The organism is Billgrantia sp. Q4P2 (assembly GCF_052806135.1).
Genome location: NZ_JBRBAI010000009.1, coordinates 110,942 through 165,267, shown reverse-complemented (window position 1 = coordinate 165,267; position 54,326 = coordinate 110,942). Strand labels below are relative to the sequence as shown.

Genomic DNA, 54,326 nt, shown 5'->3' with positions numbered 1-54,326 from the left:
GGTGTTGAACCAGGCCGAACCCGCACGCTCCAGGCCCAGCCGCTCGGCGAATTCGGCAGGCACGGCGACGTAGGTGGCTCCAGTGTCGAGCAGGAACTCGATCGGCTCGCCGTTGATTCGCCCAGTCGCCACGAAATGGCCCGAGCGGTTGCGCTCGAGCACGATCGGACCCTCCGCCCCGGCCACGGCATTGACCAGGTGTGCGTTGGGATTGCGCTGGGACTCGAGGAAGCCGTGGAACCACCAGCTGCCGAAACCGATGAACGCCACCCAGAACAGCAGCATCATTCCCATTCCGGCGCGCCGGATCGAACCGCACTCTCGTTGCATCACACGACTCCTGATTAGTGCGGCCAGCCGCTTTGACACCCTCGAATCCGCTGTCTGTAATGAAGGGCGCCAAATTTTCCTTGGCTACGCAACCCACGGCATGCGCCGAGTGTCATCGCCGTTCGACATCGATTCGATAAAAACAAGGATAGCCACATGCACGATAGCATCGAACATTCGACCGCTTTCGCCTTCCGTCATTCCCCAGCCGCCTCGGCACTGGCCGGAATCACCCTGGCCACTTCCCTACTACTGCTGACCGGCACGTCAGTGGCGGCCTGGGATGGACTGGTGGAAAAGCAGGTCTTCGAGATGGAGGAGTACACGACCGTCAACGGTGACACCATCGCCCCGGTGCGCATCGGCTGGGAGGCCTACGGCACCCTCAACGAGGCGAAGGACAATGCCATCCTGATCACCCATTTCTTCTCCGGCACCAGCCATGCCGCGGGCCGCTATGCCGAAGACGACGCCGCACCCGGCTACTGGGACACCATCATCGGCCCTGGCAAGCCGCTCGATACCGACGAGTACTACATCATCGCCTCGGACACCCTGGTCAATCTGAACGCCCATGATCCCAACGTGACCACTACCGGGCCGGCAACGACCAACCCCGAAACCGGTGAACCGTGGGGTACCGACTTCCCGCTGGTCACCATTCGCGATTTCGTCGAGGTGCAGAAGGCCCTGCTCGAAAGCCAGGATATCGAGCGACTGCATGCGGTAATGGGAGCGTCGATGGGCGCGCTGCAGGCCTACGAGTGGGCCAGCGCCTATCCCGAGCGCGTCGAACGACTGATCCCGGTGATCGGCGGCGGCGTTTCCGACCCGTGGCTGCTCGCCACCCTCAGCGCCTGGGGCGCGCCCATTCGCCTCGACGCCAACTGGAATCAGGGCGACTACTACGACGGAGAACTGCCATTGGACGGCCTGCGCGAATCGCTCAAGCTGGTGACTCTGAACGCCAACCACTGGCAGTGGGCCAACGAAACCTTCGACCGCAGCTGGGCCGACGAGGATGCCGACCCCGCCCGCGAACTCGACGCCCGCTACGCCATCGAGCGGACCCTGGACGACATCGCTGCTTCCCGTGCCGAACTGGCCGATGCCAACCACCTGCTCTACCTGGTGAAGGCCAACCAGGCGTTCATTACCGGCCACGGCGAAAGCCTCGAGGAGGGTCTGGCACGCATCGATGCCCCCACCCTGATGCTCTACAGCGAAAACGACCTGGTCTTCGCCCCACAGGGCGTACGCAAGACCGCCGAGCTGATCGAAGCCGGCGGCAGCGAGGTCGAACTGATCACGCTGGAAGGCAATCGCGGTCACCTCGACGGCGTGCTCGGCATCGCTCAGGCCGGCGAGCGGATCCACACCTTTCTCGGCGAGTGAGGCGCCCGGTTCCTGGCGGGTCAGCCCAACAGGGACCGCGCCAGCAGGTAAGCCCCCATGGCCAGCAGACCGCTGAGAAAGACGCGGCGAAAAGTCGTCTCGGAGAGGCGCCGGCGCCACCCCTGACCGAGCTGCATGCCGAGGATAGCCGGTATCACCGCGCTCAGGGAGAGCAGCGCCAGCTCCACGCTGAGCAGGCGCTGCTCGCCCATGGAGACCCCCAGTGCCATGGTGGTGACCACGAACAATACGCCCATGGCCTGGATCAGCATGTCCCGCGGCAGGCCGAGAGACTGCAGATAGGCAACACCAGGAAACACCGAGGAGCCGGTCATGCCGGTGAGCAGGCCGGTCAGGGCACCATTCACAGGAGCCGCATGACGGCCACGGCTGACCAGCTTGCCGAGGCCGAGATTGAACAACCCGGAAAGGGCATAGAAGGCGATCAATACGCCCAGCAGGCCGGAGAGCCAGCGTACGTCGACCCTGGCCAACACGCCCACGCCCAGCCATACGGTCACCACCGAGGCCAGCAGGAAGGGCCACAGGCGCCGCAGGATCTGCTGCAGATGGCCTCCCACCAGCGCCTGCCACACATTGGTGACGATGGTTGGCACCAGCAGCAGCGCCATGGCAGACGGCAGCCCCACCGTGGCGGTGAGCAATGCCAGCGACACCGTGGGCATACCCATACCGATCACCCCCTTGACGATGCCGGCGACGACGAAGGTCGCCGCCACCAGTGCCAGCAGTAAAGGATCCAGGCTCATCGCTCGGCGCCTCCCGGCATGGCGTGGCCGTTGCGCTCCTCCCACTCGACGGCCGCCTGCTGCCCCCGGGCCTGGTTGACCGCCAGACAGATCAGGATCGCGACGATGAACAGCGCCGCGCACAGCAGGATCGAGGCCTGCAGCCCCACCACCGACTGCAGCAGCCCAAGCCCGATGATGCCGATCACGCCGGCCAGCTTGTTGGCCAGACCCCAGAAGCCGAAGAACTCCGCGGCCTTGCGCGTGGGCGAGAACAGCCCCACCAGGGCGCGGCTGGCCGACTGGCTGGAGCCCAGCGAAAGCCCTGCCAGGCAGCCGACGAACAGGAACAGGTGCTGGGCTTCCCAGTCCAGCCCCAGGCTGGCATTGAGAAAAGCCGTGACCTCCGGCGTGGCCCAGATGGCGAGTATCGCCGCCACCCACAGCAGCAGGGTCAACTGGTAGGTGAACTTGGTGCCGATACGATCCTGCAGAAAGCCGAAGCCGAGCGCCCCGGCCGCTGCGGTGACCTGCACGATGATGAACATGATGTTGCGCACCGCCTCGTCCCAGCCGATCACCTGGGCGCCATAGATGAAGGCGAAGGCGATGATGATGTAGACCCCGGCCATGGAGAACAGCAGCGACAACAGGAAGATGCCCAGGTCACGAAAGTGCCTGAGTTCGTGCAGCGTAGTGGAAACGCGCTCCCAGGCGATCTCGCGGTAGGTCATGGCGTGCGGCTGAGGGATACCGCGCTCCTTCACCCAGAGGAAAGTGGGGATGGCGGTGACCAGGAAGAACACCGCCGCAAAGGGTCCCACCCAGCGGATGCGCTCGAAGTTCTCGAACGTGGCCTCGCCCAGCGCCAGCAGAGTGAAGCCAGCGGCAAACAGCCCGCCCACGTAGCCCAGCGCCCAGCCGAAGCCGGATATCTTGCCGAGATCCTGCGGCGGGCCGAGGTCGGGGAGGAAGGCGGCGATGAACGACTCACCCATGGAGTAGGCGTAGTTGGACACCACGATCAGCAACAGCCCGAGCATGACGTAGCCCGGTGCCACGAAGTAGAGCAGCGCAGTGGCCACCACGGTGACGATATAGCTGATGAACAGGAAACGCTTCTTGGCCGCCCGGTAGTCCATCACCGCACCGCATAGCGGGCCGGTGATCACCACCAGCAGGTAGCTGGTGGCCAACGCCAGGCTCCACAGCAGGTTGGCCAGACGAAAATCGTCGTCGCGATTGCCGACGATGACAGTGGTGAACAGCTCACCGAAAACCACGGTGATGATCAGCAGCGTGTAGGCCTGGTTGGCGAAGTCGAACATCGCCCAGCCGAAGATCTCCTTCTTCGGCGCCCGCTGCCGGGGTGCCGTACCGCTAGCGGCCGGTATCGCACTCATTTCCCCTCCTCTCCCTGCCTGCCCTCCGAAGCGCCTAGCCTAGCAGCTTATCGGGGCAAGAATGACGACAAGACGGCTTTCACTACACTGAGAGCCACATTCCAGAGAGAGCCACATTCCAGACTGGAGGCAAGCAATGGACCGCTTGAACGCTATTCTCTTGGCGGTGCTGACCCATGGCCGTGGATGAGGATCGCGGCGTATCGCCCTCCGGCCTGGCCGTGGTCAACGGCGAGCACTATCCCCAGTGGGAAGGCAACCTGCTTGTCGGCGGACTGGAAAGCGGCCAACTCTATCGCCTCGAAGTGACCGACAGCCCCGCCCCCTTCCCGGCCGGCCTGCGATGTGCGTGCCGGCATCACTCGTTCGCATGGTGTTCGTGGCAGCGTGGAGAGCGGTGTTCTTCACTTCTTACGATCCCACGGGCATTATCTTTGTTAACCTGAGTTAAGCAGTGTTGCCCTGCTATCGGCTTCGTTCGGTCATGCCTGGGTAGGCAGCGCAGACTAACGGCTCAGAACCGTGACTGACGTCACCATGCGACAGTCAGAACAACAAGCAGGCAGGGACAGGGCGCATGAAGAAGTGGCTAATACTGATGCTGGCACTGCTGCCCCTTCCGGTAGCAGCCGACCTGAGCGGGCTGACCTTCATCACCGAGGAATATCCGCCCTACAACTACCGGCAGCACGATCGCCTCGAGGGCGTCTCCATCGAGCTGCTCGAACGGATCTTCGCCGAAACCGATACCGCGCTTTCCCGCGAGGACGTCCTCTACTACCCCTGGGCCCGCGGCTACGATACCGCCCTCTCCGAGCCGGGCACGGTACTGTTCTCCACCACGCGCACCGAGCAGCGTGAAGCGCTGTTCCAGTGGGTCGGGCCCATTGCCACCGACAGGGTCACGCTGATCGCCCGTCGCGACAGCGGTATTCAGCTGTACGACATCGAGGATGTCATCGCCGGCGGCTATCGTATCGCCGTCATCCGCGAGGATATCGGCGCCCAGCGGCTGCAGGAAGCCGGGGTGCCGGAGAGCCAGGTTCATGCGGCGATTTCCAATGTCAGCGCCCTGCGTATGCTGGAGCGTGGCCGGGTCGACCTGTGGGCCTATGGCGAGGACGTCGCCTTCTGGCTGATGCAGGAGGAGGGGCTACCCACCACCGACTACGTACCGGCACTGACCATCAGTGAATCCGACCTCTACTACGCCCTGCACCGCGACACCGACCCAAGCCTGGTTGCGCACATGCAGGCAGCGCTGGATCGCTTGCGCACACAGGGCGTTGTCAGCGAAATTCTCGGCGGCACCATTGCCTTCAATACCGAGGAGTACCCGCCCTACAACTATCGGGACGACGACGGCAGGATTACGGGAAGCGCCACCGAACTGCTGCGGGCGGCGCTGGATGCCGCCGACCTCGATGCCGATTTCCGCCTGCTGCCGTGGGCGCGGGCGTATACCGAGGCCCAACTGCGCGAACGCCACTGCGTCTATTCGACCACCCGCACGCCCGAGCGTGAATCGCTGTTCACCTGGGTGGGTCCGCTGGCGTCCAGTACCTGGGCCGCCTTTGCTCTCGAGGATGCCGAGATCGAAGCCGACTCCCTGGACGACCTGGCGGAGCTGAGCGTGGGGAGCTTTCGTGAGGATGCGGTCGGTCAATACGCCGCCAGTCAGGGCATCCCCATCGTCGTGGCCAGCGCCGAGCGTGAGAATATCGGCCGCCTGCGGGCCGGGCTGATCGATGCCTGGGTCACCGGTGAACAGACCGCACGGTACCTCGCCGAGGAAGTCGACCTGCCGTTGCGTCGATTGTTCGCCTTCAACGAGGTCGACCTCTACCTGGCCTGTCATCCCTCGGTTCCCGATCAGTTCATCGCCCGGCTGCAGGCAGCGCTCGCCCGGGCCAGCATGGAGGCACGTCAGTGAGTCATCCCCCTGGCATGGAACGCCAGTCCGGCAGGCGCAGCCTGACCGCCAAGCAGGCCGGGCTCACCCTGGCCATCGCACTGCTGCTAAGTATTCTCGCCGGCACCATCGAGCTGGCTCTCGACGCCCGCGCAATGCATCAGGAGATCATCCGCGACACACACTATCGGCTCGAGCTGGTGCACGGCACCGCGGCAGAGGCTGCCTTTCAGCTCAATCCCGAACTGGCAACGCAGGTCGCCGATGGCCTGTTCAGCGGCGGCCACGTGGCAAGCGTGACCCTCAGCGACGACTTCGGCCGTGCCATGGCCACGCGGCAGCGCGAGTATGAGCCTGACTCCGGCTGGGTGGCTCATGCCCTGTTCGGCGACATCCTTCAATATCAGCAAACGCTGCTCTACCAGGCTGGCCCCGACAACTCACCCCAGCCAGTGGGCGAACTCGAGCTGACCCTGGCCCTCGACCGCCTGATACGCGACTTCACCGACCGCAGCTTGCTCATCTTCACGCTGGGCGTCGCCAAGGCATTGGCCATTGCGGCACTGCTGGCCCTGGTGTTCCACTGGTTCGTGACGCGTCCCCTGCTCCGAGTGCATGCGGCGATTGCCGGTACCGACCCGCGCCAACCCGGCCGGTGGCCCAAGCCCGCCATGGGCCGCCATGTCAACGACGAGCTGGGGCACCTGGTGGAGAGCGTCGACCAGCTGATGCTGGCCTTCCAGCAGGGCCTCGACCAGCGCGACCGGCTGCATCAGATCTCGACCATGGATGGACTGACCGGTATCGCCAACCGTCGCCATTTCGACACCTTCATTGCCCGCGAGTGGCAGCGCGCGCGGCGCAACGGGTATGCCCTCTCGGTGGTCTTCATCGATATCGACCACTTCAAGGAGTTCAACGACCACTATGGGCACGTCGCGGGTGACGATACCCTGAGAGCCATTGCCGAGGCGCTGACCCGTGCGGTCAATCGCGCTTCCGACCTGGTGGCACGCTACGGTGGCGAGGAATTCGTCTGCGTACTGCCCGACACCGACTTGGAAGGCGCCCTGCGCGTCGCCGACCACATACGCGAGGAGATTCGCGCACTGGACATTCCCCACGCCCACTCGACCCGCTCCGGCCGGGTCACCGCCAGCCTCGGGGTGGCCAGCAGCACGCCGGCACACGACGACGCCAGCGTTGATGAGCTGATGGCCCAGGCCGACAGCCAGCTTTATCGTGCCAAGCGCCAGGGCCGCGACCGGGTGGCTGCGCAGACCTGAGCACGGTCAGGGAACCGGCCCGAAAGTGGGGAATCGATAGGAGTACCAGCCAGCGGAGAAGCCGCATGAACAGACGCGATGAATTCATCGAGCAGATGAAGGCCCAACTGGACGAATGGAACGCCGAGATCGAGGCACTGGCCGCCCGCGCGCGCAAGGCAGGCGCCGAGGCACAGAGCCGCTACCATGATGACCTTGAACGGCTCCGGCAGCGCCGTGACGAAACCCGCCGTCGGCTCGAGGAGTTGCAGTATGCCAGCGAGGCGGCCTGGGACTCCCTGCAGCAGGGGCTCGACGATGCCTGGGAGCTGCTGCGCAAGGCGCTGCGCGACGCCCAGCGCCACGAGCCACCGCCCAAGGACGTCGACGAAGACGATGCTCCGCGCCACTCCCCCGGAGGCTCGCCCTAGGAAAGCCCCAAGGCACACAAGAGCCCAGGGGATCTAGGCCTCGCGTCGGGGGGGCGGCTCCTTCTCATCCGAATCGGAAGAATGAACCTCGCTGCCGCGCTGCAGCTTGTCGATCGAATGGCTGCCGCGGCGCGCCAGTTGTCCCAGGCGGTCGATCTGGGCATCGAGCTGAGGCAGCGCCTCCTGACGATAGCGGGACAGGTCGTCGATGGCACCCAGCACGTCGTCGAAAGCCTGCTCCAGCGCCTGCATGTCGAGCTGGGCCGAGGCGGCGCGGGTCTGGATCTCCACGCCCTGCTGGCGCAGTGTCCTCGCCGTTCCGGCAATCATCTCCGACGTGGTGGTATTGAGCGACTCGACACGGTCGAGCACCAGCCGCTGGTTGGCCAGCGCCAGCGCTACCGCCACCGCCACCGTCAGTGCCGATACGGTCACATGGATTGCCCGGTCGACGCCGCGAATCAGTTCGCGGTTGTTGCGAATGATCACTTCCAATGCCAACACGCCCTGCTGGCTGACCGCCTGCTGCTGCTGCAGGTCGACGATGCGTTGGCGCAACGGGAAGAGCAGTTCCTCCTCGATGAAGGCGCGCTGCGGATGCGTGTCGCCAAGGCGATCCAACGCCTGCCCCAAGCGGCGGTCGATCAGCCGCCCCAGGTCGACCTGGCGCTGCAGCCGCCCCAGCAGCTGGCGCAGGCTCTCCTGATCGTCGCTGAGCGTAATGTTGTCGCGGCGCAGCATGTCGCGCCCCGCCTCCAGGTCGGCAATGATGGCATCCAACGCCTGCTGGGCATTCTCGAACTTGCGGAAGTAGCGCTGCACGCGGCTGCCGGCGCCGGGAATACGAGACAGCAGACGGTCGAACGGCCCCGACGCCAGGCGATGCTGGTGCGGGTCGAGATCCTGCATGTGCCCGCGCAGGTCGATCAGCGCCTTGGCCACCGGGCCACCCTCATCGCCCTGATGGGCCAGCTTGCGCAGCGGGGCCTGCAGCATCTCGCTGTGATGCGCCGCCTGCTGCTGCAGCTCGAGGCCCATCTCGTCCACCGCACGCCGCTGGCGTTCGAGGGCGGCGCCTTCGCTGGCCAGCACTTCGTCGACGAAGGAATCCGCCAGTTGCTCGAGTTCCGGATCGTCGACCACGATCTCTTCGCTGTCCATCGGCTCGGGGGCGACCTCCTCGAGTTCACTGGCGATCTGCTCTACCGGTGGCAGCGAGAGCGGCGAGCCACGTTCGGACGACTGGTTCATAAGCGCTTCCCCTTCAGGCTCCTTTCTCACACCTTAGGCACTGTCTGAAAAGTCGGCGAGCGATGGTCAGACAAGGCAAAAATTGGCGAAAAGACGGAGTTTACGAGCTGTAAATGAGTATTTTGAGCTGATTTTTAACGCTGTATGACCGAGCGCAGGCACTTTTCGGACAGAGCCTAGCAAGCAACGCCGGCGCATTGCTCAACGCCGGCCGGCAAGGTGCTCAACGGCGTTCATGGCGGCTGTAGCGCTCCGCCCCCTCGATGAAGCGCCGCAGTTCCTCCAGCGCCCGGTCGGTGGCTAGCGTGGCCTGCGGACGCCCCGTCTCGACCCGGGCGAGAGCCACCGCCGTATCGTCGAGCAGGGTCAGCGCCGACTCATTGCGCGCCACCAGGCGCCGCAGGCGGCGATCGGTCTCCTCGATCAGTTCGAGCCGGCGCTTGAGCGCGATGCGTTCCTCGACGGACAGCTGGCCCCCCTCCTGCTCCAGGCGTCGGCGCACGTAGTCGCCGTCCAGCCCCATCACGCCACGTGCCTGGGCCGCCATGGAAGTGAAGGTGTCTACCGCACCGAGACAGACCTCGACAATCAGGCCACGGGAGCGCTCGAAAGCCAGCTCGCTGCGGTCGAAGCAGGCCGTCAGCAGCGCCATCACGTGAGCATAGCGGGTATAGAAGCGGTCGACCTGGCTCGCCAGGTCGGCACGCTTCACGTCGAGCAATTGCTGCTTGGCCCGGCACAGCGACAGCACCAGCTCGTCGGCGCCTACCGGCGGCCGGGCCGGGTCCAGCTCGGCTACGCCGGTCTCCCGCTCGGCACGCTCCTGCTCGGCGCGCCGACGCTCGCTTTCGGCCGCGAGCCGTTCCTGCAACCTTCGCTGATGTCTTCGTGCTCGCCAGCGACGCCAGGCGCGCTCCACTGGCAGCGACACCCCTACCGCCACCAGGCCGGCGAGCCAGCCGCCCAGGCTCGGCCCGAAGCCACCCCACAGTGAGGTCAGCCACAGCACCATGCTGATGAAGGGCACCAGCAGGCAGTAGCGAAACAGCACCTGTAAGCGGTTGGGGTTTTCCGTAGCGACCGCCAGCCGCGGATTGGCCAGCCCGACCAGACACCACGGCAGGCAGGTCACGAAAAGCCCGTAAGCGAATCCCTGCAGAAATCCCAGCATAAGCCTCGTACGCCAGCGGGTAGATGCTTCTGAGTGTACGGGGGCCGACGACGGCGTGCGAGCCTGATGGTTTCAGCGGCACAGGCGAAAGCCACGCATGCCGAAGTGAAAATGGTCGGCATGGGCACGGTTGTACGCCGGACCCAGCACGTTGCCGAACAGATCACAGGCACCATCGCGCGCTTCGCGCAGGAAGCCCCCCCGCGCGCCCTCGTCATCCCAGTGTTCCAGCAGGGTGATCCGGCGTCCGTCCTCTAGACGGAAGGCGGCAACGTCGAGGGCCTCGGCCGTGGCGTGTTCGCTGCGCCGGCCGCTCTCGCGACCGTAGACATTGCGACAGGCGAAGCTGCCATAGTGTTCAACGCTGGCCACGGACATGCCGAAGTGAGCCTCGGCCGCCGGCTGCAACCGCTGGCGCTCGTACATGACCCAGGCCAGGGCCAGCGGGCAGCGCACGACGAAACTGGCATTGAACTCGACGTCACTGCCGTGGACGCGCACCACGTTGCTCAGCGGGCAGCCGGGAACGGGCTCGTGGTCGTCCAGCGGTGTCATCCGCAGCGCTCCCTCCGGGGCCGTACCGAGCGCCGCCAGGCACGCTTCGCGGTCGTCGGCCAGGCGGTGCAGCTTCCACTTGGTGACTGGCGTCAAGGGATCATCGACGCTCAGCGGTTTCCAGGGGTGCCAGTGGGAGGGGATACGCTCCGCGAACTGCCACCAGGCCAGGGCAGCGGCGGCAATCAGCACGATCAGGACCAGCAATGAACGCATCTCGCCTCTGTGTTACAGCAACAGGTGAAGTACCAGCGCCACGCCCCCTACCGCCAGGGCCGTTAGCACGGCAATGTCCACCGCCCGGTCGAGCCAGCGATCGAAGTTGCTTTGGCGCCAGCGGTTCGGCTGCCGCCGGCGGGTGGCGCCTCGCTGAAGCGCACGACGGCGTGAGCCGATGAGAGACATGGTAGACGTCCGATTCCCCATTCTTCCCAAAGCTTACGACCTGCGCCCGCACCTGGCTACCGGCAATCGCTGTCTAGATACCCCTTTCCTAACCGCCGTGGCAGCGGTAGAGCTGGGTGAGCATGGCCTGGCGGTCGGCGCGCAGCCATAAGGCGCTCCTCGCTCCGTCCGTGAACGCCCTCATCCTAGCAGGCCGACCTCGGCGCCACACAATTCGCTGCCGCTTCCGTCGATGGCAGGTCATAAAACCATTGCATCCGCGCAGCGACACGACGATTCTGGAGAAACCAAGCAGGCTAAGGAAGCGCTGAACAAATTGGCGAGCGAGATGAAGCGCAAGGCGCACGGAGCACAGGAACCGGAGCCTATGGGGTATAGGTGAGGATTCCGAGCACCGCGCAACGCAGCGATGCACTCGTGCAGGCATTTGTCAGTGTTTCCTAAAGGTTTTTGACGAGTCTTAACATGTCACGACTTTCCGACACTCCACTGTCCGTGCTCGACCTGGCGCCGATTCGCCAGGGCGGTACCATTGCCGACAGCTTCGCCGAGAGCGTGGCGCTCGCGCGGCTGACCGAACGCCTCGGTTTCACCCGCTACTGGCTGGCCGAGCACCACAGCCTCGATGGCATCGCCAGCGCCGCCACCGCCGTGCTGATCGGCCATATCGCCGGCGCCACCTCGCGCATCCGTGTGGGTAGCGGCGGCATCATGCTGCCCAACCATCCGCCGCTGGTGATCGCCGAGCAGTTCGGCACCCTGGAGACGCTCTATCCGGGCCGCATCGACCTGGGCCTTGGCCGCGCGCCCGGCTCCGACGCCGCCACCATGGCCGCGCTGCGCCGCGACCCCTACGCCGGTGCCGAAAACTTCCCCGAACTGCTGGCCGAACTCGAGGGCTTCCTCGACGAGGAGCGGCCGGAGCAGCGCGTGCGCGCCGTACCCGGCCAGGGAACCAAAGTACCGCTCTGGCTGCTCGGCTCCAGCGGCTACAGCGCCCAGCTCGCCGCCCATAATGGCCTGCCGTTCGCCTTCGCCGCCCAGTTCGCCCCCGGCTACATGTTTGATGCGCTGCGACTCTATCGTGACAACTTCCGCCCTTCCGCGGTGCTCGAACGCCCCTACGCCATGGTGGGGCTACCGGTGATCGCCGCCGAGAGCGACGAGCGCGCCCAGTTCCTTGCTTCCACCACCCGCCAGAAGTTCCTCGGCATGGTGCGCGGCAAGCGCACCCGCTCTCTGCCGCCGGTCGAGACCCTCGACTGGACGCCCATGGAGCGGGTCCAAGTGGAGCAGTTCCTGGGGGCGGCGGTGATCGGTGGGCCCGACACCGTGCGTGACGGACTCGAGCGCTTCCTCGAGCAGACCGGCGCCGACGAACTGATGCTCAATACCGACACCTACGCCAGCACGGACCGCCTGCGCAGCTACGAGATCGTCAGCGGGGTGTGGCACGCATGACCCCATCTGAACCCGGCGCTCGGCTCGATCTTGCCGGCACCCTATCCGGCATCCGCCGTATGGCACCGCTATCGCTGTTCGTGGTGATCTTCGGCCTGGCCTACGGCGTGGCCGCCCTGTCGCGTGGGCTCTCCGGCCTGGAGGCCATGCTGATGAGCGCACTGGTGTTTGCCGGTGCCTCGCAGTTTGCCGCCCTGGAGCTATGGGGGCCGGAGATCCCGCTGCTGCCGCTGATCGCCACGACGTTTGCCATCAATGCCCGCCACCTGCTGATGGGCGCCGCCATTCAGCCCTGGCTGGCTCACCTGCCACCCGGCCAGCGCTACGGCAGCCTGGTGGTGATGAGCGACTCCAACTGGGCCATGGCCGCTGCCGATCATCAACGTGGCGAGACCAACGTCGGCATGCTGGTGGGTGGCGGCATCGCCCTGTGGCTGACCTGGCTTGCGGGCACGCTGCTCGGGGTGATCTTCGGCAGCGGTATAGAAGAACCCCAGCGCTTCGGGCTCGACGTGATCATGGGCTGCTTCCTGCTGGCCATGCTGGTGGGAGGGCGTCGCGACCTGTCGATGCTGGTGCCTTGGTGCGCTGCAGCGCTGGCCGCCCTGGCGGCAATGGCTTGGCTACCGCAGCACTCCCACGTGATCGTTGGCGCCCTGGCCGGCGGGCTGGCCGGCATGCTGCTACCACAGCGGAAGGAGGGGGCCGCATGACCCTACCCACGACGACGGCGGGAGCCGTCATTGCCATCGTGATCATGGCGTTGGTCACCTACCTGACCCGCGCCGGCGGCGTGTTCGTGATGTCGCGCATTCCCATCGGCCCCAGGGTGGAACGCTTCATCAACGCCATGGCGGGCTCGGTGCTGGTGGCAGTGATCACGCCCATGGCGGTGCAGGGCGACTGGGGCGCGCGCCTGGCGCTGGTGGCCACGCTCGTGGTAATGCTGACCACGCAGAAGACGCTGGCGGCGATCGGTAGCGGTATTCTGACCGCGGCCCTGTGGCGACTGATCGCATAGGGAACGATCCTTGTCCCACAGTTTCAAAGGGACAGCCATCTCGCACGCCGCCACTGCGGCGTCATCACCGGAGACGTTCATGTTCGACCGCAACGATCCTCGCCGCAATGCTGCCTGGCAAGCCGCCCAGCAGTGGCGCGCCCGGACGAATCAGGCACCCCGCGGCCCCCTCGGTGGGTTGAAGCTGATCCTGACCTGGCTGTTGTTCGGCATGCTGCTGGTCGTCGGCACCGTGCTCGGCCTGTTCTTCCTATTGCTTGGCTGGGCCATGCTGCCGTTCGTGCGCTATCGCATGAAGAAGCGCCTCGAGCAGATCCGCGCCGAGCAGGCCAAGGAGGCCGGCAGCGGCTACCATTACAGCGAGACCCGCTACCGTGAGTCCCACTACCGCGGAGGCCACCGCCCCGGCGAGCACGAACTGCTGGAAGGCGATTACGAGGTCCGCGACGACGAACGCAAGGGCTAGTCATGAAAAAGACCTGCCAAGGCAGGTCATGAAGGTGTCGTGCAGGGATGCAGACAGTCGGCCTAAGCCGACGAGACACGTTATCGTGGCGCTTTCAAGCCAGCCAATAGGCATTTCCCATCGGTTCGATAAGCTATCGTTCATAGTGGCAAAACGGGCTCGGCTGCCATACCTTGAAGCCATACGACCCTGATGCTTCCGGAGACAACAACAATGCCTCGACTTCGGACGACAGCGGCCGGCGTACTGCGCCAGATGGCCCTCGCCTGCCTGCTGCTCCCCCTCGCTGCGCCGAGCCTGGCCAACGACTACCCCACCGAGGCGCGTGTCGACTACGTGCTGGGCTGCATGGCGTCCAACGGCAATAACTACCTGACCATGCAGAAGTGTTCCTGCAGCATCGACGTGATTGCCGAGCACCTGCCCTATGAGACCTACGAGCAGGTCGAGACGGTGCTGGGCATGCAGGATCAGCGCGGCGAGCTGGGTGTGCTGTTCCGCACCGAGCGCGGCATGCAGGACCAGCTCCAGGCACTGCGTCAGGCTCAGGCCGACGCCAACCTGCGCTGCTTCTGAGCTGGCCGTGTCACGCCCCCACCGGCTTCCAGGCCTGCTGCCGGCCGCCTTCGCGCTGCTGGCGATGCCGTTCATTGCCACGCCAGGTGCTGCCGCCGAGCACGCCCAGGGGGAACGCCTGTTTCGCTCGCAGTGCATCGGCTGCCACAGCATCGAACCCGGCCGGCACCTGGCCGGCCCCAGCCTTCACGCCCTGATCGGCCGGCCGGCCGGCAGCCTCGAGGATTTCGACTACTCCCCCGCCCTCGAACAGGCCGACCTGGTGTGGAATCGCGATACCCTCGACGCCTTCCTCGCCGGCCCCGATGCCTTCCTGCCCGGCACCCGCATGGTGCTGTGGGGGCTCGACGAGCGCTCGCGCCAGCGCATCATCGACTACCTGGAGAGCGTCGCCGCGCCCTGACGCGCTCAGGCCCCGCCGCCCTGGAATCGCTGAATAAATCGTCGAGCGGGATGAAGCACAAGGCGCACGGAGCGCAGTACCGAGCGAAGCGACAAACAGCCGTAGGCTGGCCCTGAAGGGGCGAGAAGCCGAAGGCTTCGAGTCAACCGGAGCCTATGGGGTATAGGTGAGGATTTCGACCGGGCTGGCGCACCAGCACCGCGCAACGAAGTGATACGCACGCGCAGACATTTATCCAGCGTTTCCCTTGCGGGCCATCATGCCACGGGAAGGGTTATAGCCCAGTATCGCCAGCGCCAACAGCACCAGCGCGACCGTCACGCTGATCGTCACTGCATCAGCGTTGAAGCGTTCGTACATGGCGAAGCGGATCATCTCCACGGCGTGGGTGAAGGGGTTGAGCGCGGCAATCTGGTAGACCAGGTAGCTGCCCTCGCGGATGCGCCACAGCGGGTAGAGCGCCGAGGAGAGGAAGAACATCGGGAAGATGACGAAGTTCATCACTCCGGCGAAGTTCTCCAGTTGGCGAATGAAGGAGGAGAGCAGCAGCCCCAGGGCGCCGACCATGAAGCCGGTCACCAGCAGTGCCGGCAGCAGGTAGAGGTAGCCCATCAGGGGCGCCTGGATGCCGTAGGCCCAGGCGATGGCGAGGAACACGTAGACCTGCACCACCGACACCAGGGTGCTGGCGAGCAGCTTGCACACCAGCAGGTACCAGCGCGGGAAAGGGCTGACCAACAATACCCGCATGCTGCCCATCTCGCGGTCGTAGACCATCGAGAGCGAGCTCTGCATGCCGTTGAACAGCTGGATCATGCCCACCAGCCCCGGCACGATGTAGACCTCGTAGAGAATGTAGGTCTGGTAGGGCTCGGTCATGGCCACCCCCAGCGCCATGCGAAAGCCAGCGGCGAACACGAACAGCCACACCAGCGGGCGCACCAGGGCGGCGAGAAAACGGCTGCGCTGGTGAAGGAAGCGCAACAGCTCGCGCCCCACCACGCCACGCAGGCAGTGCAGCCAGGGCATCATGCGCTTGTCCCCTCCCCATCCACCAGGCGATCGAAGGCCTCGCCCAGGCTGCCGACGCCGAGCCGGGTGGGCAACGCCTCGGCCCGCTCGTCGGCCAGCAAGCGGCCACGGTGCAATACCAGCACGCGGTCAGCGGGGCGCACCTCGTCGATCAGGTGGGTGGCCCACAGCACCGCCACGCCCTCCTCGACGCACAGACGGTGAGCGTGTTCGACGAGATCGCGGCGCGAGGCGATATCCAGCCCCACGGTGGGTTCGTCGAGCAACAGCAGGCGCGGTTCGTGCATCAGGCCGCGAGCGATCTCCACCCGCCGCCGCTGGCCGCCAGAGAGCTGGCGCACCCGCGTGCGGCGCTGGTCGGCAAGTCCCACCCGTTCGAGCTGCGCCTCGGCGCGCAGCCGGGCTTCGCCAATCCCCATGCCGTGCAGGGCGCCATGGTAGGCCAGGTTCTGCACCACGCTGAGATCGAGGTCCAGGGTCGGCTGCTGGAACACCACGCCGATGCGGGCATGGGCCTGCACCGCCTGGCGGCGCACGTCGAAGCCGCCGATGCGGATCTCGCCCCGGCGGCGATCATGCAGCCGGGTAATTAGCGAGAACAGCGTGGTCTTGCCGGCGCCGTTGGGCCCGAGCAGCACGACGAACTCCCCGGCCGCCACGGCCAGGGAAACGTCATCGAGCACCGGCTTGGCACCGTAGGCAAAGCTCAGTTGGCCGACTTCCAAGGCGGGTGCCAGCCCCTCGCGGTTGATCCTCGCCTCACTCACGGCTCGACGATCACGCCCCAAGGGAAGCGCCCCACCGGAATCGACTTGACCGCCCGCAGACCGTCGACTTCGATCATGGTGACGTCGCCGCTGACCCCGTTGGTGGTGTAGAGCCGGCTCTCATCGCCATTGAGCGCCAGGTGCCACACCCGCTGACCGACCAGGATGTAGTCGAGCACTTCGTAGCTCTGCTGGTCGATCACCGCCACCCGGTTGGAGGGGCCCAGGGCGACGAACGCGTAGCGACCGTCTGAAGTCAGCGCGACACCCACCGCCTGCACGGTTTCCCGCGGTACGCCGGGCACGTCGAAGCGTATGGTGTGCTTGACGTCGAAGGTCTCCTCCATGTCGAGTATCGATACGGTGCCGGCGATCTCCGACGAGACCCAGGCCTCGCTACCGTCGTGGGTGAACTCGGCATGCCGCGGGCGAGCCCCCACCAGGCGATGGTGCACCGACTCCATGGCCTCGAGGTCGATGATGTGCGCCATGTTGGAGGTCTCGGTGGTGGAGATCAGCCAGCGACCGTCGGGGCTGATGCCAAGCCCCTCGGGCTCGACGCCCACCGGAATTTCGGTGACCAGGGTACGCCGCTCGTAGTCGAGAACCGAGACGATATTGTCGTCCTCGTTGGAAACGTAGATGTAGGGCCGGTTGGGGTCGACGCGGATCACCTCGGGGTCATCGCCGGAGGACTGGCTGCGCACCACTTGCAGCGTCTCGAGGTCGATCATGTCGATGGCCTCGTCGTCGCCCACCGCCACGAACAGTTCGCTGCCGTCGCTGCTGAAGGCCATCGCACGGGGGCGGCGCCCGACGCTGATGGTCTCCACCACCTCCAGGGTCTCGCCGTCGATCACCGAGACGGTGTTGTCCTTCTCGTTGGAGACGAAGATGCGTTCGGCCTGGGCAGCCAGGGGCAGCATCAGCAGGCTACCCAGCACCAGCCCGAGAGCGGCACACTTGATCGCAGGTGTCGTATTCCCTCGGCTCAGAAACGGCATGTCGATTCCCCCTCGTCGGCGCCCAGTGCATCGAGTGGCGTGCGTGGATGCAGGTAGCCCTCCTGCGGCGACACCGAAGCCACCATGCGCGGCCCGGTGATCAGGATGGGCTGGCGCAGCTGGTGGTTCCAGGTGCGATAGCTGACCGGCAGGCCCAGGTAGCCGGCGAGTTCGAACTCCTCGCTGAGCATGTACTCGAGGATCGTCTGGCGCTCGACGGAACCGGTCCTGGCGGCCGCCTCGCCTAGCGAGCGCACCGCCAGCCAGGCGCCGAAGTCGCGCGGCGTCATCCAGCGGTCGGCAAGCTTCTCGAAGCGCCGCTGCAGCTGTACCGCCCCCCAGGATTCATGGGCGCGATGCCAGGGCGTGGCGATCAGCCCCTGGGTGCCCACCACCGGGCGTGGCGCCCAGGTCTGATAGGGGAAATATTCGCCGAAGTAATCGGTCTCGTCGGCAATCACCAGCACGTCGTGCTCGGACAGATCCTGCACGAACACCGGGATCTCGCGCTGAATGGCATGAAAACCGCCCTCTGCGCGGCGCGCCAGGGGGTCGTGCGGCCACATCTGGTCGCCCACGATACGATGGCCGTAGCGCTCGGCCGAGGCACGCAGCACATCGGCCAGGATACGATCCTCCTCGGTGTTGCCGTAGACCAGCGCCCAGCGATTCCACTGCTTGAAGCCGAGGAACTGGGCCAGGGCGTCGGCCAGCATGCGCCGGCTGGGGGTGGTGTGGTAGAGCTCGGGGTGGCATGCCTCGCCGCGCAGCTCGTCGTCCGGTGCCCAGGCATTGAACACTACGCGATCGCCACGAGCGGGGTGTGCCATCAGCTCGCTGAGGGCCGCGCCGGGCAGGCCGCTGACGATCCACTCCGCCCCTTGCTCGACCAGGCTTTCCAGGGCCTCGCCGATGTCGCCGTCCTGCGCGATCTGCAGCTCGTGGAAAACGAACTCCTGCCCCAGAAACTGCGCCGTGGCGTTGTTGTCGTTGATGCCCAGGCGGGCACCCTGAACCCCTTCGTCGTCGAGTACCGGGTCGAGCACCGAGAGCGGCTCCCGGTCGTCGGGACGCTCCATGCCCAGGTAGCCGACGACAATGGGCTCCGACGTATCGGCCGGCAGCAGCGTCGGCCACCCCAGGCCGAAGGCCAGCCCACCCATCGCCAGCCAGCGAAGGGAACGCGGTAGAGTTCTCATGCGTGCTCCTCAGGCAGCCTGCGCTGCCGCTATTGCCGTTATTCTCCACCCGCCCGCTTACGGCATGCGCGCCATGATGATCCGCACCATCCGCGCCAGCTGCTCCTCCAGCAGATAGGGTTGGTCGCACATGGCCGGCAGCGCCTGCTGGCGCTGCTGGAAGGTACGCTGCTCCCAGAACAGCGACTCGGAGAGTTGCTCGATCTCGGCCTCATCCGCCTCGTCGTCGGCGCGTCGTTCCTCCAGCTCGTCGACCATGGCGGAAATCGTCTCCAGGCGTGTCAGTTGAGCGCGGGAGGCTCGGCGAATCCCCTCGATGGTGCGCCTGCGTTCACGGTCGGTTAGTTCGAACAGACCGGAAAAAAGCAGGGTCAGCCGATTCTCGGCGTCCCCTTCCTCCACCGAGTCGACGAACTCTTGCACCCGCGCCAGCGCCTGCTCCTCCGGGGTCGAGCGCGAGGTCGCAAAGCGCACCACCCGCCCGACCTCCTCGTCCTCCCACCAGGCCTGCTCCAGTTCGTCCAGCGGCGGCCCGGTCCACATGGTGCCCCAGGCCAGTTCGGGAATCAGCCGCTGAACGCAGGGCCAGTCGGGTGGCCCTGCCGCCGCACGCTGGGCCTCGACCTGGGCCACACCGGCCAGCGTCAGGCCCATGGCGAATCCCAGCGACAGCAGTTGGGAGGGCAGTCGACTCACGCGGCTCATGAGTCACCTCCCTCGCCAGCGCCCAGCAATCGGCCACGCCGGTCGAGTAGCGGCACCCCGTATTCGGTCAGGATGGCGTCGATCTCCTCCTGGTGGCGGTCGATGAAGTCGTTGATCCAATCCTTCCAATGGGGCTCGCCGCGCCGGACTCCCATGGTGATGCGGTAATCGAGCTGTGCCCCGGAATCGTCGTCGACCAGCGGAATGACCTTGAGCGGTGGGTCCTGCCGGGCCGCGTAGTAGCCAGCCAGCGGCCCCCACAGCACGGCACCCTCCGTGTGGCCGCTGACGACATCCTCGATGGCGTCGCGCACCGGTGCGCGCACCCGGGTGTCGACCATCAGGGGGTAGCCCTGTATCCGTGCCCCGCTACGCCGCAGCGGCACTAGCGGCGGGGTCTCCGCCACGACGCCGATGCGCCGCCCGGCGAAGACCGGATCGCTCAGGCGGGTCGCTTCGAGTTCAGAGTCCTCGGGTACCACCAGGGCATAGACCGAACGGTAGTAGGCGTTGGTGTTCTGGACGAACTCATAGCCGGCCACGGTACCGATCATCACGTCGCAGACGCGCAATTCCAGGGTATTACGCACGAAGCCCATCACTTGGGGCGCCCACACGTAGGTCAGCGGCACGCCCATGTCTTCGGCCATCAGCTCGGCGATGCGGTTCTCGAAGCCTTCGCCGGCCTGGTTGCTGAAAGGAAGGTTGTTGCCATCGGCGCAGACCCGCAGGGTCTCGCGCTCCTGGCGCTCGGGGGGTTCGGCGTTGGCAACGCCGACAGTGACCAGGCCAAGGGCCAGGGTCACGGCTCGTGTCATCTGACGACAGGCTGCTCTCATGCATCCTCCGCTTGCGGAAAGGACATGGCGAACGATGCAACGTTACTCGGCGTTCGCTTCCTTGGCGGCCTCGTCTTTTGCCTCTGTCTTGCCTCGTTCGTCGTTCTCCTCGTCCTGCTCCTGCATCGACTCGATGATCTGTGGCCGTCCGCGCCCCAGACCTCCCTCGCCGCGCGCACGCATGTAGCTGAAGATCTTGGGGATGTTGCCCATGACGTAGGGGTCGTCAGCGAAAGAAGGCATCACCTGGCCAGGCTGCACCTCACGCCCGGAGGCGATGGTGCCGGCAAAATTCTCCCAGCCCCTGCGCTCGACCGCACGGATCAGGTTGGGCGCAAAGGAGGAACCCAGGCCATCGGGACCATGGCAGGCCATGCAGGAGCGGGTATAGGCGATATACCCCTGGTAGGTGTCGGGGTCGACCTTGCCCTCTTCGACGACGAAGGCGCCAGGCCCCTCGCCGGTGATGCGATGCTCGTCGGCCAGGCCGGCCACGGGCAGTGCCAGCAGGGCGATGACAAGCGTGGGAAGGGAATAGCGATAAGCACGTGCAGATACCGTCATGCAGGACTTCCTTCTACAGCTCCGGGCGCGCCGGAAGCGGCGCCGCCGAGAAGATGAGAGTGGGCGAGCATGGCGCCGCCATACTCGCCCGTTCACGCAACCGGCTCAGTCCGGAAGAGCAAATACCGTCAGTACGCCACCGAGCTTGGTGTAGTCCCCCAGAGCAGAGAAGGCACTCACCGCACCCAGTCCGTCCTCGGGGTTCTCCAGGCCAGCCGCGAGCCCGATGCCGGCCCACCCGCCGACGCCGGAGAGCACCGCCACGTATTGCTTGCCCTCGTGCTGGAAGGTGTTGACGTTACCGATGATCCCGGAGGGGGTCTTGAAGCGCCACAGCTCCTCGCCGTTCTCGATGTCGACCGCTTTCACGTGCCCTTCCAGCGTGCCGTAGAACGCCAGGTCACCGGCCGTGGCCAACGCCCCGCTCCACACTGCGAAGCGCTCGTCCACTTCCCACACGGTTTCGCCGGCTACCGGATCCCAGGCGATGAAGCTGCCCATGCGGCCTTCCATGCCACCGTTCTGCGCCGGCGCCGGCATCATGGTCAGGGTGGCGCCGACGTAGGGCTGGCCGGCTACGTACTCGGCTTCGAAGGGCTCGTAATTCATGCAGATCCGGTTGATGCCGGCATAGATCAGCCCGGTGCGCGGCGAGTAGGCGCTCGGCTGCATGTTCTTGGCGCCCATCGCGGTGGGGCAGATATCGGTAGTGTTGACGTTCACACCCTGGCGGTAGGTGCTGTACTCCTCGTTGACGTTGGGTCGGCCGGTCTCCATGTCGTAGTCATCGGCCCAGTTGGTTTCGGGAGCGAACTTCTCCGCCACCAGCAGCTCACCGGTTTCGCGATCGAGCAGGAAGCCGAAGCCGGTACGATCAATGATCGCCAGGCCCTTGCGCTGCTCACCCTCGTACTCGACGTCGATCAGCTGGTTCTCGTTGACCCCGTCGTAGTCCCACTCGTCGAAGGGCACCTTCTGGTAGACCCACTTGACCGATCCGTCGTTAGGGTCGCGGGCGAACACCGTAATCGCCCACTTGTTATCGGCGGGCTCTCCATCCTTGGTGCGTTGCTCGGGGTTCCAGGTGCCGGGGTTACCGGTACCGTAATAGATCAGGTCGAGATCGGGATCGTAGGTGACCCAGCCCCAGGGAGCGCCACCGCCGCGTTCCCACTCGCCCTCCGGCCAGGTGGAGACCCCGAGGTCGGCCTCGCCGATGGGCTCACCCAGCATGGTGGTGGTCTCGGGATCGATCAGCACTTCGTCGTCCGGCCCGGTGGAGTAGCCGCGCCAGACCTGCTCGCCGGTCTCGACGTCGTAGGCGGTGATGTGGCCGCGAATGCCGTACTCGCCGCCACTGACACCGACGATGACCATGTCGTGCACTACCAGCGGCGACATGGTGTTGGTCTCGCCGACGGTGTGGTCGCCATTACTGACGTCCCACAGCAGCTCGCCGCTCTCGGCATCCAGAGCTATCAGGGTATTGTCGGCCTGACCGAGGAACAGGCGGCCATCGGCATAGGCCAGCCCGCGGTTGACCGTGTCACAGCACATTACCGGTATGACACGGGAGTCCTGATCCGGCTCGTAGCTCCAGACCACACGGCCCTCATCTTCCAGGTCAAGGGCGAATACCTTGTTGGGGAAGGGGGTGTGTATGTATAGCCGGCCGTCGCCGACGTAGAGGGGGCCACCTTCATGGCCGCGCAGCACGCCGGTAGAGAACTGCCAGACCGAGCGAAGCTCGCCCACGTTGTCGCGGTTGATCTGGTCCAGCTCACTGAAACGGTTGCCTTGATAGTTGCCCAGCTGGGTCGCCCAATATTCCGGGTTCTGCTGGAGTTCGAGTTGATTCTGGTTGGCGTGAGCCGCCGATGCGGCCATCAACCCTATGGCCGCTACGACATAACCGGTCTCCCTAAGCATGGCGTCTTCTCCGTCTCACTGAAGGTGTGCCTGGGGAAACGGCACATCTTGTGTAGTTGTATTTCAGGTATTGACTCTGGAAGGTCTAGCACAACTTTCCGTCACCACAGGGCGACAGTGACGATTTAGGCACTGCATTTGGCTCAAAAGACTATTGCCCCTTGGCAACAATCTTTGTTCTTAACCACCGAGCCGCACCACGCCGGCGTTTCAAGTCGTTACATTTGTCACTCGCCCCCAGTTCTAAGACTTAGGTCGAAAGGCAGGAGTACCATTCGCTGCTTTACTGGGGAGTGCATGCAATGAAATCCACCCAACGTGGAGGGCCTCCTATGTGGACCAAGCCTGCTTATACCGATCTCCGTCTCGGTTTCGAAGTCACGCTATATATCTCCAACCGTTGATCCCAACCCAGGAAGCAGCATCGGCCGGCTGACGCCCTCCCACGGGTGTCAGCCGGCATTCGTTTATCCCCGGCATGGAGCTCTGCATGCATGTACTGGTTCTGGGTGCGGCCGCAGGCGGCGGCTTTCCCCAGTGGAACTGTAACTGTTCCCTCTGCCGCGGCCTGCGCGAAGGCAGCATCGAGGCAACCCCTCGCACTCAGTCGTCGATCGCCATCAGCAGCGACGGGGAACACTGGCTGTTGTGTAATGCCTCGCCCGACATCCGCACCCAGCTGGCCGCCAACCCCGAGCTGCATCCGCGCCGGATCCCGCGCGACAGCGGCATCGGCGGAGTGCTGCTGGTGGATGCGCAGATCGATCACGCCACCGGCCTGCTGTCGCTGCGCGAAGGCTGCCCCTTCGACGTGTGGTGCACGCCCAACGTGCATCAGGACCTGAGCAGCGGCTTCCCGCTGTTCACCATGCTGGAACACTGGGGTGGCCTGAACTGGCAGCCCATCGGCATCGACGAAGCTCACCTCGAGGCCGAATTCGAGGTGCCGGCCTGCCCTGGCCTGACATTCACCGCCGTGGCGTTGACCAGTAACGCGCCGCCCTACTCGCCGCGGCGCGGGGCCCCCACGCCGGGTGACAATATCGGCCTGCTGATCGAAGATCGAGAGCGCGTCACGCGGCTGTTCTATGCGCCGGGGCTCGGCCGGCTCGACGAGCGAGTGCGTGGTTTTCTGCGCCGGGCGGACTGCGTGCTCGTCGACGGCACCCTGTGGCACGACGACGAGTTGATCCGCACCGGCGTCGGCCAGGCCACCGGGGCCGACATGGGTCACCTGGCGCTGGCGGGCGTGGGCGGTCTGCTGGAAGAACTGGCTAGCCTGCCTGCGGCTACCCGCCGTGTGCTGATTCACATCAACAACACCAATCCGATCCTCGATGAGCGCTCGCCCGAGCGAGCCACACTGGATGAAGCCGGCATCGAGGTCGCCTTCGATGGCATGCGCCTGGAGATATGAACCGGCGGTTGCGAATGACGTCACAACAATAACCATCACCTACGCCACGCAAGGGAAGGAAGCGTCCATGAGTTCCATCGCATCCCCTTTCGCTGCCTCCGCGACCGGGGCCGACGCGCCGGCCCTGTCTCCGCAGGCCTTCCGCGAGGCCCTGCTGGCCAAGGGCGCCTACTACCACATCCATCACCCCTATCAGGTCGACATGGCCGAAGGGCGCGCCACACCGGAGCAGATCCGCGGCTGGGTGGCCAATCGCTTCTATTACCAGGTCAACATCCCGCAGAAGGACGCCGCCCTGCTGGCCAACTGCCCCGATGCCGCCACGCGCCGCCGCTGGATCCAGCGCCTGCTCGATCACGACGGCCACGATGATGATGGCGGCGGCATCGAGGCCTGGCTGACCCTGGGCGAGGCGGTGGGGCTGACCCGCGACGAGCTGTGGGCCCAGGAGCACGTGCTGCCGGGGGTGCGCTTCGCAGTGGATGCCTACGTCAACTTCGTGCGGCGTGCCGACTGGCGCGAGGCGGCGATCTCCTCGCTCACCGAGCTGTTCGCTCCCGAGGCGCACAGGAGCCGCCTGGACACCTGGCCGACCCACTACCCCTGGATCGACGAGGCCGGCTACGGCTACTTCCGCAAGCGCCTGAAGGAGGCGCGCCGCGACGTTGACCACGGCCTGGAGGTGGCGCTGGCAGTATGCACCACCACCGCTGCCCAGCAGCGCGCCCTGGAAATCCTGCAGTTCAAGCTCGATGTGCTATGGTCGATGCTCGATGCCATGACCCTGGCCTACCAGCTCAAGCGGCCGCCCTACCACAGCGTCACCGACCGGCGCGTCTACCACCGGGGGCTATGATGACCACGATCGAGTCAGCGACCATCTATCGCCTGCGCCCCGGCTGGCGCCTGCAGTGGGAGGAAGCCCAGGGCCGCCACGTGCTGCTCTATCCGGAGGGCATGGTGCAGCTCAACGACAGCGCCGGCGCCATCCTCACCCAGCTCGACGGCCAGCGCGACGTGGCGAACGTGGTAGCGAACCTGCAGGCCCGGTTCCCCGATGCTCCCGCCGCGGCGATCGAACAGGACGTGCACGAATTCCTGCTCGATGCCGCCCGACAAGGGTGGATCCAACATGACTGACCGCACCCATACCGCCGCCGTCAACGGCGCCACCGGCGCCCCCCTGTGGCTGCTCGCGGAACTCACCTATCGCTGCCCGCTGCAGTGCGCCTACTGCTCCAACCCGCTCGACTTCGCCGCGGTGAAGGAGGAGCTAACCACCGAGGAGTGGATCGAGGTGCTGACCCAGGCCCGCGCCATGGGGGCGGTACAGATGGGCTTCTCCGGCGGCGAGCCGCTGGTGCGCCAGGACCTCGAGACGCTGGTGGCCGAGGCGCGCCGGCTCGGCTTCTATACCAACCTGATCACCTCCGGGCTGGGGCTCGACGAGGCGCGCATCGCAGCGCTGCACGACGCCGGGCTCGACCATATCCAGATCAGCCTGCAGGCCTCCGACCCCGAGGTCGCCGCAGCGGTGGCCGGCTCGCCCAAGGCCCACGCCAAGAAGCTGGCCATGGCGCGAGCAGTCAAGGCCGCCGGCTACCCCATGGTGCTCAACGTGGTGCTGCATCGGCACAACATCGACCGCCTCGACGACATCATCGCCCTGTGCGACGAGCTGGGGGCCGACGCCGTGGAGCTGGCCAACTGCCAGATGTACGGCTGGGCGCACCTGAATCGCGAGGGGCTGCTACCGAGCCGGGCGCAGCTCGAGGCCGCCGAAGCCACCACTGCCCGCTGGCGCGAACGTCTGGCCGAGCGCGGCCGCGACATGCGCCTGCTGTTCGTGGTGCCCGACTACTACGGCGACCGTCCCAAGGCGTGCATGGGTGGCTGGGGTTCGATCTTCATGACCGTGGCCCCCGACGGCGCGGTGCTGCCCTGCCACAGCGCGCGGATGCTGCCGATGAGCTTCCCCAACGTGCGCGACCTTGGCCTCAGGGAGATCTGGTACGACAGTGAGCCGTTCAATCGCTACCGTGGCGACGCCTGGATGAGCGAGCCTTGCCGCAGCTGCGATGAGCGCCACAAGGATGTCGGCGGCTGCCGCTGCCAGGCCTACCTGCTGACCGGCGACGCCACGGCCACCGACCCCGTCTGTTCGCTGTCGCCGGATCATCACCTGATCGAGGCCGCCCGCCGCGAGGCCGATGCCAGCGCACCCTCCATGGAAGCGCTGACGCTGCGCAACGTGCACGAATCGCGGGTGTTCTGCCGTACATGAATGCTCCAACGACTGCCCCCAACGACGATGAGACTGCCCGGCGCGCGGGGCTACCGCCGGGTAGTCGTTTGCATGAGACCCGCTTGGCAAGCGGCCTGACAATCGCTGCAGCGGAGGTGCCAGGCGCTCGCCTGCAACGCCTGGTCGGTGCGGTGAGCGTGGGCTATCTAGACGAGCCCGGCGACTACCGCGGCCTGGCCCACCTGCTCGAACACGCCCTGTTTCTGGGATCGGCAAACTTTCCCGACCCAGGCGAACTGGCCTGCTGGGTCGGCGAGCGTGGTGGGCGTTACAACGCCCGCACCGACGAAACCGTTACCGATGTTCACCTGCACCTGCCACCCGGCGATACCGACGAAGGGCTAACCCGTCTGGTGGATATGCTGGCCCAACCACGCTTCGATCTCGAGCGCATTGCCGAGGAGGTAGAGGTGCTCGATGCGGAGTTCCAGGCCCGGCTGGCCGACCCCGCCCTACACCGGCTGGCAGCACTCGGCCGGCTCTGTCGCGAAGGGCATCCCGCCCGGCTGTGTCATGCCGGTAACCGCAAGACTCTGGGCGATGATACGGAGCGGCTGGTCATGCAGCTCTCCGCTTTTCATCGACAGCACTACCACGCCGAGCGCATGGCACTGGTCATGTTGGGACCGCTGCCGCTCGAGGAGCAACTGGAACGGCTCACCCGCCATGGCGCGACGCTGCCGGCACGGGAGCCTGCACCGCCGGTGCGTCACTGGCGCTGGAGCGAGCCGGGGGGCGTGGCCTGGCATCCTCCCGAGGCCAGATCCAGCACCACGGCCCTCGAACTCTTCTGGCCTCTGCCCGAGGAGCAAGGGAGCGCGCATGCCGACTGGCTGGCCAGCGTGGCGGCCCGATTGGCCGACGGCCACCTCGCTGCCACTCTACAGGCTGCCGTCGAACTCGACCGGCTGGAGGTGACGCTCTCCCCCGAGGGAATGGGCCGCGCCCTGGTTCTACGCCTCTCACCAGCGCCCGACCTGGAGGCGGTACAGGCAATGCTGACCGCCTGTCGCAGCGCGCTGGAGCGGACGCTTGCCGAGCCGCGATCCTTCCTACCCACCGCCCCGGTGGATCTCGATGCCTGGCCTCGTCGACGTGCCGCTCAGTTGGTAGCCAGCCACCAGGACATGCCCCAGCCGGCCGACGCGTCTACCGAGCCGCTATTGCCCTGGCTCGCTCCCGGGCAATGCCGGCTGCTGTGGCAATCGCCCACCACCCCGCAACGCTGGGCGACACTGGCGGAAACCGGCACCGCCTGGCGTGCTCAACCACCGCTCAGCGAGAGCGTGCCGCTGCCCTGGCGGGCGCCACCCGCGCTCGCCGTCCGCCCGGCCCGCCCGAGCGTCGACGACCCGACTCCCCGCCAATTGCACCAGGACGAACGCGTTGCGCTCTGGACCGGCGACCCGATACGGCTGCCCGATGCGCCGCCGGCCAGTCTCTGCCTGGGCTGGCCCGCGCCAGCCTCGCAGCAGGCCGCGCGCCTGGCCCAGTGGCGGCAGAACACCCTGCCGCTGCGCCAAGCGGCCGCCAGTCACGGCATGCGCTTGAGCTGCGCGGGCGATGCCCGCGGCGACTGGCTCATCGCCACGGGCACGGCCGAACGCCTCGACGCGCTGGTAGAACTGGCCGTGGCCTGCTGGCCGGAGACGGCGTCGCTAGCATCGAGAGGCCCAACCGAGGGGCTGCTGGCCCAGCGCATGCTGGCACGGCTCGAGAACCTGCCGCCTCCCGCGGCACACGCCGCCGGGCCCAGGTGCCTGTTGGGATGGGCGGGAGGCAGCGCCGATGCACAGGCGGCCGAAACGCTCGTCCGGCATCTGGCCGCGCGGCTGGCCAGCGCGCCAGTACCCGCTGACGAGCCACCACAGGAGGCGCAAGAAGATACGCACTGGCTGCCTTCTCAAGGCAGCGACCATGCCGCCATGCTGGAGATCGTCGGCCCCGACGACACCCCCCGCAGCCGCTGGCTGCTGCGGTTGCTGGCCCAGTGCCACGATGCCGCCTTTCATCACGAAATGCGCCAGCGCCGCGGCCTGGGCTATGTAGCGGCGGTGCGCTATCGCGAGTCGTCGGGCTTCCCGCGACTGGGCTACGTAATCCAGTCTCCCGGCACCGAGGCAGGCACACTACGCCAGGTCATCCTCGACTTCCTCACCCGGCAGGGCGAAGCGCTGGCAAAACTCTCCCCAGCGGAGATGACACACCGCCGGCATGGCTTGCTCAGCCACGCCGGCCGCCCCGAGACTCACGCCGAGGCCACGGCCCGCCTATGGCAGGCACTGCGCCGCCAGGCAGCGACGGTTAGCGACATCTCGCCCTGGCAGCCGCTGCCGTGGGAGGCCGAGGAGCAGGCACTGGCATCGCTGCACTGCGACGATCTCCTCTGCCTGGCGAAGGATCTCGCCGTGGGTCGCCTGGCAATGCGCTGGTGGCTTCACCGCCCGAGCGGAGCAGACGCGTAGCCCACGCCGCGGCAATGTTGCCCGTACGCAACTCTGTTGTGTCACCACGTCACAATCCGTTTGCCCCGGCTCACCTAGACTGTCATCAGCGTCGACCCTTTCACGGCCTAACGCGGCCCTACGACAACAACCCAGGGAGACCTGCCATGAAATCACGCGCCGCCGTTGCCATGGCTGCAGGCAAACCCCTCGAGCTCACCGAAATCGATGTCCAGGACCCCAAGGCCGGGGAAGTCTTGGTGCGCATCGCCGCGACCAGCGTCTGCCACACCGACGCCTTCACCCTCTCCGGTGCCGACCCGGAAGGGCTGTTCCCCTCGGTGCTGGGCCATGAGGGCGCCGGCATCGTCGAGGCGGTGGGCGAAGGGGTCACCAGCGTCCAGCCCGGCGATCACGTCATCCCGCTCTATACCGCCGAGTGCGGCCAGTGCAAGTTCTGCCGTTCGGGCAAGACCAACCTGTGCCAGGCGGTACGTGCCACCCAGGGCCAGGGCCTGATGCCCGACGGCACCTCGCGCTTCTCGCTCGACGGCCAGATGCTGCACCACTACATGGGCTGCTCGACCTTCAGCGAGTACACCGTGCTGCCCGAGGTCTCCCTGGCCAAGGTCTCCCAGGAGGCGCCGCTGGACAAGATCTGCCTGCTCGGCTGCGGCGTGACCACCGGCATCGGCGCGGTGCTCAACACCGCCAAGGTCGAGCCGGGCTCCACCGTCGCCGTGTTCGGCCTGGGTGCCATCGGCCTGGCGGTGATCCAGGGCGCGCAGATGGCCAAGGCCAGCCGCATCATCGCCATCGACGTCAACCCGGACAAGTTCGAGCTGGCGCGCCAGTTCGGTGCCACCGACTTCGTCAATCCCAAGGACCACTCGGACCCGATCCAGCAGGTGATCGTCGACCTGACCGACGGTGGGGTCGACTACTCCTTCGAGTGCATCGGCAACGTCAACGTGATGCGCTCGGCGCTGGAGTGCTGCCACAAGGGCTGGGGCGAGTCGGTGATCATCGGCGTGGCCGGGGCCGGCGAAGAGATCTCGACGCGGCCGTTCCAGCTGGTGACGGGCCGGGTGTGGCGCGGCTCGGCGTTCGGCGGGGTGAAGGGGCGCAGCGAGCTGCCCGGCTACGTGCAGCGCTACATGGACGGCGAGATCAAGATCGACGAGTTCATCACCCACGAGATGCCGTTCGAGAAGATCAACGAGGCGTTCGAGCTGCTGCACGAGGGCAAGAGCATTCGTACCGTGCTTCGGTATTGACGCGTCCAAGGGACAAGGAGGCAACCATGAGCTTGATGGACATGATCCAGCGCTGGTTCGGCGGCAAGCCCGCTCCGCCACAGACCAGGCATGGCAGTAGCAAGAGAACCACCACGACACAGAGCACGCCCCGTACGCCGCCCCCCGCGGCGAACCCCTCGACAACGACAACACAGGGGAGTCAATCCACCATGAGCCACCATAGCGTTCACATTCATCCCGCCGTCGACGACGGCGTCAAGCGCGGCAGCGACAGCTTTACCGGTGGCAAGCTCTACTGCCACTGCAGCAGCAACCAGGTCGAGGTGACGGTCGACGCCCAGTGCGCCCATAACCACGTGTGCGGCTGCACCAAGTGCTGGAAGCCCGAAGGTGCGCTATTCTCCATGGTGGCCGTGGTACCTCGCGACAAGCTCCGGGTCACCGCCAACGAGGACAAGCTCGAGGTGGTCGATCCGGCCGCCGCCATCCAGCGTCACGCCTGCCGCGAATGCGGCGTGCACATGTACGGTCGCATCGAGAATACCGGCCACCCCTTCCACGGGCTGGATTTCATCCACACCGAACTCTCCCACGACGAGGGCTGGGCCGGCCCCGAGTTCGCCGCCTTCGTCTCGTCGATCATCGAGTCCGGCGCCGCCCCTGACAACATGAGCAACGTGCGCTCACGGCTCCAGGAACTGGGCCTGCCACCCTACGACTGCCTCTCGCCGCCGCTGATGGACGCCATCGCCACGCATACCGCCAAGGCCAAGGGGGTGCTTTGACAAGGGGCTGTCCAGAACAGAAGGCGACATGGTACGCCTCGGGTCCGCCAATGCGCGGGCCCGTGGTGTTTACGCATTTAACACTCAGGCACCCCCAGCGCAGCAAACAGCTCGGCGAGCCCCGCCTCCTGGCGCCTGGCCTGCAGCAGCTCGGCATCCTCCACCGTGAAGCGGCCCGAGATGGCGCGCAGGTACGTCTTGCCGCTCGTGGCATCGACGAAGCGGACCTCCGGCACCTTGGCGAGGCACTGCTTGAGGAAGGTGCAGTTGTTGGCCACCGCGAGCACGTCGCCGCCAGGATAGACCTCCGCCGGGCACGTCGCTGCGGTGTTGATCTTCTTGTAGCGCTCGATGTCGACCAGGCCCAGGGGCGCCAGGATGTGGAGCGTGTCGCGGGTGCCGTGGGCGATGACCTCGGGCGGGGTATGCCTGGGCACGCTGTTGTCGAGAAACACGTACTTGAAGCGCGGCTGCGGGCTGTCCAGCCACTTGAAGAACACCCTGGGCATGCCGTCGTAGGCCTCCACGCAGTGCCCCAGGAAGTCCGACACCGCCTTGTAGCGCCCGCGCTCAAGCCCCCGCTGCCAGCCCCGCTCCACCGTGGCCTCCGGCGGGGTGATGATGAAGTACATGTGCATGGTGGAGACATACTTGGCATAGGTGCCATCCAGCAATCGCGGCACCGTCTCCGATGAGAAGCTGTCGAAGCGAAAGCGGTCGATCAGCAGATGGGGAATGGTGCGATCCCGCTGGGCCTTGTCGCGGATGTAGCGATCGAGCTTGGCGTCGACCAGCTTGACCTCCTTGCCCGCCAGGCGACCGGCATACTTGTAGGCTTCTCCCAATGCCTCGTAGTCGAGCAGCAGGCGACGCCAGATATCGGGGGTGATGGTGCCGTACTGATCCGGTGGCAGGCCCAGGTCTTGCAGCGTATGTCTCAGCAGGTGTCGCAGGGAGCTCTTGCCGGCCGCCGAGGCGCCCTTGAGGCTGACCAGGATCGGCTCGTCGGCAAGAGGCACCCGGTCGTAGCCCTCCTGCTCGATGGCCCGCTCGACGTGCGGCGCCAGCAGGTGGCCGATCAGGCGGCTGCCGTAGTCGTTGCAGGCATGCCGTGTGATCAAGCGCGCCAGCACCTCGCGATCCATCCCGATATGGCCCTGGGCAGCGGCAATCGAACTCAGCACCCGGTAGGCGCTCTTGTAGACGGCCTGCTCCAGCTCGTCCCGGGCCGCCAGCCCCCTCTGCTTGATGGCCTGGATGGCATCGTGGTGACGCTCCTCCAACGAGCGGCGATCCTGCGGCCGCGGCGGGGCGGGCCGCCTGCCCAGCCAACGAGCCAGCAAGGAGACGGGCTCAGGGTCGCTCGTCTCCGGTTCGGGGGCGAAGGCCGCTTCCAGGATATCTCCCGCCCTGCCCCGTATCGACGCGCAGAGTCGGTCGAATGCCTGCTGGAATTCCGGCAGTTGGGGAGAGAGGTAGTCGGCCAGGATCTGGAGCACGATGCGGCGAAAGTTGTGCCCCAGCACCTCCTCCTGTTCGCCCTCGGCCACCAGGATGTCGGCGGTGACCCGCACGATCAGCTCGTGCAGCACCAGGCGCTCGGCGCGGAACGCGACCAGTTCCTCCTCCTCGAGCCCGGTGAGCGCCCTTAGTTCGGGAATCTCGGCCAAGTCGGAAGAGACGTTGGCCGTACGATGAATGGTCTCCAGGGGCCGGTAGCGCCTGGGCAGGTCGGCCTCGAGGCCGGGGTTCCACGCCGAGAACTCGGGAGCAGCTCGATCAAGCATAGGCGCCACGCACATGCTGAGGTTTCAGGCCGATAGACGGCGGTCATGCCTCGACATTGGCCGAATTTCTCATGCGGGGCAATCTCGGCTCGATCACGACTTCTCCTCGGCGGCAGCCGCCGCCCGCCGCACCGGCAGCGCCAGGGGCCGGTGCAGGACCAGGTACGCCGCGCAGCCGATCACCACGCCCCAGAAGGCCGAGCCCAGGCCGAACAGGCTCATGCCCGACGCGGTGGCCAGGAAGGTGATGATCGAGGCCTCGAGATGCTCCTTCTCGGCGGCCGCCGCACTGAGGTTGCCGGCGATGGCGCCGATCAGCGCCAGCCCCGCCAGCAGGGCGACGAAGGTCACCGGTAGCGAAGTGAACAGCAGTACGATGCTGCCCGAGAACAGCGCCCCGAGCAGGTAGAATCCGCCGTTGGCCACGCCGGCCACATAGCGCTTGGCGGGGTCGGGGTGGGCCGCCTTGCCGGTGCACAGCGCCGCGGTGATGGCCGCCACCACCGTGGTAATGCCGCCGAACAGCGCCATCGGCAGCGATACCAGGCTCGTCACGGTGAGGATCGGCCGGGCCTGGACCTCATAACCGGCGCCGCGCAGGATCGCCATGCCCGGCAGGAACTGCCCGGTGAGGCTGACCAGCGCCAGCGGCAGGGCCAGGCTCAGGGTCGCGCCCAGCGTCCACTCGGGGCGAATAGGCTCGGGCGACGCCAGCCGCCACGACACGCCCGCCAGGCTGGCGCCCTCCAGCAGCACTGCGAGCACGATTCCCACCAGCAGCAACAGCACCAGGAAGTAGCGCGGGAAGAGCCGCTTGAACCCCAGGTAGGCGGCGAGCATGCCCAGCGCCAGCAGCGGCGCCTCCTCCAGCGAGGTGAACACGCCGACGCCGAACTGGAACAGGATGCCGGCCATCATTGCCGCGGCGATGCCGGGCGGGATCAGCGTGACGATGCGGTCGAAGGAGCCGCTCACGCCGACCGCGAAGACGATCAGCGCCGCAGTGAGATAGGCGCCCACCGCCTCGTTCAACGACAGCTCGGGAAACAGCGTGACCAGCAGCGCCGTGCCGGGCGCCGACCAGGCGGTGACGACGGGCACCCTGAGCCACAGGCTCAGGCCGATGCCCGATACCGCGGCGCCGATGGAGATGGCCCACACCCAGGAGCTCATCATCTGGGGGGAGATCTCCGCGCTCTGCGCGGCCTGGAAGAAGATCGCCAGCGGGCCGGCGTAGGAGATCAGCACCGCGACGAAACCGGCGGTGACGGCGGGGAGGGAAGCGTCCTTGAGTAGCGACATGGTCAATGGCCTTGGCGATTGTCAGTCAGCAGAAAAAAAGGCCTGAGCCAGCGCGGTCTCAGGCCAAGGAGGATCGTGCGTAGCGGGTCAGCGAGCCGCGGCGGCCTCCCCGCGCGAGCTGCGAGTCTCGCGGGAGAAGTCGAAGTCGCGGAACTCCACCAGCATGGAGAGGCCCGCCCCCAGCACCAGTGCCCAGAAGGAGGAGCCGATGCCGAGAATCTGAATTCCCGAGACCGCGATCAGGAAGGAGAACATCGCCCCCACCTCATGCTTGCCGGAGAAGGTCATGTGCATGGCCGAGCTGATGACCCGCAGCAGCGCCAGCCCGGCGACGATGGCGATGAAGTAGCTCGGCATCGCCTCGATCAGGCTGAACACGAAGCCGTAGAAGGGCGCCGCCGTGACGAAGATAATGCCGACGATCACCGCCGCCACCCAGCGCTTGTCGTGGCTGCCGGCTTCCGGCCCCGAGCAGATCCCGGTCATCGGCGCGGCGATGCAGGTACTGTGCAGGTTGAAGAAGGCCGACACCATGGTGCCGAAGCCGCCCAGCGCGGTGATTGCATTGGCCGGCGCGCTCTTGTAGCCCATGCCCTTGACCAGCCCCACCCCGGCCGGGGTCTCCATGCCGACGAGAATCAACGCCAGCGGCAGGCCGTAGGCCAGGAAGGCCTCCAGGGTAAAGGCCGGCATGATGAACTCGGGCAGCTTGAAGGAGAACGTCACGCTCGAGAAATCGGCGCCGGAGAGCGCCATGTAGCCGACGCCCACCAGCAGCGTGACCACCAGTGGCGGCACCCGGCGCAGGTAGCGCGCGGCGAAGAAGAAGGAGAGGATCATGATCGCCGCCGGCACCAAGGCATTCTGCAACGGCATCACCATGTTGGTGCCGAACTTGAGCAGGATGCCCGCCACCATGCCCATCACGATGGGCATCGGAATCAAGCGCATGACCAGGCTCATCCACCCCGCCAGGCCTACCACCAGCGCGATGCCCCCGGCGATCAGCGTGGCGCCCAGCGCCTCGTTGAGGCCCACCAGGGGAATGACGGCGGCGAACAGCAGCGCGCCGGGGATCGAGTTGGCCATCGGCAGCGGCAGCCGGTAGTAGGCCGGCAGGAACAGCCCGAACAGGCCGTTGATCATCAGGTAGCTGATCACCCACAGCAGGGTGAATTCCTGGGGGAGCCCCGCCGCGGTGCCGGCGCTGATGTGGATGACGCCGGCGCTGAGGCCGAAGATCCCGGCCACCACGCCGGCACTCAGGTTGTCGGCGTTGAGGTCACGGATGAAGTCGCGTGGCGCCGTGGCGAGTCCGGCGCCCTTCTCGATATGTTTCACGGTGTACTCCAGGGGAATGTTGTTATCGTTGAGTGAGTGGTGCGTACCGGTGAACGTGGCGTGAAGAACGATCAGCCGCTATCACCTCCCGCCACCGGCAATACGCTGCCGGTGATGTAGCCGGCCTCGCGCGAGGCCAGGAACAGGATCGGGCCGGCCTGTTCGTCGAGGGTGCCGTAGCGCCCCATGAAGCTGGTGGCCTTGGTCTGATCGATCAGCTGCTGGTACCACGCCTTCTCCTGCTCGCTGGGCTCGGCGGTGTTGCGCGGGATCACCCGCGGCGGCGCCTCGGTACCGCCGGGGGCGGTGGCGTTGACGCGAATGCCGTGCTCGGCGTACTCGAAGGCCAGCGCCACGGTCATGGCGTTGACCCCGCCCTTGGCGGCGGCATACGGCACCCGGTTGATGCCGCGGGTGGCCACCGAGGAGACGTTGACGATGTTGCCCCGACTCTCCAGCAGGTAGGGCAGCGCCGCGCGACAGCACCACAGGGTGGGAAACAGCGAACGGCGCACCTCGGCCTCGATCTGCTCCGGCCGGTAGTGCTCGTAGGGCTGAGCCCAGATGGTGCCGCCGACGTTGTTGATCAGCACGTCGACCCGGCCGTAGTGCTCCTGGACCTGGCGCATCACGCCCTCGGCGCCTTCCCAGCTCTCCAGGTCGGCCTTCAGGGCGATTGCCTCGATGCCCGCCTCGCGCAGCTCGGCCGCCACTGCATCGACGTGCTCGGCGCGATCCACCAGCGCCAGCCGGGCGCCCTCGGCGCCGGCGCGCTCGGCGACGCGCCGGCCGATGCCCTGGGCGGCGCCGGTGATCACCATCACTTGCTCCTGGAAACGTGAGCCTTCAAAACGCGCGCTCATGCCACCGCCTCCTTGGCTGTTTCCGGGGCCAGGCTCGGGGTGAACTTCTCGTAGTGGAAGCTGGCCGGCGAGATGCCCTGCCCGCGGAAGTGGGTGAGCACCGCGTCCACCATCGGCGGCGGCCCGCACAGGTAGACGTCGACCTCGCCGTCGTGGAGCAGCTCGGGGGCCATGTGGTGGGTCACGTAGCCCTTGCGTGGATGCTCGCTCGCCGCGTCGGCCACTACCGTGGTGTAGGCGAAGTCGGGCAGCGCCTCGACGAAGGCGTCGAGCTCGTCGAGCTTGACCAGATGGTCGTCGACGTTCACCCCGTAGAGCAGTCGCACCGGCTGGTCGCAGCCGCGCGCCTGCAGCTGGCGCAGCATGGAGAGGAACGGCGCCAGCCCGGTGCCGCCGGCCAGCATCAGCACGGGGCGCTCGACCTCGCGCAGGTAGAAGCTGCCCATCGGCCCGGTCAGGGTCAGGTCGTCCTCGGGCTTGGCCGCCCCGGTCAGGTAGCCGCTCATCAGGCCATTCGGCACGTTGCGGATGAGGAAGCTGGCGCGGCGCTCGCCGGGCAGCGAGCTGAACGAGTAGGAGCGGGTCTCGTCGCTGCCCGGCACCTGAATGTTGACGTACTGCCCCGGCAGGAAAGTGAGCCCCTCGCCTTCGTCGAGATCCACGACCAGCTCGAAGCTGTCCTCGGAGAGGCGCTCGACTTCGGCGACCCGGCCGGGAAACTCGCCGACGCCGGTCTTGCACAGGGTCGAGGCCACCGGCACCTGTACCACACAGTCCGACGACGGCACCATCTGGCAGGTCAGCACCTTGCCCTCTGCGAGTTCTTCGTCGGAGAGCGCCTCGTCGATGTACTCGTCGCCCAGGTCGAACTCCCCCTGCTCACAGGTGCCCTTGCAGGTGCCGCAGACACCGTCGGAGCAGTCCATCGGCAGGTTGACCTTGTGGCGATAGGCGGCGTCGAGCACCGTCTCGCCGTCCTTGCAGCTGATGAAGCGGGTCACGCCGTCTTCGAAGTTGAGGGCTATGGTGTAGCTCATGCTCGTCTCCTCCCACCGGGATCGCGGTCGCTCAGACGTGGTACACGTCGATGACCTGGTGGATGTAGTCGTTGTTCAGCACCACCTTCTTGTAGGTGATCAGCGGCGCGGCGCCGCTTACGTCCAGGGTGTAGAACGACGTGCCGAAGTAGGCGCTGGTCTGCTGGTAGCGATGGCTCAGGGTGTGCCAGTTGAAGCGCAGCTCGACCGTGTCGCCCTGCTGCGAGAGCACCTCCAGGTTGGTGACCTGGTGGGTGGTGCGCGGCTCGGGGATGCTGGTCGCCCCGGAGCGCTCGGTCTTGATGCGGTAGACGCGGTCCTCCAGCCCCTCGCGGTTGGGGTAGTAGATCAGCGAGATCTCGCTCTGTGGGTCCTCGGTCAGCCGGTCGTCGTCGTCCCAGGCCGGCATCCAGAAGACCACGTCCTTGTGGTAGCAGGTCAGCCACTCGTCCCACTGGCGGTCGTCGAGCAGGCGGGCCTCGCGATGGACAAAGGCCTGAATATCGAGATAAGTCATGACGGTGCCCTCCCTCAGGCCGACGCGGTGGCAATGAACTGGCTGCGCTCTTTTTCGATGGCGCGCAGCATCTCCTCGACCCAGTGCTTGTGATGCATCACATAGAGGCCCTCGTCCTCGGGCGAGGCGCCGCTGAGCAGCGGCTTCATGTCGATGGCGCGGGCATTGTCGTCGGCGCCCTCGATCCACTGCCTGGCGCCACGGGAGAGGTCGTTCCACTCGGCGTCGAGGCCGGCGTAGCCGTTCTGGCAGGCGCGGAACTCCTCCAGGTCGTCCGGCGTGCCCATGCCGCTGACGTTGAAGAAATCCTCGTACTGACGGATACGCAGGGCGCGGTTCTCGGCCGATTCGCCCTTGGGCGCGAAGCAGTAGATGGTGACCTCGCTCTTGTCCACGGCGATCGGCCGGATCACGCGGATCTGAGTGGAGAACTGGTCCATCAGGTAGACGTTGGGGTAGAGGCAGAGATTGCGGGTCTGGTTGACGATGGAGTCGGCCCGCGCCTCGCCGAGCGCCTGCTCGATGCGCTCGCGCTGGGAGTAGACCGGGCGCACCTCGGGATTGAGCAGGCGCGTCCACAGCATCATGTGGCCGTTCTCATAGGAGTAGAAGCCACCCATGCTCTTCGACCAGCCGTTGGCGTCCACCGCCTTGGTGCCGCCGGCGTCGTAGTTGCGCCGCTCCATGGTCGAGGCGTAGTTCCAGTGCACGGTGCTGACGTGATAGCCATCGGCGCCGTTTTCGGCGCCCAGCTTCCAGTTGCCGTTGAAGGTGTAGGAGGAGGTGCCGCGCAGGATCTCGATGCCCTCCGGCGCCTGGTCGACGATGTTGTCGATGATCTTGGTGGTTTCGCCCAGGTATTCGGTGAGCGGGGCGACGTCGGCACTCAGGCTGCCGAACAGGAAGCCGCGGTAGTTCTCGAAGCGCGCCACGCGCTTGAGGTCGTGGGAGCCCTCCTGCTTGAAGCCCTCGGGATAGGCGCCGGTCTTCTCGTTCTTGGCCTTGAGCAGCTTGCCGTCGTTCTTGAACGACCAGCCGTGGAAGGGGCAGGTGAAGGTGCCCTTGTTGCCGCGTTTCTTGCGGCACAGGGTGGCGCCGCGGTGGGCGCAGGCGTTGATCAGCGCGTGCAGCTCGCCCTGCTTGTCGCGGGTGATGATCACCGGCTGGCGGCCCATGGTGACGGTCATGTAGTCACCCGGTTCCGCGACCTGGCTCTCGTGGGCCAGGAACAGCCAGTTGCCCTCGAAGATGTGCTTCATCTCCAGCTCGAAGAAGGCCGGGTCGGTGAACATGCTGCGATGGCAGCGGAAGATGCCGTTCTCGGGGTCGTCGACGACGGCTCCGCGAACGCGCTTCTCGAGACGATCAAGCTGTGCGGTCATGGCTCCAACTCCTCGTGGCTCTTGTCAGGTCGTGAGGCTCCCCTACCCGCCGGCCAAGGCCGGCGGGGGAGCGCTTCGTATCGTCAGGTGACTTGCGGAAAGCGTCGGGCGATCAGGCCTCGGCGGGCTCGCGCTTGCCCGCTGCCGCCTCGTCCTCCAGCGCACGCGGGCGCTTGTGGCGGCTCTGCAGTTCGGGGTCGGCGGTCGAGGCCAACTCGACGTCGAATACCACCTCGGTGAAGGGGGCTTCGAGCCCGCGCTTGGCGGCCTCGGCGGCGTCCTCAATGCGGGTGGCCTCGACCACCAGCTCCTCGCGGGTGGCGAAGGCGAAGTCGTCGTAGGTGTACTCATCGCCGGCCAGATTGATCTGGGTGGTCAGGTGACGATGACCCGGCGCGGAGACGAAGAAGTGGATATGCGCGGGGCGCTGGCCGTGGCGACCCAGCAGCTTGAGCACCTGGTCGGTGGGGCTGCCTGCCGGCACGCCGTAGCCGGAGGGGATGATGCTGCGCGCGCGGTAGCGTCCCTCGGCGTCGGCGAGGATGGTGCGGCGCAGATTGTATTCAGACTGCGAGGGATCGAAGAACGAGTAGTTGCCCTTGGAGTCGGCGTGCCAGATCTCCACCTGGGCGCCGGGGATCGGCTTGCCTTGGGTGTCGCGCACCTGGCCGGTCAGCCACATGACCTCGGCGTCCGTATCGCTACCGTCGTCCATGCACGCCTCGCCCTCGGCCACCGGTGCGCCCGCCACGTAGAGCGGGCCCTCGATGGTGCGTGGCGTGCCGCCGGTCAGGCCGGCCTGCTCGTCGGCAGCGTCCATGCGCATGTCGAGGTAGTGGTCGAAGCCGAGCCCCGGGGCCAGCAGGCCGAACTGGCTCTCCTTGCCCAGCTCGTTGAGCAGGCTGACGGCGGACCAGAACTCCTCCGGGGTGACGTCGAAGTCGTCCATCAAGCGATAAACGTCGGAAAGCAGGCGATGCAGGATCTGCTTGGCGCGGTGGCTGCCGCCCTGCTGGTCGAAGCCGGCCACGGCCTTGAGAAAGTTCTGTACCTCGGGGGTGTCATGGATCTTCACGGTCATGGGTCTGTCCTCGTTGTCGTTGGTTGCCCCACGGGGCTGGCGTGAATCGTCGGGATCAGCTGTCGTCGTCACGAATGGATGAGGGGTGGCGGCACAGCGGCTTGACGCCGATCTCCATCCACGGGAAGAGCGGCAGGCCCGCGACGATCTCCTGCAGCTCGGCGTTGTCGCGCACGTCGAAGATGCTGACGTTGGCGTAGCTGCCGGCGACCCGCCACAGGTGGCGCCACTTGCCCTGCCGCTGCAGCTCCTGGGCGTACTCCTTTTCGCGCGCCTTGATCGCGGCGGCCTCTTCGGCCGGCATCGACGGCGGCAGCTTGACGGTCATTTCCACCTGAAAAAGCATGAGTGCATTCTCCTGTCACTGACGGGTGTAGTGGGCGAGCTTGTCTTCATCCAGGGTGATACCCAGTCCCAGCCCTTTCGGCAGCTCCACGCCGAACTCGCCGTAGGCCAGCGGCTCGGCGACGATATCGTCCTTGAGCAGCAGCGGGCCGAACATCTCGCTACCCCAGGCCAGCTCGGGCAGGGTGGCCCAGGCGTGCAGCGAGGCGGCGGTGCCGATGGAGCCCTCGAGCAGGGTGCCGCCGTAGAGGCCGATGCCGGCTGCCTGGGCGACCTGGGCCAGCGCCAGGGCACCGCGCGGGCCGCCGGCCTTGGCGATCTTCAGCGCATAGGCGCCGCTGAAGCCGGCCGCCGCCAGGGCGAAGCCGTCGCGGGCGTCGGCCACCGCCTCGTCGGCCAGCATCGGCACTTCGAAGCGATCCGCCAGACGAATCAGCCCGGCATGCTCGCGGGCGGGTATGGGTTGTTCGATCAGCTCGATGCCGGCGGCCTGCAGCGCGGCGATGCCGCGCACGGCGGTGCTCTCGTCCCAGGCCTGGTTGACGTCGACCCTGATGCTTGCCCGCTCGCCCAATGCCTCCTTGATCGCGGCCACGTGGCGCACGTCGTCGTCCACGGCGTTGGCGCCGATCTTCAGCTTGAAGTCGCAGTGACGGCGCTGTTCCAGGCGCTGGAAGGCCTCGTCGATGTCGCGGGCGGTATCGCCACTGGCGAGCGTCCACAGCACCGGCAGGTGGTCGTGGCGCGCACCGCCGAGCAGCTCGGCCATGGGCAGGCCGAGGCGCTTGCCCTGGGCGTCGAGCAGCGCGGTCTCCAGCGCCGACTTGGCGATGGCGTTGCCTCGGGCATGGCGGTCGAGACGAGCGCGCAGCGCCGCAACGGAGCCCGCCGGCTGACCGATCAATAGCGGCGCCAGGTAGGTGTCGATGTTGCGCTTGATGCTCTCGGGGCTCTCGGGGCCGTAGGCAAGCCCGCCGATGGTGGTGCCCTCGCCCAGGCCCTCGACGCCGTCGGAGTCGCGCAGACGCACGATGACCAGCGTCTGACAGGCCATGGTGGTCATGGAGAGCTTGTGGGGGCGGATGGTCGGCAGGTCGACCAGCAGCGTTTCGATGGACTCGATGACAGATGACATGCGCGCTCCGGCGGTTCGGTGTTTCGATACCTTGGCAGTCTGCTTGCCCCGACGCGGCCGAACCAATATCGTTTAGGTCCCGAGCCATACCCTGGAGGTATCATGGAGCTGCGACATCTGCGCTACTTCTGCGTCGTGGCGGAGGAGCTGAACCTGACCCGGGCGGCCGCCAGGCTGCACATGGCACAGCCGCCATTGTCACGACAGATCAAGCAGTTGGAGGGAGAGATTGGCGCCGAACTGTTCGAGCGGAGCGCGCGCGGAATGCGCCTCACGCCAGCGGGCCAGCTCTTCCATGAGCATACCCTGCAGATAATGGAGAAGCTCGACACCACCATTGCCGCGACCCAGCGCCTGGCCCGCAGCAAGCGCGTGATGTTCGGCATCGGCTTCGTTCCTTCGGTGTTCTACGGGCAGTTGCCGCTGCTGGTGCGGGAATTACGACAAAAGGATAACGTCGAGCTGATGCTGGCCGAGCTGACCACGGTGCAGCAGATCAAGGCGCTCAAGAGCGGACGCATCGACATGGGCTTCGGCCGCATGCGTATCGACGACCCCGATGTAGAGCAGGAGAACCTGTTCGACGAGCCGCTGATGGCGGCGCTGCCCGAAGGGCATCCGCTGTCAGAGACCAAGCCGACCCTGGCCCAGCTCGCCGAATATCCGCTGGTGCTGTTTCCGGCCCAACCGCGCCCGAGCCTGGCCGATATGACGCTGGGGCTGTTTCGCCGTCGCGGGCTCAAGGTCAGCGTGGCGCAGGAGGCCAACGAGCTGCAGACGGCGCTGGCACTGGTCGCCTCGGAGATCGGCATCACCCTGGTTCCGGAGCAGGTCAAGCGCGTGCGTCGCGACGGCATCGTCTACGTCTACCTCGCCGACCCGGGCCTGACCTCGCCGGTGATCTGCAGCCGGCGCAAGGGCGAGGCGCCCTCGCCGATCATGCAGGAGGCCAATGCCATTCTCGAGGTGCTGGTGGAGAATCGCCGCAGCGGTAGATATCCATGAACTGTCGGTGAAGGGTCAGTCGACTGGCCGGGCCACGACCAGGCACGATGTCCGACTGCCATGACGCGACAGAAGCGTGAACTCCTCCAGCGCCAAGCCGGCGTCGCGAATCTGTTCCTTGAAGGCATCTTCGTAGGTCACCTGGCCGAAATCGATGCTGGTGAGCCGCTTGAGCATGGGCTTGAGATGCTCCATGAAACGTGAAGGCCGCTGCTGGATGGTCTGGGTGAAGTAGAGTCGTCCGCCCGGATTGAGCAGTGTGCGGCAATGGCGCAGTGCCCGCTCGGGCTCCGGCAACAGCATGAAGCTGGCGGAGAAGTAGACCGCATCGTAGGGCCCGCCGCGATGATCGTAGACGGATTCGAGACGCACCTCGACATGGGCGGCGAGCGCCGCCTCCTCGAGCCGGCGCCGGGCACGCACAATGTAGTCGGCGTCGATATCGATGCCGGTAATGCGCAGGCGCTTTTGCTGCACCCGTTCGGCGTTGGCCAGCAGCGCCCCGGCCGTGCCGATGCCCACATCGAGCAGCGCGGCATCCTCGGGCAAGCGGCTCAATACTTCGGTGTACCAGCGGGCGGTGAGCCTGAGGATGAAGGTGTCGTAGACGATGCCTCTCATGGGAACCAACCTAGCATGTCTCCGCGGCCGGGCGTCGGCCCGGCGCGCACATAGGGTTTGACCAAGGTCGGGTTGCGGCGTGCGGGCGGGAACGCAACCATGATAGCGAACGTATGTACGCTATACGCACATCCCACCCTGAACAAGGCCCGAACATGAGCGAACCCTGCGCAATCGTCACCGGCGGCGCCCGTAATATCGGTCAGGCGATTGCCCTGCGCCTGCAACATGACGGCTATCGCACCATCGTGCTGGACATCGTCGAGCCCGAGGCCGAGTCGCTCAGGGCCGATGCGCACCTGGTCGACCTCGCCGAGGTGGAGGCCACCCGGGCGGTACTCGCGGAGATCCTCGAGACCCATACCGTGGATTGCCTGGTCAACAACGTGGGGATCGTCGCGCCCGCGCTGCTCGACGAAACAAGAGTGGAGGACTTCGATCGCCTGATGCACCTCAACGTGCGTTCGGCGCTGGTCTGCACCCAGGCGCTGCTGCCGGGAATGCGCCAGCGCCGCCACGGCCGTATCGTGATCAACGCCAGCCGCGTGGTACTGGGCAAGGAAGCGCGCAGCCTCTACAGCGCGACCAAGGGCGCGCTGCAGTCCATGGCCCGCACTTGGGCGCTGGAACTGGCCGGAGACGGTATCACGGTCAACTGCGTCGCCCCCGGCCCCATTGCCACCACGGCCTTCTGGGAGAACAACCCGCCGGACTCGGAGCGCGCGCGGCGCATCATCGACAACATTCCGGTGCAGCGCATGGGCGAGCCCGAGGACGTGGCCCAGGCGGTGAGCTTCTTCTGCGACGCGCGCAGCGGCTTCGTCACCGGCCAGACCCTGTTCGTCTGCGGTGGCGTCAGCGTCGGCTGATTCAGCCTAGACGATACCGCGCCGGCGCAGCGCGCCGATCTCCTCCGGCGTCTTGCCCAGCCGCCGCGCCAGCACGGCCTCGGTATCCTCGCCCAGCGCCGGCGGCGCCTTGCGGTACTCGATCGGGGTTCGCGAATACTTGATCGGGTTGGCCACGCCGGGTACCGGTCCGTGATTGGACTCGAGTTCGATCTTCATCTCACGCGCCTTGACTTGGGGGTCGTCGAAGACCTGGGCGATGTTCTGGATCGGCCCGCAGGGCACCGCGATCTCGCCCAGCAGCGCTATCCATTCGTTGCAGGTGCGCGTACGTGTGATCTCGACCATGATCGGCACCAGATCGAGCCGATGCTTGACCCGCCCGGGGTTGGTGGCAAAGCGCGCATCCTCGGCCAGCTCGGGCCGCCCCACCGCCTGGCAGAAGCGCTGGAACTGGCCGTCGTTGCCGATGGCGATGATCACCTTCTCGCCGTCGGCAGTGGGGAACGGCTGGTAGGGCACCAGATTGGGGTGGTACTCGCCAGTACGGGTGGGCAGCGTACCGCTGCAGAAGTAGTTCTGCGCCTGGTTGGCCAGCCAGCTCACCTGCACGTCGAGCAGTGCCATGTCGATGTACTGCCCTTCACCGGTCTGGCTGCGATGGTGCAGCGCACCGAGGATGGCGATGGTGGCGTTCATGCCGGTGGTCAGGTCCGCCACCGCCATGCCGACCCGCTGCGGACCGGCGCCGGGTTCGCCGTCAGCCGCCCCGGTAATGCTCATCAGGCCGCCCTGGGCCTGGATCAGATAGTCGTAGCCGGCCATGGCGGCCATCGGCCCGGTCTGGCCGAAGCCGGTGATGGAGCAGTAGATCAGCCCCGGATTAATGGCTTCCAGGGTGTCGTAGTCGAGCCCCTTGCGCGCCAGGCCGCCGCTCTTGAAGTTCTCTACCAGGATGTCGCTCTCGGCGGCCAGCTCGCGGATCAGCGCCTGACCCTCGGGCTTGCTCATGTCCACGGTCACGGAGTGCTTGCCGCGGTTGGCCGAAAGATAATAGGCCGACTCGCGGGTCTCGCTGCCGTCGCGATCCTTGAGCCAGGGGGGGCCCCAGTGACGCGTATCGTCGCCGCTCACCGGGCGCTCGACCTTGATCACTTCCGCGCCCATGTCGGCCAGTATCTGGGTGCACCAGGGGCCGGCCATCACGCGGCTCAGGTCGAGCACGCGCAGGCCTGTCAGCGGTCCCGCCATGTCATTGTCTCCGCTCGCTTTGGTTCCGCTTTATGGGTTCCACCCGTGCGTGGTGCTCACGACATCTCCTGCGTCGTCTCGCTGGTTGACGGCTGGCGACGCGAGGTGACGTAGCGATAGAGCGCCAGCAGAATCGACCCCAGCGTCAAGGCGATGAAGAACCAGGTGATCGGGCCGCGTACGAAAATCGCGAGATCGTTGTGGCCGATCAGCAGCGAGCGACGCAGGTTGTCCTCGAACATCGGCCCGAGGATGAAGCCGATCAGGAAGGGGGCCGCCGGAATCGCCGCCCGGTTGAAGACATAGCCCAGCACGCCGAAGCCCAGCATCAGCCACACGTCGAAGGTGTCGTTGTTCACGGCATAGGCGCCGTAGACGCAGAACATCAGCACGATGGGAAAGAGGATCGACTTGGGAATGTCGGCGATCAGCGAGAAGTACTTGATGGCGCCGTTGCCCACCACCAGCAGCACCAGCGAGCTGAACATGATGCCGACGAACAACGCATAGATCAGCGTCAGGTTCTCCTGGAACATGATCGGGCCGGGCGTCAACCCGTGAACCATGAAGGCGCCGAGAATGATGGCGGTGATCACGTCGCCCGGAATGCCCAACGACAGCAGTGGAATCAGGGTCGCCCCGGCCACGCCGTTGTTGCCCGCCTCGGCCGCGGCCACGCCTTCCACCTCGCCCTTGCCGAAATTGTCGCGGTTGGGCGAGCGGCGGCGGGCATCGCTGTAGGAAATGAAGGCCGCGGCGGTGGCCCCGGTGCCGGGAATGGCACCGATGACCACACCGATCAGGCTGCCGCGAATGATGCTCTTCAGGCAACGCTTGAGCTCGGCCAGGGTCATGCCCACCCCGCTGGCCTTGGCCTTGAGGTGAGGCAGCGCCTTCTTGCGATAGAACTCGATGATCTCGGGAATGGCAAACAGCCCGATCAGCAAAGGGATGAACGAAATCGAGTCCATCAGGTTGTAGTTGCCGAAGGTCAGCCGCTGGGAGCCGTAGACCTCGTCCAGCCCCACCAGGGAGAGCAGGATGCCCATCAAGGCGGCGAGCAGGCCCTTGATCATCGAGCCGCTGGCCAGCGAGATGATGATCGTCAACGAAAAGCAGATCAGCCAGAAGAACTCCGGGGCGCCGAAGTTCAGCGCGATCTTGGCCAGGTAGGCGGCAAAGAAGATCAGCGCGATGTTGGAGATGAAATCGGCGATCACCGACGAGTAGAGCGCCGTCTTGAGCGCCTTCTTGGCATGCCCCTGCTGGGCCATCGGGTAGCCGTCGAGCAGGGTGCAAGCGGATGCCGGCGAGCCCGGCGTGCGGATCAGGATGGCGGTGATCGAGCCGCCGTACATGCCGCCCTTGTAGATGCCCACCAGCAGCAAGATGGCCGCCACCGGCTGCATGGAGAAGGTGAACGGCAGCGCCAGGGCCACCGCCATGGTGGCGGTCAGGCCCGGAATGGAGCCGACCACGACACCGATGACGACGCCCAGTGCAATGGCGATGAAGTTATCCAGGCTGAGAAAGAGATGGAGGACTTCCGAGAACATATCCATAGGTCACCGAGGGCGAGGGTGAGAGCGAGCGCCTGTCGTCAGAACGGCATCAGTGGCAGCGGCACGTTCATGGCCTTCACGAAGAGGAAGGTGACAGCGGCGGGAAACACGAACGCCAGGCCATAGACCCACCAGGTCTTGACCGGATGCGCGGCAAACAGGATCAGCGTGGCCAGGATGCCGCTGATCACCGCACCCAGCGCCTCGAACAGACCCACGTAGACGACCAGGGCCACCGCCATCATGGCGAAGCGCAGCCGTGGCCCCTTCTCGATGCGCCGGCCGTCCTCCTTGTCGGTATTGTCGACCAGCAGCCCCTGCACGATCAGCAGACACGAGAAGACGAGCATCAGCCCGCCCACGATGCGTGGCAGCCAACGCGGCGACATCATCGGGTTCTGCAGGATGGGCGGTTCGCCGATGTAGTTCGGAATCAGGTAGAACAGCAGTACGGCGGAGGCAGCCAGCAGCACACACCCTGCCAGAACATCGCCGGGGTCGCGGAGCGCCCTGACACGCTTGGGAAACGAGGTCGACATGACAACCCTCCACGGACACGAGCGAGGCGAGGACGACGCCCTCGCCTCAGCGGTTGTTGCGGCCAGCCTTCTCGCTTACTGGCTGATGCCGGCCTGCTCGGCCACTTCTTGCCAGCGCTCGACTTCCTGGGCGATGAACTGCTTGAACCCCTCGCCGTCCACCTGCCCCGGCTCGGCGCCCAGCTGGTTGGAGAAGTCGAGGAATTCCTCGCGCTGCATCACGGCATCGAGTGCCTCGCGCATGGCGTCCTGGCCTTCCTGGGAGAAGGACTCATGGGCGATCAGCCCGAACCAGGCGGTGGTCACGAACTGGTCCAGGTTGTAATCGCCGATCTCGGCCAGGGTAGGCACGTCCGGCAGGTGCTCGGAGCGCTCGGCGGAAGTCACGGCCAGCGCCTTGAGATCGCCGGAGCGAATGTGCGACAGCACGGTCGGCATGTTCTCGAAGGAGACATCGACGTCGCCACCCAGCAGGGCCGGCAGAGCCGCGCCGCTGCCGGCAAACGGAACCGCGGTCATGTTGGTCTCGGTCAGCGTCTTGAACAGCTCGCCCGACATATGGATGGAGCTGCCCACGCCACTGTGACTGAAGGTCATGTTCTGCTCGCGCGCCGCCTCGACGAACGCCTCGACGCTGTCATAGGGGCTGTCAGCCGGCACTACCATCACGTTGGGAATGTCGATCAGGTTCTGCAGGAAGACGAAGTCCTCGACCGGATCGTAGGCCAGGTCGGGATAGATCGCTGCGCCGATGGTGTGGCCCGGGGATGCCATCAGAATGGTGTGCTCGGCGTCGCGGCCACCACGGGCCAAGCGGCCGGTAGCCACGGTGGAGCCCGCCCCCGGGCGATTCTCGACCACCACGTTGGCGCCCAGCTCGTCCTGCAGCAGATCGGCGACGCGGCGCGAGAGCACGTCGGTGGTGCCGCCCGGCGCGTAGGGAACGACGAGACGCACGTCGTCGGTCGGCCATTCGTTGGCGCTGGCCGCCGAAACGGACATCGCAATAGCCAGACCACCGCTGCATGCCGCCAAGCATGCCTTTCTGAATAAGCTCGTCATCATTACGCCACCTTCATTGTCGTCAATTCACATTGTTCGCTAAGCGTACATATATTCGCTATGACAACGAGGGTACTGCGTTACGACATTACCCCAAACCCGACCTTAGTCTTACCCTTGGCACCGCCTCCTTGCTCATGGAAAAACCCGGGCCAACCGTCAGGGCCCGGGTCAAGGAGGAAACATGTGAGGGGGATAGAGCTACTCCAGCGACTCAGCCATCAGGAAAAAGATCCAGCACGAGAGGAGCCAGTGCAGGTGCTTAGAGAGGGTGGTCGAGTGCTCTCAACTCCCAGAAAGCCACCACCGCCAACGTGCCGACTACCAATATGGCTAGCGTCAGCACCGTCAGCCCGGTTGCAGTCAGCGCCAGCACGGCCAGCAACGCCAGGCCTACGCAGTGGGATAGCGGTACACGGCCCCAGGCAATGGTCTTGAACAGCAAATTGCCGATCAGATACACCGCCGGGCCGCCAATCAGTGCGCTGCCCCATTTCCAACCAGCCACATCCTGCGGATGAGCAAGCAGAAACTCAGCCCCCACGGCAGTCAGGATAATACCGGCCACTAATGGGATATGGGCGTAGGTATAGGCCAGTCGTCCCAGCGCACCAGGGTTATCCGAGGTCTTGATCAGCTCTGCCGCACGCTGGTGGCCGAAGCGGAAGTAAATCCACCACAGCAGAATGGTGGTGACAAACGCCGTGACAAAGGCCAGGAACAGTGTCGGTGAAAGCTCCAACCTGGTCAGGGTATTGCCCATCACCAGAATGGTTTCGCCAAGGCAGATGATAATAAACAGCGCGCAGCGCTCGGCCATGTGCGCACCGGAAATTTCCCAATCTCGCCCCGTGGAACACCCCAGCACCGGCAGCCAAAACCCAACGGCGGCAGACAGGTATTCAATGCCCAGGGCTATGCCCCACAGCAACATACGGCGGTCGCCTTCATCCAGCGCCCCGGCCACCCAAAACACTCCGGCCAGTGCCAGCCAACTGGTGATGCGAATAAAATTTCGGTAGTTACGCTCATCCACTCCACGTAGCAGGCACATCACGACTGCCGAACGCCCCACCTGCATAACGGCAAAAGCAATACCAAAAATCAGCCCACGCTCGCCAAACGCCTCGGGGATGGAGGTGGAGAGCAGCAGGCCAACCAGCATCAACCCCAGAAACAAGCAGCGGCTGATCCAGTGTTCCGGATTGATCCAGTTGGCCACCCAAGTGGTGTACACCCACACCCACCAGATTGCCAACACCAGCATAATGCCTTCGATAAAACCGCGAGGGGTGTAATGGTGAGCCAAGGTGTGAGAAAGCTGGATGATGGTAAATACAAATACCAGATCGAAGAAAAGTTCAATAAAAGACACATGATCGGCGCCGGCGCTGCCACGCTGGCGAAATAGATGGACAGGGCTCATTTACCGGCTTCCTGATGATCGTGCAAGGCACGGGCTATACGCGAATCCGGCACAAACCACAGCACGGCCACGGTCGCATACAACAGCCAGGACAATACCGGTTGAACGAACGCCAAGCCGATACCCACGGCGTAGAGCACCATTGAGGTTTTACCCTTCCAGTCGTAGCGAAAGGCATGACGCAGAGGGTGGTCATGCTCGTGCTGATCGAGAATCCGCTTTTGCAGATAAAAATAGGCCAGCGCCGCCATCAGCAACACCGCGCCATACACCGCGCTGGGCACAGGCGCAAAGGGGTAGCTACCCACCCAGCGCGTGGCAAAGGGAATCAGCGATAGCCAGAACAGCAGATGCATATTGCCCCACATCACCGCCGGACTAAGCTTGCGGCAGGCCGAGAGCAAGTAGCTGTGGTTATTCCAGTAAATGGCAATATAGACAAAGCTCAACGCAAAGCTTAGCAGCACCGGCCATAAAGCCAGAAGATCCGACAGTTGGTCACCGGTGGTGACAGCAATGTCGAATACCATGATCGTTATAATAATGGCCAATAGGCCGTCAGTCAGCGCTTCAACTCTTCCGGTATTCATCTTGGTCTTTGTTCGCTCTCATGGGCTCTTGGGATGGAAGAGAATACTGCCTGTCTCTCGCGCCGGATGACTATCGCTTTATTATTCGCAGCCGTACTGCGGTTATCGGTTCCAATGACAAACGTACATGTGATCTCAGGCTAGCCGCCTGGTCTGGCTTGCACCAGAGGCTCAAATCAACGCAAGCCAGATAGATGATATGCGCAAATGACCACGCACCGAAAGTCGGCCCGTGGTCGTGAAAGGGGTAAGGGATTGAGGCAATGGCGGCCTAGCTCTCCATCGCCGCGAACGCTTCGGCGATGGTGGGCGGCGCCGTGGGTCGGGCGTACATCGCCTTCAGGTACTCTCTCAGCCGCGGTGCGTCGCCAAGCATTTCCTCTTCGTTGGCCCAGTCCAGGGTAAAGGCGGCGTTGAAGTCGGCGACGCTGAGCCGATCGCCGACGAGGAACTCGCGCCCTTCCATGTGCCGCTCGAGCACCGCCAGCATCTCCCTGCATTCCTGCCTGGCCAGGTCGACATCCTGAGGCAGGCGCTTCTCGTCCGGGTAGATGAAGGTGTGGCGGGCAATGCGCCACAGCGGCTGTTCGATTTCTGTTACCAGGAAGAAGATCCAGCGGTACATCTGGGCTCTCTCTTCCACAGCCTCCGGAATGAAACCCGCCTGTGGATATTTCTCGGCCAGGTAGAGCTGGATGGCGGCCGATTCGGTGATGACCTGGTCACCGTCAACCAGCACAGGGACCTTGGCGGCGGGGTTGAGCGCAAGGAAATCGGGTTGAAGATGTTCCCCTTGCAGGAGGGCCACCGGGACCTGCTCATACTCCAGGCCCAGCTCGTTGAGCAGCCAGATAGCGCGCAGGGCGCGGGTCGGTGGCGTTCCGTAGAGTTTCAACATTTTCCGGCTCCATCGGTTGGCAGGCATCTGCTGTCTTGCAGGCCTCTCATCCAGTCGAGCGGGTGCAGGTGGAATCGACACTACCCGGCGGTGAGCACCGCTGCCGGAACTGAAGACTCGTCGAGCGACCATTCACAAATGAGAAGAGCCAGCGCTTTTTGCGCTAGCTCTTCTCATCGTGTCAGGTTGCCGGCCCGCGGCACGGCCTTGGCCGTTAGAGGTAGTAGTTGTTGCGCAGACGGGGCTCATGCTGACGGTAGGCAGCAGAACCGATGTGCTTGATCAGAGGAGCACTGGTTTCGCGAGAGCCTCAAAGCCCAATCTCGACCTGCTCGTCCATGGGGACCGTGCAGCAGGTCAGCACATGGCCATCGGCCGGGCTGACCTGCGGCTTGCGCGTGTAATGCACGCTTCCCGAGAGCAGCCGCGTGGCGCAAGTCCCGCATTTGCCCGAACGGCAGTTGTAGGAGGGTTTCAGCCCGGCCGCCTCGGCGGTTTCCAGCAGCGTGCCGCTCTGCGCGGTCCATTCGGCCTGGGTCTCCGAGTGGGCGAAGGTAACCGTTGCGCGTGCAGGCAACTCAACGCCCGGGCCTATCTCATTCGTCTCATCGAGTTCGCCCGCGCCGAAAAATTCGTAGTGGATATGTGAGCGGTCGATGCCCATGTCACGCAAGCCCGTATACAGCGCTCGCATGAAACTCTCGGGGCCGCACAAGTAGAACTGGTACCCGCCGAAAGGGAGAAACCCAGCAAGCACCTCCAAGCTCAGCCGCGCCTCGGTATCGTGGGTGTGGCCCAACCTGTCGCCCGCCCCCGGCGCCGAATACGCCGTGAATAGATGCAGCCAGTCGTGCTGGCGGGCGATGGCTTCGAGCTCGCCGCGAAATGCCCGGCTGGCACCGTTCGGGGTGGCATGGATGAAGTACACCTCGCGCCTAGGCGCACCGCCTCGCCGCGCGCGCACAAGTCCGTCGAGCATGGCCATCATCGGCGTGATGCCGACGCCGCCGGAGAGCATGACGATGGGCTGGGTGCCGTCGTCCAGCACGAAATCGCCCGCGGGCGAAGCGGCTTCGATCACATCCCCACGCTCAAGCCGGTCGTGCAGCAGGTGGGAAGCCCGGCCGCGCGCCTCACGCTTGATGGAGAGGCGGTAGTCGCGCCCGTTTGGCCCTTGCGAGATCGTGTAGCTGCGCAGAATCGGTCCGTCATCGTCCTGAAGCCGGATCGGCAGGAACTGCCCTGCGACATGCGGCTCGATAGGGCCGCCATCCGCGGGTGCCAGATAAATAGAGGTGATGGTGTCGCTTTCCCTGCGTTTCGAGACGATCTGGAAGCGGCGATAACCGTCGGTCTTGAGCGCGGCCAAGCGCACCTCATCCCAGTTGCCTGTGGCATCGAGTGCGGGCCACTGTTCGGCAAGTGTCGCGGTCACCGGCAAGGTAGCGGTCGCGTGCCAGACCTCCTCCGGCACCACATCGACGATACGCTCGGCCCCCGTGAAAGCGCCGGCGCGCCCTGCGCTCCAGTCGATGGTGGCACGACCGGTCAGCACTACCGCCTCACCGGTTTCGAAGTCCGGCACGAACAGGCCCACGCGGCCATCGCTTTCGATGTTGCCGAGCGTGTTGAACATGCGGTTGCCGGAAAAATCCGGAAAGGAGAGCGACCCATCGTCGTTGATGCCGAGAAACCCCGGCCGCCCGCCGCGGTGTGAGGCGTCGATCCCAGCGTTTCCTCCCTCGAGGGGACTGGCGGCACGGGAAGCGATGAAGAAGGTATCGGCGGATTCGACAATGCGACGAACCGCCGGGTCATCCAGGCTGCTGCATCGGCCGTTGGCGGCTGAGGGCTCGCCCCTGGTGGGAGCCAGGGAGCGAGTCTGGATGTATTGCGGGCAGTTCCCGAAGCTTTGGTCGACCGCAATGGCAATAGCGCCTTCCGAGGCGCGTTGCACCCGGCCATTCATCCGATTGCGGCGCCGGTTGGTGAGATCGACCCCGACGACGCCGACGCTCGCGCCGGGCGTCAACACCAGCCCGAGCTCGCCTGTGAGAATCGGGGCACGTTGCAACACCAGCGTATTCGGGGAAGGAGAGGTCGAGTAGCCAGGCGGCCCGAAGACGGGAACGCACCATGGCCGACCCGCCGGGTCGAGCAGCCCGAGAAACAGCATCGGCAAGTTCTCGAAGAAATCGCGATGCTGCTGCGGCATCTCCGGGCGCACGAAACCTGCCGCACTCTCGAGCCAGTCGTCGGAAACCTCGGCACGCGCCTGGACGGCACGCTCGCCAGCGTGAAAGGCATTGTCCTGTGCCATGGCGGTGCCCCTCTCGGTCAGGCGGTTTCGGAAAGTGGCGTACGAGCCATACCGACGAAGCCTTTCTGCGCCTCCACCCTGGCCAGCCAAGCCCGGATCGACGGGTAAGCATCGAGACTGACGCCGCCTTCGGGCGCATGGGCGATGTAGCTGTAGCCGGCCACATCGGCGATCGTGATCGTCGGCCCGGCCAGGAAATCGCGGCGTTCCAGAATCGGCTCCATGTGGGCAAAGAGTCGATGCGCCGCGGCCTTGGCGCCTTCGTGATCCAGCGATGCGCCGAATACCGTCACCAGCCGTGCCGCGCAAGGACCACGCGCGATCTCACCGGCGGCCACCGACAGCCAGCGCTGCACTTCAGCCGCGGCCGC

At 65.6% G+C, this 54,326-nt stretch carries 57 protein-coding genes (2 of these 57 running past the window's edge); 22 read left to right on the top strand and 35 right to left on the bottom strand.

What is annotated here, in order from left to right; genetic code table 11:
• A protein-coding gene (locus tag ACUY1T_RS16460; RefSeq protein WP_446024645.1) for a retropepsin-like aspartic protease family protein crosses the window boundary here: on the bottom strand, positions 1–330 show its 5' portion. It extends 198 nt beyond the left edge of the window; the window shows 330 of its 528 coding nt (coding positions 1–330); its start codon is at positions 328–330; the stop codon falls past the left edge of the window.
• Positions 331–486: 156 nt separating this feature from the next.
• Here ACUY1T_RS16460 and ACUY1T_RS16455 point away from each other — a divergent pair, with 156 nt between their 5' ends.
• Positions 487–1,725 (top strand): E22 family MetX-like putative esterase, encoded by a 1,239-nt coding sequence (locus ACUY1T_RS16455; protein WP_446024643.1) that lies wholly within the window; start codon positions 487–489, stop codon positions 1,723–1,725.
• Positions 1,726–1,745: 20 nt separating this feature from the next.
• On the opposite strand, the gene ACUY1T_RS16450 is transcribed toward ACUY1T_RS16455, so the two are convergent.
• Both ACUY1T_RS16450 and ACUY1T_RS16445 read right to left on the bottom strand, forming a co-directional pair.
• Positions 1,746–2,495: a sulfite exporter TauE/SafE family protein gene (locus ACUY1T_RS16450; protein WP_446024641.1), complete on the bottom strand. Its 750-nt coding sequence runs from the start codon at positions 2,493–2,495 to the stop codon at positions 1,746–1,748.
• Positions 2,492–3,877 carry an MFS transporter gene (locus ACUY1T_RS16445; protein WP_446024639.1) on the bottom strand — a complete coding sequence of 462 codons (1,386 nt, stop codon included), beginning with the start codon at positions 3,875–3,877 and terminating at the stop codon, positions 2,492–2,494. The genes ACUY1T_RS16450 and ACUY1T_RS16445 overlap by 4 nt, the downstream gene beginning before the upstream one ends.
• A gap of 176 nt (positions 3,878–4,053) precedes the next feature.
• Here ACUY1T_RS16445 and ACUY1T_RS16440 point away from each other — a divergent pair, with 176 nt between their 5' ends.
• From ACUY1T_RS16440 to ACUY1T_RS16425, 4 genes are all read left to right on the top strand, one after another.
• Entirely contained in the window at positions 4,054–4,323 is a 270-nt protein-coding gene (locus ACUY1T_RS16440; protein ID WP_446024637.1) for a PQQ-dependent sugar dehydrogenase, read from the top strand.
• A 131-nt stretch (positions 4,324–4,454) separates the two neighbouring features.
• Entirely contained in the window at positions 4,455–5,810 is a 1,356-nt protein-coding gene (locus tag ACUY1T_RS16435) for a substrate-binding periplasmic protein (RefSeq protein WP_446024635.1), read from the top strand.
• Positions 5,807–7,075, top strand: coding sequence for a diguanylate cyclase (locus tag ACUY1T_RS16430; protein ID WP_446024633.1), 1,269 nt, complete (start codon positions 5,807–5,809; stop codon positions 7,073–7,075). The genes ACUY1T_RS16435 and ACUY1T_RS16430 overlap by 4 nt, the downstream gene beginning before the upstream one ends.
• 65 nt (positions 7,076–7,140) lie before the next feature.
• Positions 7,141–7,485, top strand: a complete 345-nt coding sequence (locus ACUY1T_RS16425; protein WP_446024631.1) for a hypothetical protein — start codon at positions 7,141–7,143, stop codon at positions 7,483–7,485.
• Between the two features lie 33 nt (positions 7,486–7,518).
• On the opposite strand, the gene ACUY1T_RS16420 is transcribed toward ACUY1T_RS16425, so the two are convergent.
• The 4 genes from ACUY1T_RS16420 to ACUY1T_RS16405 all read right to left on the bottom strand — a co-directional run bounded on the left by ACUY1T_RS16420 (position 7,519) and on the right by ACUY1T_RS16405 (position 10,867).
• Positions 7,519–8,736: a toxic anion resistance protein gene (locus ACUY1T_RS16420; RefSeq protein ID WP_446024629.1), complete on the bottom strand. Its 1,218-nt coding sequence runs from the start codon at positions 8,734–8,736 to the stop codon at positions 7,519–7,521.
• 223 nt (positions 8,737–8,959) lie between these two features.
• Positions 8,960–9,907 carry a cobyrinic acid a,c-diamide synthase gene (locus tag ACUY1T_RS16415; RefSeq protein WP_446024627.1) on the bottom strand — a complete coding sequence of 316 codons (948 nt, stop codon included), beginning with the start codon at positions 9,905–9,907 and terminating at the stop codon, positions 8,960–8,962.
• A 72-nt stretch (positions 9,908–9,979) separates the two neighbouring features.
• Positions 9,980–10,678 carry an extensin-like domain-containing protein gene (locus tag ACUY1T_RS16410; RefSeq protein ID WP_446024625.1) on the bottom strand — a complete coding sequence of 233 codons (699 nt, stop codon included), beginning with the start codon at positions 10,676–10,678 and terminating at the stop codon, positions 9,980–9,982.
• 12 nt (positions 10,679–10,690) lie between these two features.
• A complete protein-coding gene (locus tag ACUY1T_RS16405; RefSeq protein ID WP_446024623.1) occupies positions 10,691–10,867 on the bottom strand; it encodes a hypothetical protein in 177 nt (58 codons plus the stop codon).
• Here ACUY1T_RS16405 and ACUY1T_RS16400 point away from each other — a divergent pair.
• From ACUY1T_RS16400 to ACUY1T_RS16370, 7 genes are all read left to right on the top strand, one after another.
• Positions 10,866–11,018: a hypothetical protein gene (locus tag ACUY1T_RS16400; RefSeq protein WP_446024621.1), complete on the top strand. Its 153-nt coding sequence runs from the start codon at positions 10,866–10,868 to the stop codon at positions 11,016–11,018. The two genes, ACUY1T_RS16405 and ACUY1T_RS16400, sit on opposite strands and share 2 nt — an antisense overlap.
• Before the next feature lie 314 nt (positions 11,019–11,332).
• Entirely contained in the window at positions 11,333–12,328 is a 996-nt protein-coding gene (locus ACUY1T_RS16395; protein ID WP_446024619.1) for an LLM class flavin-dependent oxidoreductase, read from the top strand.
• Positions 12,325–13,041: an AzlC family ABC transporter permease gene (locus ACUY1T_RS16390; RefSeq protein WP_446024617.1), complete on the top strand. Its 717-nt coding sequence runs from the start codon at positions 12,325–12,327 to the stop codon at positions 13,039–13,041. The genes ACUY1T_RS16395 and ACUY1T_RS16390 overlap by 4 nt, the downstream gene beginning before the upstream one ends.
• The gene (locus tag ACUY1T_RS16385; protein WP_446024615.1) at positions 13,038–13,349 is read left to right on the top strand and encodes an AzlD family protein; all 312 of its coding nucleotides are present in this window, start codon (positions 13,038–13,040) and stop codon (positions 13,347–13,349) included. Before ACUY1T_RS16390 ends, ACUY1T_RS16385 begins: the two co-directional genes overlap by 4 nt.
• Positions 13,350–13,428: 79 nt before the next feature.
• Entirely contained in the window at positions 13,429–13,815 is a 387-nt protein-coding gene (locus tag ACUY1T_RS16380; RefSeq protein WP_446024613.1) for a hypothetical protein, read from the top strand.
• 213 nt (positions 13,816–14,028) lie between these two features.
• Complete coding sequence (locus tag ACUY1T_RS16375) at positions 14,029–14,391, top strand: hypothetical protein (RefSeq protein WP_446024611.1); 363 nt, start codon at positions 14,029–14,031, stop codon at positions 14,389–14,391.
• Positions 14,392–14,398: 7 nt separating this feature from the next.
• A complete protein-coding gene (locus ACUY1T_RS16370) occupies positions 14,399–14,794 on the top strand; it encodes a c-type cytochrome (protein WP_446024609.1) in 396 nt (131 codons plus the stop codon).
• Between the two features lie 231 nt (positions 14,795–15,025).
• Here the strand turns inward: ACUY1T_RS16370 and ACUY1T_RS16365 are convergent, their stop codons facing one another.
• The 8 genes from ACUY1T_RS16365 to ACUY1T_RS16330 form a co-directional block, all read right to left on the bottom strand.
• Positions 15,026–15,826, bottom strand: coding sequence for an ABC transporter permease (locus tag ACUY1T_RS16365; RefSeq protein WP_446024607.1), 801 nt, complete (start codon positions 15,824–15,826; stop codon positions 15,026–15,028).
• Positions 15,823–16,593, bottom strand: a complete 771-nt coding sequence (locus ACUY1T_RS16360) for an ABC transporter ATP-binding protein (RefSeq protein ID WP_446024605.1) — start codon at positions 16,591–16,593, stop codon at positions 15,823–15,825. Before ACUY1T_RS16360 ends, ACUY1T_RS16365 begins: the two co-directional genes overlap by 4 nt.
• A complete protein-coding gene (locus ACUY1T_RS16355) occupies positions 16,590–17,597 on the bottom strand; it encodes a PQQ-dependent catabolism-associated beta-propeller protein (protein ID WP_446024603.1) in 1,008 nt (335 codons plus the stop codon). Before ACUY1T_RS16355 ends, ACUY1T_RS16360 begins: the two co-directional genes overlap by 4 nt.
• Entirely contained in the window at positions 17,585–18,796 is a 1,212-nt protein-coding gene (locus ACUY1T_RS16350) for an ABC transporter substrate-binding protein (protein ID WP_446024601.1), read from the bottom strand. The genes ACUY1T_RS16355 and ACUY1T_RS16350 overlap by 13 nt, the downstream gene beginning before the upstream one ends.
• Positions 18,797–18,853: 57 nt before the next feature.
• Entirely contained in the window at positions 18,854–19,501 is a 648-nt protein-coding gene (locus ACUY1T_RS16345) for a hypothetical protein (protein WP_446024599.1), read from the bottom strand.
• Positions 19,498–20,340, bottom strand: a complete 843-nt coding sequence (locus ACUY1T_RS16340) for a quinoprotein dehydrogenase-associated putative ABC transporter substrate-binding protein (RefSeq protein ID WP_446024597.1) — start codon at positions 20,338–20,340, stop codon at positions 19,498–19,500. The genes ACUY1T_RS16345 and ACUY1T_RS16340 overlap by 4 nt, the downstream gene beginning before the upstream one ends.
• A 42-nt stretch (positions 20,341–20,382) precedes the next feature.
• Complete coding sequence (locus ACUY1T_RS16335; RefSeq protein ID WP_446024595.1) at positions 20,383–20,904, bottom strand: c-type cytochrome; 522 nt, start codon at positions 20,902–20,904, stop codon at positions 20,383–20,385.
• Positions 20,905–21,009: 105 nt separating this feature from the next.
• Positions 21,010–22,833, bottom strand: a complete 1,824-nt coding sequence (locus ACUY1T_RS16330) for a methanol/ethanol family PQQ-dependent dehydrogenase (protein WP_446024593.1) — start codon at positions 22,831–22,833, stop codon at positions 21,010–21,012.
• A 332-nt stretch (positions 22,834–23,165) separates the two neighbouring features.
• Here ACUY1T_RS16330 and pqqA point away from each other — a divergent pair, with 332 nt between their 5' ends.
• The 8 genes from pqqA to gfa all read left to right on the top strand — a co-directional run bounded on the left by pqqA (position 23,166) and on the right by gfa (position 31,043).
• The gene (pqqA, locus tag ACUY1T_RS16325) at positions 23,166–23,237 is read left to right on the top strand and encodes a pyrroloquinoline quinone precursor peptide PqqA (protein WP_081786101.1); all 72 of its coding nucleotides are present in this window, start codon (positions 23,166–23,168) and stop codon (positions 23,235–23,237) included.
• An 86-nt stretch (positions 23,238–23,323) separates the two neighbouring features.
• Positions 23,324–24,250 carry a pyrroloquinoline quinone biosynthesis protein PqqB gene (gene pqqB, locus ACUY1T_RS16320; RefSeq protein ID WP_446024591.1) on the top strand — a complete coding sequence of 309 codons (927 nt, stop codon included), beginning with the start codon at positions 23,324–23,326 and terminating at the stop codon, positions 24,248–24,250.
• A gap of 67 nt (positions 24,251–24,317) precedes the next feature.
• Positions 24,318–25,106 carry a pyrroloquinoline-quinone synthase PqqC gene (gene pqqC / locus ACUY1T_RS16315; RefSeq protein ID WP_446024589.1) on the top strand — a complete coding sequence of 263 codons (789 nt, stop codon included), beginning with the start codon at positions 24,318–24,320 and terminating at the stop codon, positions 25,104–25,106.
• A complete protein-coding gene (pqqD, locus tag ACUY1T_RS16310; RefSeq protein ID WP_446024587.1) occupies positions 25,106–25,390 on the top strand; it encodes a pyrroloquinoline quinone biosynthesis peptide chaperone PqqD in 285 nt (94 codons plus the stop codon). Before pqqC ends, pqqD begins: the two co-directional genes overlap by 1 nt.
• Positions 25,383–26,534, top strand: a complete 1,152-nt coding sequence (gene pqqE, locus ACUY1T_RS16305; RefSeq protein ID WP_446024585.1) for a pyrroloquinoline quinone biosynthesis protein PqqE — start codon at positions 25,383–25,385, stop codon at positions 26,532–26,534. Before pqqD ends, pqqE begins: the two co-directional genes overlap by 8 nt.
• Positions 26,531–29,020, top strand: coding sequence for an insulinase family protein (locus ACUY1T_RS16300; RefSeq protein WP_446024583.1), 2,490 nt, complete (start codon positions 26,531–26,533; stop codon positions 29,018–29,020). The genes pqqE and ACUY1T_RS16300 overlap by 4 nt, the downstream gene beginning before the upstream one ends.
• 146 nt (positions 29,021–29,166) lie before the next feature.
• Positions 29,167–30,276, top strand: a complete 1,110-nt coding sequence (locus ACUY1T_RS16295) for an S-(hydroxymethyl)glutathione dehydrogenase/class III alcohol dehydrogenase (RefSeq protein ID WP_446024581.1) — start codon at positions 29,167–29,169, stop codon at positions 30,274–30,276.
• Positions 30,277–30,302: 26 nt separating this feature from the next.
• On the top strand, positions 30,303–31,043 hold the full coding sequence (gene gfa, locus ACUY1T_RS16290) for an S-(hydroxymethyl)glutathione synthase (protein WP_446024579.1): 741 nt from the start codon (positions 30,303–30,305) through the stop codon (positions 31,041–31,043).
• A 77-nt stretch (positions 31,044–31,120) separates the two neighbouring features.
• Here the strand turns inward: gfa and ACUY1T_RS16285 are convergent, their stop codons facing one another.
• The 10 genes from ACUY1T_RS16285 to ACUY1T_RS16240 form a co-directional block, all read right to left on the bottom strand.
• The gene (locus ACUY1T_RS16285; RefSeq protein ID WP_446024577.1) at positions 31,121–32,830 is read right to left on the bottom strand and encodes a hypothetical protein; all 1,710 of its coding nucleotides are present in this window, start codon (positions 32,828–32,830) and stop codon (positions 31,121–31,123) included.
• Positions 32,831–32,923: 93 nt separating this feature from the next.
• Positions 32,924–34,132 (bottom strand): benzoate/H(+) symporter BenE family transporter, encoded by a 1,209-nt coding sequence (locus ACUY1T_RS16280; RefSeq protein WP_446024575.1) that lies wholly within the window; start codon positions 34,130–34,132, stop codon positions 32,924–32,926.
• Between the two features lie 87 nt (positions 34,133–34,219).
• Entirely contained in the window at positions 34,220–35,473 is a 1,254-nt protein-coding gene (locus ACUY1T_RS16275) for a benzoate/H(+) symporter BenE family transporter (protein WP_446024573.1), read from the bottom strand.
• 71 nt (positions 35,474–35,544) lie between these two features.
• The gene (benD, locus tag ACUY1T_RS16270) at positions 35,545–36,336 is read right to left on the bottom strand and encodes a benzoate diol dehydrogenase BenD (protein ID WP_446024571.1); all 792 of its coding nucleotides are present in this window, start codon (positions 36,334–36,336) and stop codon (positions 35,545–35,547) included.
• Positions 36,333–37,373: a benzoate 1,2-dioxygenase electron transfer component BenC gene (gene benC, locus ACUY1T_RS16265; RefSeq protein ID WP_446024569.1), complete on the bottom strand. Its 1,041-nt coding sequence runs from the start codon at positions 37,371–37,373 to the stop codon at positions 36,333–36,335. Before benC ends, benD begins: the two co-directional genes overlap by 4 nt.
• Before the next feature lie 31 nt (positions 37,374–37,404).
• Positions 37,405–37,890, bottom strand: a complete 486-nt coding sequence (benB, locus tag ACUY1T_RS16260) for a benzoate 1,2-dioxygenase small subunit (RefSeq protein ID WP_446024567.1) — start codon at positions 37,888–37,890, stop codon at positions 37,405–37,407.
• 14 nt (positions 37,891–37,904) lie between these two features.
• Positions 37,905–39,272: a Rieske 2Fe-2S domain-containing protein gene (locus ACUY1T_RS16255; RefSeq protein ID WP_446024565.1), complete on the bottom strand. Its 1,368-nt coding sequence runs from the start codon at positions 39,270–39,272 to the stop codon at positions 37,905–37,907.
• A gap of 112 nt (positions 39,273–39,384) precedes the next feature.
• On the bottom strand, positions 39,385–40,353 hold the full coding sequence (catA, locus tag ACUY1T_RS16250) for a catechol 1,2-dioxygenase (protein ID WP_446024563.1): 969 nt from the start codon (positions 40,351–40,353) through the stop codon (positions 39,385–39,387).
• A gap of 55 nt (positions 40,354–40,408) precedes the next feature.
• Complete coding sequence (gene catC / locus ACUY1T_RS16245) at positions 40,409–40,699, bottom strand: muconolactone Delta-isomerase (protein ID WP_434230035.1); 291 nt, start codon at positions 40,697–40,699, stop codon at positions 40,409–40,411.
• Positions 40,700–40,714: 15 nt separating this feature from the next.
• On the bottom strand, positions 40,715–41,833 hold the full coding sequence (locus ACUY1T_RS16240) for a muconate cycloisomerase family protein (protein ID WP_446024561.1): 1,119 nt from the start codon (positions 41,831–41,833) through the stop codon (positions 40,715–40,717).
• A gap of 102 nt (positions 41,834–41,935) precedes the next feature.
• On the opposite strand from ACUY1T_RS16240, the gene ACUY1T_RS16235 reads away from it, so the two are divergent.
• Positions 41,936–42,838, top strand: a complete 903-nt coding sequence (locus tag ACUY1T_RS16235) for a LysR family transcriptional regulator (protein ID WP_446024559.1) — start codon at positions 41,936–41,938, stop codon at positions 42,836–42,838.
• A gap of 15 nt (positions 42,839–42,853) precedes the next feature.
• On the opposite strand, the gene ACUY1T_RS16230 is transcribed toward ACUY1T_RS16235, so the two are convergent.
• Positions 42,854–43,459: a class I SAM-dependent methyltransferase gene (locus ACUY1T_RS16230; RefSeq protein ID WP_446024557.1), complete on the bottom strand. Its 606-nt coding sequence runs from the start codon at positions 43,457–43,459 to the stop codon at positions 42,854–42,856.
• Positions 43,460–43,614: 155 nt separating this feature from the next.
• On the opposite strand from ACUY1T_RS16230, the gene ACUY1T_RS16225 reads away from it, so the two are divergent.
• Positions 43,615–44,328 carry an SDR family NAD(P)-dependent oxidoreductase gene (locus tag ACUY1T_RS16225; protein ID WP_446024555.1) on the top strand — a complete coding sequence of 238 codons (714 nt, stop codon included), beginning with the start codon at positions 43,615–43,617 and terminating at the stop codon, positions 44,326–44,328.
• A gap of 6 nt (positions 44,329–44,334) precedes the next feature.
• Here ACUY1T_RS16225 and ACUY1T_RS16220 read toward each other — a convergent pair whose 3' ends face one another.
• From ACUY1T_RS16220 to ACUY1T_RS16180, 9 genes are all read right to left on the bottom strand, one after another.
• Positions 44,335–45,558: a CaiB/BaiF CoA transferase family protein gene (locus ACUY1T_RS16220; RefSeq protein WP_446024553.1), complete on the bottom strand. Its 1,224-nt coding sequence runs from the start codon at positions 45,556–45,558 to the stop codon at positions 44,335–44,337.
• Positions 45,559–45,614: 56 nt separating this feature from the next.
• A complete protein-coding gene (locus ACUY1T_RS16215) occupies positions 45,615–47,120 on the bottom strand; it encodes a tripartite tricarboxylate transporter permease (protein WP_446024551.1) in 1,506 nt (501 codons plus the stop codon).
• A 38-nt stretch (positions 47,121–47,158) separates the two neighbouring features.
• Positions 47,159–47,659: a tripartite tricarboxylate transporter TctB family protein gene (locus ACUY1T_RS16210; RefSeq protein WP_446024549.1), complete on the bottom strand. Its 501-nt coding sequence runs from the start codon at positions 47,657–47,659 to the stop codon at positions 47,159–47,161.
• Positions 47,660–47,734: 75 nt separating this feature from the next.
• Positions 47,735–48,661 carry a Bug family tripartite tricarboxylate transporter substrate binding protein gene (locus ACUY1T_RS16205; protein ID WP_446024547.1) on the bottom strand — a complete coding sequence of 309 codons (927 nt, stop codon included), beginning with the start codon at positions 48,659–48,661 and terminating at the stop codon, positions 47,735–47,737.
• A gap of 322 nt (positions 48,662–48,983) precedes the next feature.
• On the bottom strand, positions 48,984–50,147 hold the full coding sequence (locus ACUY1T_RS16200; protein ID WP_446024545.1) for a low temperature requirement protein A: 1,164 nt from the start codon (positions 50,145–50,147) through the stop codon (positions 48,984–48,986).
• Positions 50,144–50,737, bottom strand: coding sequence for a TMEM175 family protein (locus ACUY1T_RS16195; protein WP_446024543.1), 594 nt, complete (start codon positions 50,735–50,737; stop codon positions 50,144–50,146). The genes ACUY1T_RS16200 and ACUY1T_RS16195 overlap by 4 nt, the downstream gene beginning before the upstream one ends.
• A 271-nt stretch (positions 50,738–51,008) precedes the next feature.
• On the bottom strand, positions 51,009–51,635 hold the full coding sequence (locus tag ACUY1T_RS16190) for a glutathione S-transferase family protein (protein ID WP_446024541.1): 627 nt from the start codon (positions 51,633–51,635) through the stop codon (positions 51,009–51,011).
• 310 nt (positions 51,636–51,945) lie between these two features.
• A complete protein-coding gene (locus ACUY1T_RS16185; RefSeq protein ID WP_446024539.1) occupies positions 51,946–53,955 on the bottom strand; it encodes a 2Fe-2S iron-sulfur cluster-binding protein in 2,010 nt (669 codons plus the stop codon).
• Between the two features lie 17 nt (positions 53,956–53,972).
• On the bottom strand, positions 53,973–54,326 hold the 3' portion of the coding sequence (locus tag ACUY1T_RS16180) for a glutathione S-transferase family protein (RefSeq protein ID WP_446024537.1). Its footprint extends 294 nt past the window's final position; only the last 354 of its 648 coding nucleotides appear in the window; its start codon lies off the right edge, out of view; the stop codon is at positions 53,973–53,975.

What these genes read in the sequence shown, in the direction of transcription:
- ACUY1T_RS16455 (WP_446024643.1), top strand. Translation starts at nt 487, where the DNA reads ATGCACGATAGCATCGAACATTCGACCGCTTTCGCCTTCCGTCATTCC.
- ACUY1T_RS16450 (WP_446024641.1), bottom strand. Translation starts at nt 2,495, where the DNA reads ATGAGCCTGGATCCTTTACTGCTGGCACTGGTGGCGGCGACCTTCGTC.
- ACUY1T_RS16445 (WP_446024639.1), bottom strand. Translation starts at nt 3,877, where the DNA reads ATGAGTGCGATACCGGCCGCTAGCGGTACGGCACCCCGGCAGCGGGCG.
- ACUY1T_RS16440 (WP_446024637.1), top strand. Translation starts at nt 4,054, where the DNA reads ATGGCCGTGGATGAGGATCGCGGCGTATCGCCCTCCGGCCTGGCCGTG.
- ACUY1T_RS16435 (WP_446024635.1), top strand. Translation starts at nt 4,455, where the DNA reads ATGAAGAAGTGGCTAATACTGATGCTGGCACTGCTGCCCCTTCCGGTA.
- ACUY1T_RS16425 (WP_446024631.1), top strand. Translation starts at nt 7,141, where the DNA reads ATGAACAGACGCGATGAATTCATCGAGCAGATGAAGGCCCAACTGGAC.
- ACUY1T_RS16420 (WP_446024629.1), bottom strand. Translation starts at nt 8,736, where the DNA reads ATGAACCAGTCGTCCGAACGTGGCTCGCCGCTCTCGCTGCCACCGGTA.
- ACUY1T_RS16415 (WP_446024627.1), bottom strand. Translation starts at nt 9,907, where the DNA reads ATGCTGGGATTTCTGCAGGGATTCGCTTACGGGCTTTTCGTGACCTGC.
- ACUY1T_RS16410 (WP_446024625.1), bottom strand. Translation starts at nt 10,678, where the DNA reads ATGCGTTCATTGCTGGTCCTGATCGTGCTGATTGCCGCCGCTGCCCTG.
- ACUY1T_RS16400 (WP_446024621.1), top strand. Translation starts at nt 10,866, where the DNA reads ATGGTAGACGTCCGATTCCCCATTCTTCCCAAAGCTTACGACCTGCGC.
- ACUY1T_RS16405 (WP_446024623.1), bottom strand. Translation starts at nt 10,867, where the DNA reads ATGTCTCTCATCGGCTCACGCCGTCGTGCGCTTCAGCGAGGCGCCACC.
- ACUY1T_RS16395 (WP_446024619.1), top strand. Translation starts at nt 11,333, where the DNA reads ATGTCACGACTTTCCGACACTCCACTGTCCGTGCTCGACCTGGCGCCG.
- ACUY1T_RS16390 (WP_446024617.1), top strand. Translation starts at nt 12,325, where the DNA reads ATGACCCCATCTGAACCCGGCGCTCGGCTCGATCTTGCCGGCACCCTA.
- ACUY1T_RS16385 (WP_446024615.1), top strand. Translation starts at nt 13,038, where the DNA reads ATGACCCTACCCACGACGACGGCGGGAGCCGTCATTGCCATCGTGATC.
- ACUY1T_RS16380 (WP_446024613.1), top strand. Translation starts at nt 13,429, where the DNA reads ATGTTCGACCGCAACGATCCTCGCCGCAATGCTGCCTGGCAAGCCGCC.
- ACUY1T_RS16375 (WP_446024611.1), top strand. Translation starts at nt 14,029, where the DNA reads ATGCCTCGACTTCGGACGACAGCGGCCGGCGTACTGCGCCAGATGGCC.
- ACUY1T_RS16365 (WP_446024607.1), bottom strand. Translation starts at nt 15,826, where the DNA reads ATGATGCCCTGGCTGCACTGCCTGCGTGGCGTGGTGGGGCGCGAGCTG.
- ACUY1T_RS16355 (WP_446024603.1), bottom strand. Translation starts at nt 17,597, where the DNA reads ATGCCGTTTCTGAGCCGAGGGAATACGACACCTGCGATCAAGTGTGCC.
- ACUY1T_RS16350 (WP_446024601.1), bottom strand. Translation starts at nt 18,796, where the DNA reads ATGAGAACTCTACCGCGTTCCCTTCGCTGGCTGGCGATGGGTGGGCTG.
- ACUY1T_RS16345 (WP_446024599.1), bottom strand. Translation starts at nt 19,501, where the DNA reads ATGAGCCGCGTGAGTCGACTGCCCTCCCAACTGCTGTCGCTGGGATTC.
- ACUY1T_RS16340 (WP_446024597.1), bottom strand. Translation starts at nt 20,340, where the DNA reads ATGAGAGCAGCCTGTCGTCAGATGACACGAGCCGTGACCCTGGCCCTT.
- ACUY1T_RS16335 (WP_446024595.1), bottom strand. Translation starts at nt 20,904, where the DNA reads ATGACGGTATCTGCACGTGCTTATCGCTATTCCCTTCCCACGCTTGTC.
- ACUY1T_RS16330 (WP_446024593.1), bottom strand. Translation starts at nt 22,833, where the DNA reads ATGCTTAGGGAGACCGGTTATGTCGTAGCGGCCATAGGGTTGATGGCC.
- pqqB (WP_446024591.1), top strand. Translation starts at nt 23,324, where the DNA reads ATGCATGTACTGGTTCTGGGTGCGGCCGCAGGCGGCGGCTTTCCCCAG.
- pqqC (WP_446024589.1), top strand. Translation starts at nt 24,318, where the DNA reads ATGAGTTCCATCGCATCCCCTTTCGCTGCCTCCGCGACCGGGGCCGAC.
- pqqD (WP_446024587.1), top strand. Translation starts at nt 25,106, where the DNA reads ATGACCACGATCGAGTCAGCGACCATCTATCGCCTGCGCCCCGGCTGG.
- pqqE (WP_446024585.1), top strand. Translation starts at nt 25,383, where the DNA reads ATGACTGACCGCACCCATACCGCCGCCGTCAACGGCGCCACCGGCGCC.
- ACUY1T_RS16300 (WP_446024583.1), top strand. Translation starts at nt 26,531, where the DNA reads ATGAATGCTCCAACGACTGCCCCCAACGACGATGAGACTGCCCGGCGC.
- ACUY1T_RS16295 (WP_446024581.1), top strand. Translation starts at nt 29,167, where the DNA reads ATGAAATCACGCGCCGCCGTTGCCATGGCTGCAGGCAAACCCCTCGAG.
- gfa (WP_446024579.1), top strand. Translation starts at nt 30,303, where the DNA reads ATGAGCTTGATGGACATGATCCAGCGCTGGTTCGGCGGCAAGCCCGCT.
- ACUY1T_RS16285 (WP_446024577.1), bottom strand. Translation starts at nt 32,830, where the DNA reads ATGCTTGATCGAGCTGCTCCCGAGTTCTCGGCGTGGAACCCCGGCCTC.
- ACUY1T_RS16280 (WP_446024575.1), bottom strand. Translation starts at nt 34,132, where the DNA reads ATGTCGCTACTCAAGGACGCTTCCCTCCCCGCCGTCACCGCCGGTTTC.
- benD (WP_446024571.1), bottom strand. Translation starts at nt 36,336, where the DNA reads ATGAGCGCGCGTTTTGAAGGCTCACGTTTCCAGGAGCAAGTGATGGTG.
- benC (WP_446024569.1), bottom strand. Translation starts at nt 37,373, where the DNA reads ATGAGCTACACCATAGCCCTCAACTTCGAAGACGGCGTGACCCGCTTC.
- benB (WP_446024567.1), bottom strand. Translation starts at nt 37,890, where the DNA reads ATGACTTATCTCGATATTCAGGCCTTTGTCCATCGCGAGGCCCGCCTG.
- ACUY1T_RS16255 (WP_446024565.1), bottom strand. Translation starts at nt 39,272, where the DNA reads ATGACCGCACAGCTTGATCGTCTCGAGAAGCGCGTTCGCGGAGCCGTC.
- catA (WP_446024563.1), bottom strand. Translation starts at nt 40,353, where the DNA reads ATGACCGTGAAGATCCATGACACCCCCGAGGTACAGAACTTTCTCAAG.
- catC (WP_434230035.1), bottom strand. Translation starts at nt 40,699, where the DNA reads ATGCTTTTTCAGGTGGAAATGACCGTCAAGCTGCCGCCGTCGATGCCG.
- ACUY1T_RS16240 (WP_446024561.1), bottom strand. Translation starts at nt 41,833, where the DNA reads ATGTCATCTGTCATCGAGTCCATCGAAACGCTGCTGGTCGACCTGCCG.
- ACUY1T_RS16235 (WP_446024559.1), top strand. Translation starts at nt 41,936, where the DNA reads ATGGAGCTGCGACATCTGCGCTACTTCTGCGTCGTGGCGGAGGAGCTG.
- ACUY1T_RS16230 (WP_446024557.1), bottom strand. Translation starts at nt 43,459, where the DNA reads ATGAGAGGCATCGTCTACGACACCTTCATCCTCAGGCTCACCGCCCGC.
- ACUY1T_RS16225 (WP_446024555.1), top strand. Translation starts at nt 43,615, where the DNA reads ATGAGCGAACCCTGCGCAATCGTCACCGGCGGCGCCCGTAATATCGGT.
- ACUY1T_RS16220 (WP_446024553.1), bottom strand. Translation starts at nt 45,558, where the DNA reads ATGGCGGGACCGCTGACAGGCCTGCGCGTGCTCGACCTGAGCCGCGTG.
- ACUY1T_RS16215 (WP_446024551.1), bottom strand. Translation starts at nt 47,120, where the DNA reads ATGGATATGTTCTCGGAAGTCCTCCATCTCTTTCTCAGCCTGGATAAC.
- ACUY1T_RS16210 (WP_446024549.1), bottom strand. Translation starts at nt 47,659, where the DNA reads ATGTCGACCTCGTTTCCCAAGCGTGTCAGGGCGCTCCGCGACCCCGGC.
- ACUY1T_RS16205 (WP_446024547.1), bottom strand. Translation starts at nt 48,661, where the DNA reads ATGTCCGTTTCGGCGGCCAGCGCCAACGAATGGCCGACCGACGACGTG.
- ACUY1T_RS16200 (WP_446024545.1), bottom strand. Translation starts at nt 50,147, where the DNA reads ATGAGCCCTGTCCATCTATTTCGCCAGCGTGGCAGCGCCGGCGCCGAT.
- ACUY1T_RS16195 (WP_446024543.1), bottom strand. Translation starts at nt 50,737, where the DNA reads ATGAATACCGGAAGAGTTGAAGCGCTGACTGACGGCCTATTGGCCATT.
- ACUY1T_RS16190 (WP_446024541.1), bottom strand. Translation starts at nt 51,635, where the DNA reads ATGTTGAAACTCTACGGAACGCCACCGACCCGCGCCCTGCGCGCTATC.
- ACUY1T_RS16185 (WP_446024539.1), bottom strand. Translation starts at nt 53,955, where the DNA reads ATGGCACAGGACAATGCCTTTCACGCTGGCGAGCGTGCCGTCCAGGCG.